Source organism: Pseudomonas sp. NFACC46-3 (assembly GCF_900114515.1).
GTDB lineage: Bacteria > Pseudomonadota > Gammaproteobacteria > Pseudomonadales > Pseudomonadaceae > Aquipseudomonas > Aquipseudomonas fluorescens_Q.
Window position 1 is genome coordinate 1 of the sequence record NZ_FOTH01000006.1, and the last position, 55,838, is coordinate 55,838.

Genomic DNA, 55,838 nt, shown 5'->3' on the forward strand with positions numbered 1-55,838 from the left:
TGCGGGAATAGCTCAGTTGGTAGAGCACGACCTTGCCAAGGTCGGGGTCGCGAGTTCGAGTCTCGTTTCCCGCTCCAAATTCAAAAAAACGCCGCTCATTTGAGCGGCGTTTTTTTTGCGCGTAAAAAAGGCCATCTCAATGCCCAAGGTTATGTTTCCGGCGCTCAAGGGGCTTTGACCAGCGATTCGTCTTGTCTGAGGGGGCTGACGACGATTTTCCTTAATATTGAAGGGGAGTGGAGAATACTTCCTGCAAAATTCAAGGGAAAACGCCTAGGAAGATTAATAGTTCATTCCTAAAGAAATGCACTTCTCCTAACCTTCCAGTACCCATTCTGGAGATGCATTTATGCTGATTTTCGTTAAATCGATGGTCATTGGGCTGTGCATTGCAGCCCCTGTAGGACCCATTGGGCTGTTGTGCATACAGCGAAGTCTGATGCTTGGGTGGAGAGCCGGTTTCGCGACGGGATTGGGCGCGGCCACAGCCGATTCGATCTATGGATTCATCGGTGCCCTGGGTGTTACCGCCGTCATTGCGACGCTCATCAGCTTCAAACCCTGGTTGTGCATCTTTGGAGGATTGTTCCTCGCCTACATTGGCTATCAGACAATACGATCGAAGGGTGGCGCGACGGCCATGGCGGGGGAGCGTGCGAACCTGTTCAAAGCCTACTCGACCACGCTGTTCCTGACGCTTTCCAACCCCATGACCATCTTGTCGTTTATCGCGATATTTGCTGCGTTGAGTGATGGCATGGCCAGTAACCAAGGCGGCCAGCACGCCTTGCTGCCGATGGTGACCGGTATCTTCCTGGGCTCGGCTGCCTGGTGGCTGGGGTTGAGTGGGTTCTCCTCCATTTTCAAGGCGCGGATTGCCGAATCGAAACTAAGGCTGATCAACTACTTTTCAGGGGCAACCATCGCCCTCCTGGGGGCCTACCAGGTCGCCACTGGCGTCATGCTGGCCACGGCAATCTGACCCAAGCTTTTATGCCTCGCTGAGCGGGGCATAAGCCTTGGTGTCTCCCTACGTGCACGCAGGACGTTTATTGCAGCCTGAACTCGACGTACGCCCTGAAACGGCCTATCGCCTGGGTGATTTGCGAGGTGGTTGCATTGCTGAATGACAGCCTGACCTGGGTGGTGGCCTCATTCATCAGTGAAAACAACGTGGTGGGAAATACAATCACCTTGAACAGCCTGGCGCATTCGCGCATTTCAAAATATCCAAAGACGAAAGGCAGTTGCACATTGATGAAGAAGCCGCCTGCCGGATGATCCCAACTGACCGCTCTTTGAGCGCCGGCTTTGAGTGGAAATTCGCGCTCAAGGCATTCAAGCATGTGATTCCTTTTATTTGTATAAGACAGCACCCTGGGTTGGTTCAGCTCTCTCAGCGAGTAGTGGTGCTCGATCAGCAAGCCTGCGACAACCGCTTGGCACAGGGCGGGGGTGTTCACCGTGATCAGGCTTTTGGCTTTGCACAATCGACCGCTGAAGGACATGACCCCAGTGCCCTCTGGGGCGACCACATAGCCCATGCGCAAGCCCGGGAAAATCGATTTGGCAAAGGAGCCCAGCAAGAACACCCGACGGCTGTCGATGGACTTCATCGACGCAATGGCATCGCCTTCGTACCTGAAGTAACGGTAGGCAGTGTCTTCGAGAATGAAAAAGTTCTTTTCATCGGCCAGAGAGAGCATGGCTCTCCTGTCGTCATGGGAAAGGCTGTCGGCAGTAGGATTGCTAAAGTCCGGAATCGCATAAAGCGCCTTGATTCTTTCACCTCTGGATTCCAGTGCTTCGATGAACCTGCGCAGGGCGATCGGATCAAGAAAGGCGGCCATGGGGACGGGGACTACTTTTATACCCAGCAGTTTTGCGATACCCGTGATCCCGGAAAACACCGGATCAGGTACCAATAAAACCCCTCCGCCTTCAAAAATGGACAGGAGCGTCAAGGTGCAGGCTTCTTGAAAGCCCATGCACACCACAATGCTTTCAGGGTTGGCAACGTTGATCGCTTCATCCACCTGCAGATGGCTGGCGATTATTTCATTGATGATTCCAGCGGTTTTTCCATATTGGCAAAGCAGCGTCGCAAGTGACTGTTCGGTGCCGGCAACGTGATCTTTGTATTGGCTCAGGCCCCTGTCGATGAGCGAAGGGTCGCACTGCTCATCATCGGGTCGACCGGAGGCCAGTGAAATGGCCTCCGGGTTTTCTTGGGCAATCGAGTTTAGTAGGTGAATGACGTTCAGGATGGGGTCGTCGAATATCGTGCTTTCGAGTGCGCTGGACACTTTCGCTTCTCCATAAAAAAGCAACGAGCCATTGAAGGCCCGTTGCTCATGATCAACACCCGCTACGCAGGATCGAGTGAGCTTTCTTGATCGACCTTGCGCTCCATGGCTTCGAATGCCTGCAGCAGGTCTTCCTTGAGGTCATCCAGGTCCTCCAGGCCAAAGCACAATCGAACCAGGCCTTTCTCGATGCCCATGTCCGCTTTTTCCTGATCCGTCATCGAGGCATGGCTGCCACTGAAGGGCTGGGCAACCATCGACGTCACGCAGGCCATTCCCGTGCCCGTGCCAAACCATTTGAGCGTGCTGGTGAACGTTTTGTAGAAGGGAACCAGGTCGGGTCGAATATCGACAAACACAATGCCGCCGTAACCGGTCAGTTGTTTGCCATCGATGCGTGGGTAATAGACATGCTCGATAAAAGGCAGCTCGCGCAGATAGTTGAGCATGCTGGCTGTCGTCTGGCTGTGCTTTTCCATGCGCAGGTTGAACGTCTGCATGCTTCTGCGAAGCAACCATGCGCTATTGGGCGTTAATATCGTGCCTGAATAAAAGCGACCCTCAAGCAGGCGGTTGTAAATCATTTCACTGTTGACCAGAACCAGACCGCCCATGACGTCGCTATGCCCGGAGAAGTATTTGGTGGCGCTGTACAGTGAAATGTCGGCGCCAAAGTTCAACGGCTTCTGAAATATCGGCGTGGCCCAAGTATTGTCAACCACCACCAGCGCTTGCGGGTTGTTTTGCTTGACGGCCCGGCTGACCGCATGAATATCAATGTCTTTCAGGAACGGGTTGGTCGGTGTTTCGAAAATGACCATGTCGACGTTCGCCGGCAAGGCATTCAACCCGTCTTGCGTGGTGAGATCCAGAATCGTCAGGTGTGCGCCGATGCGTGCTGCATACCGCTGGAACAATTTATAAGAGCAGCCATAGATGTATTTGTTGATGACCAGTGAAGCACCCGGCTTCAACAGTTCCAACACCATGTAGATGGCGCTCATCCCGGTGCTGTACGCCAGGGCATATTCGCTGCCCTCCAGGGACGCGACAACCTGTTCCAATTCACTCACGTTGGGATTGGCCTTCCTTGAGTAGAAGAAGGCCGAGTCAGCGCTGAAGGCGCTGCACTGATAAATAGGCGTGACCGAAGGTCGGGCGTCCCGGTCATCGACCTTGATATGAAGTATTTCAGTAGACACTTTCATGCTTGGCTGACCAGTTTGATGACCTGTTCATACATGTTCTGCTTGCCCTCGTAACCAATGGTCGGGGTAATGTCGTTTTGCGAAATACCAATTTCTTCAATCGATTCGGTGGGGAAGTGAGCCCTGTCGAATACTTCATGAAGGTTCGAGTTCACCCCGTTGGGGAGCCAGACCTCAGGACCGGTTTCGTCGATGCGTGCCTTGGCAATAATGAATCGATAGCTTTCATGTGGCCGCAGCGTCAGTGATTTCCAATCGCTGTTGTGCCCGTCCGTATAGTTGCGCCGCAGGTAGACGGTCTGTTCGAAGTCTTCGGTATTCAGCACTTGAGCGTGCAGCGACACGATATCCCCATGCCACTCGAACTTGCGTTTTTCGTAAGCGCTCAGCGCTTCCTCGCGCAGCTCGACAGGAACGTTCGCCTGGTGTTCACCCAGCAATTTGAAATGCGCATCGTGCCCGCATTGAGAGCAGCAACCCTTGCTGTCCAGCCCGATGATTTCAGCGTTCAAACCGTAGCGGGTGACGAGCAGGGCGTTACAGTTGTTGCAACTGGTGTTGGTGCCCTCAACGTCATTCACGTTGCCCAGATAGACATGCTCTACGCCCATGCTCCGAGCAACGTCCCGAGCCTTCAGCAACCGGTCCACGGGGGTACGGATGCTGTTGCTCATTTTGTAATCGGGATGGAACCTGACGAAGTGCAACGGCACATTCGGGCCCAGCTCATCCAATACCCACTGGCTGATTTTCCGGGCCGTTTCCTCGTCGTCGCTGATGTCGGTCACCATCAAGGTGCTGACCTCGACATATTTGCCGGCGTCGTAGACCTTCTTGATTCCCGCCAGGACTGGCTCTACCCAGCCGGTGGTGACCTTGCGGTAGTATTCCGGGGAAATGGATTTCAGCGAAATCGAGAAAATATCGATGACCGGCAGTAATTCATCAATGGCTTCTTCACTGATAAAGAATGCCGATTTATATAGGTTGATCAGGCCCGCTTCCTTGGCCAGCCTTGCCGTGTCGAGGATGAACTCATGCCAGACAACGGGATCGTTATACGTCCAGGAAATGACGCGTATGCCGTGCTTGAGTGCGGTTTCCACAACTTGTTCAGGGGTGTAGTAGTAAACGTCTTTGTCGGTGACGTACTTGGCCTGCGAGGTCTTCCAGTTGTGGCAATAACCGCAGTTGAGCATGCAACCGATATTGCCCAGGGACAGGATCCGCTCTCCAGGGGCAAAGTGGAAAACGGCTTCGGTCTCAATCGTTTCTTCCGTGCTGTGAACACCTTTGCCGTAGTTCAATGTAACGAGTCTGCCGCCTCGGTTCCCGCGCACTTTGCAAAAACCTACCTTGCCCTCCTGTATGACACAGTTTCGCGGGGAAAGATGACACTTGACGACGCCCCCCGGGAGTATTTCTTCCAGTTTTGCCGGGCTGCTTTCCAAGGTCCAGTTTTTATTTTTTGTAGTGTCCATCTTTCTCACTCCTCATCACGGAAGTTGTTATCAATATCATCGGTTGAAAAAAATCGAGGCGAAACAATCCCGCTGCCATGGATGGCAACTATCTTTATGGGTGTTAGTAGGCGGATGAAGCGCGAATCAATCCATAGTTCTTGAGAGAAAAGCGCTTGGCATTCATGTTCATGAAGGGTTGAATAAGCGGGCCGATCACCAGCAGGAATGCGATCGTTCCCACGCCGAACGGGCCGCCTAAAAGCCATCCGCTCGAAAAGATGCCGATTTCAATGATCATTTTGGCTTTGGTGAATGACCAGCCCCACTTGGAAACCATGGTCAGGACCACGAGGTCCATGATTCTGATTCCAATACCGCTCATGATGATCAGCGCGGAGGAGTAGGCACATAACACCAGTCCCGTCGCCAATAACATGTACTCATTCATTCTCGCGATCAAATACTCTCCGAGCCCCAACCCTGACCAGAGATCAATCAACAGGCCGGTCAGCGTTGTTGTAATAAAGGGACTTATCGGCGGGTATTTTTTGTTCCAGAGCATCCACCATGTCAGGAAGAAGAGCGACACGATAGCCGAACAAATGCCCATGCCGAGCATAAGTATTTTATCGATGGAAATGATCAAGACGTCTAATGGGTCGGTACCCAGTTGACTGATGATGAAGCACTTGGCGCCCAGTGAAAAGAAACCGACACCCGTCAAGTACATCAGGAGCTGGTCCTTCTTGAAGTGGCGAAAACTTAGTACTTGCGTGCCAATGTACTGAGCGAATGAGTATGACTTTTTTCCACACTTTATCTTCTCATCTTCCATGCGAGCACCATCCCTGGAGAGAATATTTTATTATGAGTGCGTCACGCTAAAGAGCAGGGCTATTGATTGCCCTCAGGCTTTCAGGCTGGAAATAGACTAGCGCTCTGCTTTATTTTGGTGCATGCTTTTTTTAATGAAAAACGCGGGCTTTTCATTAAAATTTATACTTTTAACCGGGGAAAACGCACATGGATCGTATAGACGTCAAAATCCTGGGTAAGGTACAGGACTGTGGTCGCATTTCCATCACAGAGCTTTCCAAGCACGCAGGTCTTTCTATTCCTGCCACCAATGACAGGTTGCGCAAACTTGAAGACTCAGGGGTCATCAAGGGCTATCACGCTCAGTTAGATCCAACCAAACTGGGGTACGGCATATCAGCTGTCGTCGGCATCACCACCCTCAAGCCGGCGAAATCCAAATTAATAGCAACGCTCACCGACATACCTGAAGTCGTTGAATGCCTGCACATCACGGGAAACGATTCCTATCTGATCCGGATCTACGCCAGATCCATGGCTGAAATCGAGGACATCATTGCGAAAATCAACGCATACGGAGAGACGCGTACCAGCATTGTCCTGTCCATTCCCATCGAGAGAAGAAAGCTCGCCCCGTGAGTCAGGGCGCCTGTCAGGCAGGGGCGGGGAGTGCTCGATCGACGAGGTCGCTCCCCGGCCATGGGCGTCCGGTCTAGCTCTGGCACGGGTGGGGATGCTTCTGTGGCCAGCGAGACATCCACACGAGTAATAGCATCATGGCGGCGGGGCAGAGGGTGACCGCCAGTAAACCGATGTGCAAATCCGAATGCGCTGAAATAATTCCCACAAGCCATGGAATCAGACTGCATCCGGCATTACCCGAGGCTGTCAGTACAGAGAACATGGTTGCTCCACCTTGAGGGTAGGCATCTGCGGTAATGGCGAGCATCGTGGGCCATAGGCAACTGCCTGAGAACCCTGCGGCGATGGCAGCGGTTAACGCCAATGCGGGGCTGGGGGTGAAGCTGATCACGAAAAACAGGACGACGGTCACGGCGCAGCAGCCTAGCATCAGTGAAACGGCGGGTATCCGTTCTTGCAGCAGAGCGGCAGCCATGCGCCCGAGGGCCATGCCCACTGAAAAACCGGCGAGCGCAAACCCCCCCACTTCTTTCGAGTAGCCCAATCCTTGTTCAGCGAAGGCGGGCAGCCATTGAGACAGTCCCGTTTCCGTAGCTCCTCCTAGAAAGATGGCGATCATGCAGGCGATGAAATAGGGTTGTCTGATAAGCGCGGGCATGGATTCGCGTTGCACGTGCTCCTGTATCAGCGGTGGCAGGGGCAATCGCAGGAACAATAGAAAGGTTGCAAGCGGGGCAATGATCAAGCCCAAGGCGACCATGCGCCAGGAAATGTCCCATCTCAGGGCGATGCTTGCGATCAGCACGGCACTTACCGCGCCAATGCAGAAATACGAATGCAGCCAGTTCATGGCGGCGCTTCGGCGTTCGGGTTGCAGGGCTGCGACAATAGGGCTGAGGATCATATCCAGCACACCCGCACCGAAACCCATGATGGCAACCGCGAAGAGCAGGAAGGTATAGGAAGGGGCAAAAGCCACAAGGGCCAGACCTGCTGAAGTGGTCATCAGCCCAAAGAGAATGATCCGCCTGGCGTCCCCTCGGTCTGCCAATGGCCCGGTGACCAGAATGGCCACTATAAAGCTGAGGAACATGACCGCCGGAATCCGTCCCAGTTGCTCCGTAGTCAGCCCTGACGAGGGGCCAAAGGCATCACTGAACGTCGTCAGGTACACCGGCAGGAAGTTGAGTGCCATGGCCAGGCACAGCATGGCTGCATAACAAGCGTAAAGCGCGTGTCGATGGGGATTGGGCGCAGACAGCATCAGGTATAAAACTCTTGAAATTAGAAACGTGGGGCGCCGTGCGCTTTCCAACAGCATTCAGTCCATTCAATCTCTGAAAAGTGTGCCGCGAAAGATGAATCGCCCGGGCTACTGGCAAAGAACCCGAACCGGACGAGTTCTTCTGCATGGAACAGGTGGAACATACGCATCATGCAGAACTGTGCCCCGTCAACCGAGTTTTCCAGAAGGAAGTCGCTGCCTCTTCGGCTCAGGCGGTAATACATGGTCTGGGTGACGCGATCGAAATCAGCCATGGACCAGTCTGAAAAACCATTGTTGGTCACGACAGAGAACAGCTGCTGGAAACCATTGTTCTGGTATTCGATGCCGCTTTTCATCCAGTGGTTTTTATCTTGGTAGATAAACAGGCCGCATTGGTCAAAGTAGGTACTTGAGGCAAAAGATACCTTGGCCTTCAATGTCCAGTATTGTTCCTCGCTGGCCACCACAATGGCCGGAGCATTGTCATACTCCAGGCCGTAATAGGTGCCTCGCCAGAAATCGGTGTCGGGTGTGGTGTGGATAATGATTTCCTGATCGTTGATGGACGATCGCTCGGGGACGTTAATCCAGGTCCAGTCTGAGATACTCAGTTTTTTCATGCGTTTATTACCCGAAAAGCCAGTGGTTTATTTCCCAGTGGTGGTGAACACGTAAATCCGCCGCGCTCAGGTCCTGCTGCCCTGAATTGGGGTTGAGCAAACCCGCGCAAAACATGCTGGCGGCTTTTGCTGCCGCCACACCATGAGCGGAGTCTTCAATCACCACACAGGATGACGGTGGGAGACCCAGGCGTTTGGCGGCCATGAGAAAGATCTCGGGATCTGGCTTGCTGTGCGTAACGTCATCGCCACACACGATCTCACTGAAAAAAAGCTGCAGCCCAGCGTTACGTAAAATCAGCTCAACGAGTGCTCGCGGTGAAGAAGAGGCGACTGCACAAGGTATTCCCGCTCTCTGTAATGCGCCGAGAAGTTCTGTCACGCCTGGCATGGGAGGCAGGGGGGCGGAACTCAATATTTCCATCAACTGCCGGTGATGCTCCGCCATGAGGCAGTCCAGATCTTCTGCAAGCCCGTATTCGGTTTTGATGGCGCTCCACATATGACGCTGCGTGGTGCCTACAAAACGAGACAGTTCTGCCTCATCAAGCACCACGCCATGGCGTGCATAGGAATGTCTTTCCTGTTTCATATAGACCGGCTCACTGTCCACCAGCACACCGTCCATATCGAAAATGACCCCCTGGAAAGCCAGCATCAATGCGCACGCCGCTGTTGAGGGTCACGCTTGAAGTGCAGGAAGTTATAGTGTGAGCGTGCTTCAAACTCATGCAGCTTGAAGGCTTTGGTCATTTCAATGTCTTGGAATCCTTCGCCATCTATTAGCGTGGTAGTGTCTGAGCCGCCAATGATGATAGGCAATTGCATGAGCATGATTTCGTCGACTAGATCAAGATTGAATACCTGCCAGTTCAGGTGGCCACCCCCTTCAACCATGATGTGATTTATTCCGCGAGCTTCAAGCATCGGGAAGAGCTGTTTGAAGTCGACTCGTGCGGTTCCTGCAAAAAGAACCTCTTTACCATGCGCGCGGATGTGCTCGACCATCTTGTGGTCACGTGCTTCTTCTGTCGTTGCGATGATAGTGTGTTCGGGAGAACTAAAGATTTTCGCAGAAGCTGGGAAGTTGAGCGATGTCGTAGGAATGATACGCACAGGATTACGACCGGACTCATAGCGATTGGTCAATTGAGGATCGTCGGTGATAATCGTATTGCGACCGACCATGATGGCATCGACTTCACCGCGGAATTTATGAATGAAGCGCATGTCTTCATCGTCGAAATGCTGAAACAGCGGTTTGCTGGAGGCTTCATTGCCGAGCGTCAGTTTGCCATCGATGGAAATCTGGCTGAATACAGTAACTTTCATAAGGGGTCTACTTGAAGGGCTGGTTAGCTTTAGCGTGACAAGTGCTTGGGATTGGGGGTGAAGACGCTTTTTATCGTGGGTGCGCAAGGATCATTCAACAAACTGTCAAATGCTGTTGAATAAGCTTCAAGGGGATAACGGTGGGTGACTAGCTTTCCAAGTTCAGGAAGCCTGTGGGCAATGCGCAGCGCCCGGGGGAAGTGCTGGTTGTACTCGCCTGCGGCAATGATACTGATGGCATTGACCAGGAAGTGTTTTGCAGGGAGTGAATATTCATAATTCCCGTTGAATCCGAACAGGACAATCCTGCCACCTCGGGCAACCCGGCTGGCGGCTGTCTCGAGCTGATTACCCACGGTATCGATGACAACATCGTATTTTTCCTGGTTTTGCCCAAGGCACTCAAGTTCCTCAGGGCGCACAATGTTCAAACCCAGGGAGTGTCCGAATTCGATTCGAAAGGTATTCAAATCGGTAGCACATGTATGGACGCCCATCGCGCGCAAAAGTAGTTGTGCGACCAGGCTCATGGGGCCCGATCCTAGAAGCAGCACACGTTCCCCCGCTTTGATGGAGGCTTGTTCAATGTTGTTCAAAATACAGGCTACGGGTTCAACCAAGACGGCTGTTTCCCAACTCATGTCGTCTGGGATGCAGTGTACAAAGCGCTCGCGTGTTATGAATCGCTCCGCAAATGTACCGTGCTTGTTGACGCCGGCGATGTCCAGGCCCGCATTTGAACCGCCATTGCATAGATGGGTTCTAGCGGCGTTGCAATGTTCGCAGTTACCGCAGTATTCGTTGGGGTCTATCACCACACGCATCCCTTTACGCGTGCGTTTGACGCCTGCCCCTACATTGACAACGACGCCGACCGCTTCGTGACCACGGACGATGCCCACCTGTCCCTCTTCACGCCCGGACAATACCGCCAGGTCTGTTCCGCAAATGCCGGAGAGTACAATGTCTATTTCTATACCATCGGCGGGTAGCGTTTCGGACACTTCGTGACTCACCAAGCTCAACGTTCGTGTGCTCGCTAAACTGATTGCTTTCATATACCCATCAGCGCTCTATTCGATTTTTTTTGGATGAAGCATGCCAACTAGAGAACCCGCTCTGCTGTATCTGGAGCGGCCTACGGACGTGCAGCACGGTTCATCCATTTGGAAACGGCTGGCATTATGCAAGGCTGACAGAGTTGGTTTCAGTCGAAAAAGAATTACCGATAACGACACGATGATTCATGTTGTTTCAGCTTAGCCCGCCAGGCGCCGTAAAGACAGGCCACGCATGGTCTTTTCTAAGTTGGCAGGGGAGTGAATATTATTATTTGGACACAACTTGCGATGTGCAATTAATCAATAACGGTAAAAAACCTTTTACCCTTCAAGGCTGTGCACCAGGTTTTCAATCGCTTCCAGGGCGGCCTCATCCGGTGGCTCCGGTGTCGGATGTGCGTTGCGCATCTGGTATGCAAGACGGTATTCACTGGGCGTGCAACTGGCATATTGCTTGAAGGCGCGAGCGAAGTAGGACGGGTCCTTGAAGCCGGCCTCGTAGCCGATGCTGGTGATGGGCATCTGGCTGTTATCGAGCAGTTCCTTGGCGAAGCTCATGCGTTTGTTCAGTACGTAGTCAGTGAAACCGAGGCCATTGGCTTCCTTGAACACCCGGCTGAAACGAAACGTCGTCATGCCGCAACGCTTGGCCAGGTCGCGCTGATCGATGCTGTCGCGAAAATGCTGGTCGATGTACAGCATGATGTGGCTGAGGGCCTGGTGCTTCTGGTGCCCGGCGGTCAGGCGAATGCTGTCCGGCAGGGTCGGGGAGTGGTCGATCTGCGAGGTCTTTCCTCGGCCATTGGTATTGCGACGCAACTCGCACAGTTGCACCACGGCCGTGAGGTAGCGCTTTTTCTCGGCGGCGGACAAGGGCAGCACCATGTATTCCCAGACGCTGGAGCGCATGGCCCACACCGCCAACTCTTCGGAGTGCTGCACGGTGAACATGGTGATGGGCGTGCCAGGTACGGTTCGTTTGATCTCCAACAGGCGTCGCAGGCCCGGCGTGTCCGGGCGGTCGAAATGGATGCAGATCATGTCGACCTGTTCCGCGCTGGGCAGCATGGCGTTTTTTGCCAGCGTGCAGTCGCACGTGTCCTGGAATTGGGAGACGAGTTCCTTGGTGGACCGATCGTGAGTCAGATCGAACCATAACAGCTTTGGTTTTTCAGTCAGACTTGGCGTCATAGGACGACTACCCAGAGGTTCTTCCTGCCCTTTAGCTAGCAGTATTGTCACAGTGCTATCACTTCGCCGAATAAATTTTTATAAAAAACCGATCTTTTAGCGCCGTCCCGCCACGAGACGCTCGCGAGCGCCCGTCTGCGCTGCGGTACGGATGGATTTTCCGACCCAGCAGGCCCTTTCCCACCCGCCGCAAAAAAATCCTAGCGATGTGCAAAATCCTCCTAACGGCTATGACCACCTGCTGACTAGGGTTGCATCAGGCAGTTCGCAATGTACTGCCCTTGAAAAACAACCCCGATGAGGTGTGCGAAATGACTCTTCAAACAATCAAGGCTTCGGTACTGAAGTTCGCCAAAGATGAAGATGGCCTGACCATTGTGGAATACGCCGTGGCCGGTGGGTTGATCACCGTCTTGGTGGCCGCTGCGTTTGTTCTTCTGGGCGGTGCCGTGAATACCAAGATCCGTGCGCTGTGCCAGGCGGTCAACGGCAACGTTGCTTGCTGACAGCGGCAACTTGCGGTGAAGGGGGCACGGTTACTTTCAAGGGAATAACGCTTGCGACTCTTTTGCAGTGAGTACAACGAATCAATCAAATGGACTTCGCGCTGTCCCCTCCAACCAAGTTCGTAGCATAACTTCTTAACGCGCGTGAGGTTCATGAAATGACTTTCCAGACAATAAGAACTTCGATCAGCAAGTTCGCCAAAGATGAAGACGGCCTGACCATTGTTGAATACGCGGTGGCGGGTGGCTTGATCACGGTGTTGGTGGCAGCGGCATTCGTCCTTCTGGGCGGCGCAGTGGACACCAAGATCCGTGCGTTGTGCCAAGCCGCCAATGGCAACGTCGCCTGCTAACGATAATCACACTAGGGAGACGCATCATGTCCATGGAATTGCTGGTGTCGACGGTGCTGCTGCTGGGACTGCTGGGTGTGGCGGTGGTGAGCGATCTGCTTCGCCACCGCATCCCCAACACGCTGGTCCTGTTGGGCCTTGCCCTGGGGTTGGCCGGCCAGGTTTATACCGGTGGGCTCGGCGGCCTGGGCGACAGCCTATTGGGCATGCTGATCTGTTTCGGGTTGTTCCTGCCCATGTACGCGGTGGGTGGCATGGCCGCCGGTGACGTCAAGCTGATGACCATGGTCGGCAGCTTCCTGCCTTTTCATTACGCACTGTGGGCGGCGCTGTTCAGCCTGATCGCCGGCGGTGTGTGCGGTTTCCTGATCGTCCTGGCCCGTGGCCAACTGCTCCAGACCTTGGGGCGCTATTGGTTGATGGTGCGAGCCCAGGCCTATCTGGCGCCGACTTCCGATGAAGTGGCCGGTAAACCCTTTCCTTATTCGATTGCGATCCTGATCGGTACTTTGAACAGCGTTTACTGGCAACTGGTTGCCGGCGGCTGGGGAGTCTAGTCATGCACGTCATCAACGATAGCGATGCCTACCCCAGCGAACGGGAAGCGGTCCAACGCCTGGCGCCACAACCTTGCACCATTCGCGACACCGGCCTGAGCGACAGTTTCCTGGGTGAGCTGGTGTGCAAGCATCTGCACGACGCCGGTGTGCTGGACATGTCGCGGCTGGTGGAGCGCCTGGCCCTGACCGGCGCGGTGCTGGAAGAGGTCCTGGCGTTCCTGCGCAAGGACGGTCGTGTCGAAGTGCTGGGCCAGCTGGGGCAAACGGGTGTACAGACGCTGCGCTATGGCCTGACCGAACGCGGTCGCAGTTCGGCGCGTGACGCCCTGGCCCGTAGCGGCTACATCGGCGCGGCCCCGTTCCCGGTGAGCACCTATCGCTCGCTGATCAAGATCCAGACCATTCACCATGGCCGCATCACCGCCAAGGACATGCACCAGGCCTTGGCCGGCCTGGTGCTGAGCCAAGGCATGCTCGACCAGTTGGGCGTCGCCCTGAATTCCGGGCGGGCGATCATGATCTACGGTCCGGCGGGCACGGGCAAAACCTATGTCAGCAGCCGATTGATCCGGCTGTTCGCCGAGGCGATCTGGGTGCCCCATGCCATCGTCATCAACGAGTCGGTCATCGAGATCTACGACCCGCAGGTGCACCAGCGCCTGGATGACCACGGCCAATCGAACAACCTGATGCTCAACGAAGGCATCGACCGCCGGCTGCTGTGCTGCAAACGCCCGATCGTCATTACCGGCGGCGAGCTGAACATGGAACAGCTGGACGTGCGCTACGACCCGTTCACCCGGCAATACCAGGCGGCTTTGCAGCTCAAGGCCAGCAACGGCCTGTTCATCATCGATGACATGGGCCGCCAGCGCATGGCCCCAGCCGAGTTGCTCAATCGCTGGATCGTGCCCATGGAGGAGAAGCGCGACTTCATCAACCTGGGCGGCGGCCGGCATTGCGAGCTGCCATTCGACCTGGTGCTGGTGTTTTCCACCAACCTCAATCCCCTCGAATTGGCCGACGAGGCCTTCCTGCGGCGCATTGGCTACAAGGTGCAGTTCGGCTACCTCAAGCCCGAGGAGTACGAACAGATCTGGCGCCAGGAATGCGAACGCCTGGGCATCCCGTATGACCCCCTGTTGGTGCGCTATGTCCTGCAGCGGCTTTACGCAGGCGAAGGCATGCCGCTGGTGCCTTGCCATCCCCGTGACCTGTTGAACATGGCGCTTGACCGCCAGCGCTACCTGGGCGGTTCCGGGCCCCTGTCACCGCAAGAGTTGGAATGGGCCTGGCACAACTATTTCGTTCAGCTCGACTTCCTTTGATCTGGAGATACCGACATGAGCTCTCGTACGCTTCCCCTGATAGGCGTTTCCCTGGTAATGGGCCTTGGTGCCGCATGGATGGCCGACTCCTGGCTGAGCGCACGACTCAATGCGACCCCCGATGACCACTTGCGAAGCGTGGTGGTCGCCACGGTGGAAATCCCCTTCGGGCAAATGGTCGAGGCCCAGCAGGTCACCACCGTGCGCATGCCCATGGACACGATCCCGGACGACGCCTTCGATTCCAGCGAGCAGGCCGTAGGCAAGATCGCCACCTTCGACATCCTGCGTGGCGACATCGTGCGGGGCGCGCGGTTGAGTGAGCACCTGGGTGGCAGCACCCTGGCTTCGCTGATCGCACCGGACAAACGCGCCATTTCGGTAAGGGTGGATGATGTGGTCGGCGTGGGTGGCTTCCTCCTGCCGGGCAACCGGGTCGATGTCTTGGCGACCAAGACCACCAGTGCCGGCAGCAACAGTGCGACGTCCCGGACCCTCCTGGAAAACCTGCGGGTACTGGCCGTGGACCAGACCGCAGGCACGGACAAGACCCAACCCGTAGTGGTGCGTGCTGTGACGTTGGAGATGTCGGCCACCGAAGCGGAACTGCTGGTCACTGCGCAGACCGAGGGCAAGTTGCAATTGGCCTTGCGCAACCCGTTGAACCTGGAGAAAAAGGCCGTGGCCGTTGCACCGCCAGCCCCGGCGCCAGTCGTGGCGATGGCCGCTCCACTGCCAAAACCTGTGGTACAGCGCAGTGCCAAGCCGCAAGGCGGGGCGATCACGCTGATCCGCGGAACTGAAAGCAGTGTGATCAATGTCCGCTGAGTAACACCCTCCATGCCAGGCCCTTGCGGGCCGTGGCGATGCCGATCCTCAAATGTTGTATGAGGGCTCGATGATGAATGCCAATATCCGGCGCCAGGGAGGGGCGGTGAGTGTACTGATGGTGATCGCGTTGGTAGCGATTTCCATGATGGCGGCGTTGGCCCTGGATGGCGGGCACATGCTGCTGAACAAGACGCGTCTGCAAAATGCGGTGGATGCCGCCGCCCTGGGCGGGGCCAAGACCCTGAGCCAGGTGAGTGGCAGCATCAACATGGCCAGCACCACTCGCGCGGCGGCCCTGGACACGCTCAACAGAAACGCCAACGCCGCCGGCAACACCGAACTGGCAACCGCCGTTGCTGGCAACCCGGGGGCGTTTGCCGTGGTGGAACTGTCCAGCAGCGTCTACGGCCCGTTCTCCTATCCAGGGCCTACCGATGCCAAATACGTACGGGTGTCGGTGGCCAGTTATCAATTGAACGGTTTTTTCTGGAGCTTCGTGCAAACGATGGGCAGCGCCGGCTTGGGCAACAAGCGCGTGGCGGCGATTGCCACCGCGGGGCCCAGCCCCACCTCTCCGTGTGATCTGGCGCCGTTGATGGTCTGTGGCGATCCCACTCAATACGACCCGGCCGCCGGCAACTTCTGGGGGTATCAGTTTGGCGATCTGGAAGTCTTGAAAACGGCGGCGGGGAACACATCACCCATCGGCCCGGGCAACTTCCAATTGCTGGATTTCGGCTCAGGCGGCAGCGCAGTCCGCGAGGATCTGGCCGGTGGTGGCTCGGTTTGCCGCAGTGTCGGCGACAACGTCCAGACTGCGCCAGGTAATAAAGCCGGTCCTACTTCCCAAGGCTTGAATACGCGCTTCGGTATCTACAACGGCCCCGTCAGTTCTTCGGACTACCCGCCGGACCTGGTCACGTCCTCAGGCACCCCGGCGATCACCTACAACGATGCGCTCTCCCAGGCGCAATACAAAGGCCAATCCATCAATTCGAGCAACGGCGATCTTTCGGCGGGCGGCGAGGCGATACAGGACTACAACGACTGGCGGGCCCAGGTCGCCGCCTGTGTGGCGGGGGGCGGCAGCGGTTGTGAAAGCAACGGGGTTTTCGAGCGCCGGATGTTGAAAATCGTGATCGGTGATTGCGCCGGGAAGCTGAGCGGCTCGACGTCGATTCCAGTCTTGGGGTTCGGCTGCTATTTCGTCGTGCAGCCGGTGGACGGCGGTGGTTCGGAGTCCATTATCTTCGGCCAGTTCGTCCAGGAGTGCGAAGGCGACAACGTGCCCGGTCCTACGCCCTCCACCGATTCCGGCCCGCAGATCATCCAGCTCTACAAAACCTATCTCAACGGCAGCGGCACGCCGAGCACCGACTCGTAGGAGGCGTCATGGGACTTTCTCATTTCAAACCCGCACAAGCCCAGCAAGGCGTAGCGCTGGTGGAGTTCACCCTGGTGCTGCCGTTGCTGCTGTTGTTGCTGCTGGCCTTCGGCGAGTTCGGCCGCATGCTCTACCAATACAACGTGCTATTGCAGGCCAGTCGCGATGCCGACCGTTTCGTCGCCAGCCAGGCGTGGAATACCACCCTGGGCGGCATCACGCTGAACAACACGTTGCTGACCCAGACAAAAAACGTCGCGGTGTATGGCGTGCCCAGTGCTACCGGCACCGCCGTGGTGTCAGGGTTGACCACGGCTCACGTTCAGGTCGCCGCCGAGGGCATCGATCATGTGCGCGTCACCATTACCTACCCCTTCTGTCCGGTGATTGGTGCGGGTAACTGCACCGGTTCGATTCCAGGATTTTTCGGCAATGCCATTCCCTTGGGCATCCAGTTGGTCGCAACCACCGTGATGAGGGCGCTGTGATGAATCACAAACACATGCGCGGCACTTACATCGTGGAGTTTTCCTTCGTGGGCTTGCTGGTGTTCATCCTGCTGTTCGGCGTGGTGGAAATGGGCCGGTTGTACTTCACGGTCAACGCGCTGGATGAAGCGGCGCGCCGTGGAGTCCGGCTGGCGGCGGTGTGCAATATCAGCGACCCGGTGGTGTTGCGTCGGGCCATCTTCAACGCCGCGACGGACGCCGGCACCAGTCAACTGATCACCAGCCTGGCGACCTCGAACCTGGCGCTGACCTACCTGGATGTCAACGGAGCCGTCGTGGCGAACCCAGCCGACACCTCCGGCGCCAACGGTTTCCGTGCCATTCGCTACGTTCGCTTGAGCGTGGAGAACTTCGTTTTCAACCTGTTCATTCCCGGCTTAGGCGTGCCCATTACCTTGCCCGCGTTCAGGGCAACCTTGCCACGCGAAAGCCTTGGGCGTCATTCCGATTCCGGGGAGATCACACCATGCTGAATACCAGGGAAACTCCGCTTTCGACCGCGACTGGCAGAGCCGGGCTGCGGATACTGATCAGCAGCCGCGATGCCACGGCCCTGCGTGACCTGCAATGCGTCTGCCAGCGTATGCCTGGCCTTGAGGTGAGTACGCGCCTGGTCAGCAACGGGCATGTCGACCCGCTCTACGGCCTGGACCGCATGCCCGACCTGTTGCTGCTACGCGTCAGCCACCTGTGGCGCGAAGAATTGTCAGCCTTGCTGCAACGTCCGGCCCATGAACGTCCGCCGATGCTGGTGTGTGGTCCCTTGGGTGAGCAGGAGGGCATGCGCCTGGCGATGCAGGCCGGCGCCCGGGACGTGCTGCCCGAACCCATCGCCGATACAGAGTTGGTGGCGGCCCTGAATCGCCTGGTGACGGAAGTCCGCCTCGGCAACGGCAATGAAGGGAAGCTGATCGCGGTGATCAGCGCCAAGGGCGGTTCCGGCGGAACCCTGGTGGCGTGCAACCTGGCCCAACAACTCAGCGCCCGGGCCGGCAATACGCTGTTGCTGGACATGGACCTGCAATTTGGCAGCGTGACCCATTACCTGGACGTAGCGCAGTCCCACAGCCATCTGGAAGTGCTGCAGCAGATCGATGACATGGACAGCGTCGCGCTGCGGGGTTTTTGCAGCCACTTCAGCCCGACCCTGCATGTGCTCGGTGGCCGGGCCGGCGAGTTGTGCCTGCCCCAGGACGCCCAACCCGAACAGCTCGATGCCCTATTGCAACTGGCCCGTACCAGCTATGACTGGGTGGTGGTGGACCTGCCGCGGCAGATCGACCACCTCACCGGCTCGGTGCTGGAGCAGGTGGACCGGGTGTACGTGGTGGTGCAACAGAGCGTCAGCCACCTGCGCGATGCCAGCGCCCTGGTGCGGATCCTGCGTGAAGACCTGGGCGTGCGCGGGGATCAGTTGCAGATCGTGATCAATCGCTATGACAAAAACGCCGCCGTCAGCCTCAAGGACATCGGCGAGGCCCTGCGTTGCACGAACCTGTCGAAATTGCCCAATGACTTCAACCTGGTCAGCCAGAGTCAGAACACTGGCGTGCCGTTGGGGCTGCATGCGCCGAAGGCGGCCATCACCGCCGCCCTGCGCGATTTGACCGAAGACCTGGTCGGTCACCAGATGGCCACGGACAAGGGCTTGCTTAAACGTGCCTTCAACCGTTTTTTCGGGGGATGACCCATGATCAGCGACTTTCGTAACCGCTTGCGCAAACAACCTTCCAAATCCGGCGCCTCAGCGGGCACCCAGCCCGAGGACGGCTTGCCGGACCCGACGGACGCCTTGATGGCCTGGGAACAGGCCATCCCCGACGTGCTGTATGAAACCCGCAGCCAGGTGACCCCGGTGGAGGCCGAATGGCGGGAAAAGATCTACCAGCAACTGCTCAAGGTCATGGACCTGTCGTTGCTCGATACCCTTGAGCAAGCCGAGGCCGCGCGGCAGATACGCGAAATTTGCCAGCGTCTGCTCGAGGAACATTCGGCGCCGGTGAGTACCGTCAGCCGGCAACTGATCATCAAGCAGATCACCGATGAAGTGCTCGGTCTCGGGCCGCTGGAACCGCTGTTGGCCGACCATAGCGTGTCCGACATCCTGGTCAACGGGTTTGCCTCGGTCTACGTCGAGCGCTTCGGCAAGCTGCAACGCACCGACGTGCGTTTTCGCGACGACCAGCATTTACTGAACATCATCGACCGCATCGTTTCCAGCCTGGGGCGGCGCATCGACGAGTCCTCGCCGTTGGTGGACGCCCGGCTCAAGGACGGTTCGCGGGTCAACGCGATCATTCCACCGCTGGCCATCGACGGTCCAAGCATGTCGATCCGGCGCTTCGCCGTGGACCTGCTCAACACCGACAGCCTGATCCAGGTCGGCACCATGACCCCGGCCATTGCCTTGCTACTCAAGGCCATTGTTCGCGGGCGCCTGAATGTGCTGATCTCCGGCGGGACCGGCAGCGGCAAGACCACCATGCTCAACGTGCTGTCGAGTTTCATTCCCCACAACGAACGCATCGTCACCATCGAGGATTCGGCCGAGTTGCAACTGCAGCAACCTCACGTGGTACGCCTGGAAACCCGGCCGTCGAACATCGAGGGACGTGGCGAGGTGAGCCAGCGGGAATTGGTGCGCAATAGCTTGCGGATGCGTCCGGACCGCATTGTCATCGGCGAGGTGCGTGGCGCCGAGGCGATGGACATGCTCACGGCGATGAACACCGGCCACGACGGTTCGCTGACCACCATTCACGCCAACACCGCACGGGACGCATTAGGTCGAATCGAGAACATGGTGTCGATGACCGGGGCGACGTTTCCGATCAAGGCCATGCGTCAACAAATTGCCTCGGCCATCGATGTGGTGATCCAACTGGAGCGTCAAGAAGACGGCAAGCGACGCGTGGTGAGCATGCAAGAGATCAATGGGATGGAAGGAGAGATCATCACCATGACCGAAATTTTCTCCTTCGTGCGCCAGGGCATCGGTGAGCACGGCGAGGTGCTTGGGGAGTATCGGCCCAGTGGCATGATCCCGGCGTTCCGCGATGTGCTGGCCAAGCGCGGCATCGAGCTGCCACTGACCCTGTTTCGCCCTGAGTGGATGGAGGGCCGGACGTCATGAGCAATATCCCCAGTGAGTTCATTCTGATTTTCCTCGGCATGGTGTTCATCGCCGTATTCCTGCTGTCCCAGGGCGTGGTGGTGCCGGTGTTCGGTGAAGCCGGCAAGATGCGCAAGCGCATTCGCGGGCGCTTGCATGTGCTGGAGAAGGCCAACCACTTGCCCAACATGCAGACCGTGTTGCGGCAGAAATACCTGACGCGCCTGTCACCCTTGGAAGCCCGCCTGGAACAGTTGCCATTCATGGCCAACCTGACCCAACTGATCGAGCAGTCCGGTCATGAATACCGGGCCTATCGGGTCATGCTGCTGGGTCTGGTCCTGGGGGCGGCGGCCGGTGCCTTGGTACTGATGGTCTCGCCCGTCTGGTGGCTGGCGCTGCTGGCGGCATTTGCGTTGACCTGGGTGCCGGTGTTGAAAATCCTGCGTGACCGCAACAAGCGTTTCGCCGCGTTCGAGGAAGGTTTGCCGGATGCGCTGGACGCCATGTGCCGGGCCTTGCGCGCCGGGCATCCGTTCAACGAAACCCTGCGTCTGGTCGCCGAGGAGCACAAAGGGCCGGTCGCCCAGGAATTCGGCATGACCTTTTCCGATATCAACTACGGCAACGACGTGCGCCGGGCCATGCTCGGCCTGCTGGAGCGGATGCCGAGCATGACGGTGATGATGCTGGTGACTTCGATCCTCATCCACCGCGAGACCGGCGGCAACCTGACCGAAGTGCTGGAGCGCTTGAGCCGCCTGATTCGCGGGCGTTTTCGGTTCCAGCGCAAGATCAAGACGTTGTCGGCGGAAGGGCGCATGTCGGCCTGGGTGCTGGTGGCGATCCCGTTCGTGCTGGCGATCGCCATTGTGCTCACCAGCCCCAGCTACATGCCGGTGCTGATCAATGACCCCATAGGGCACAAGCTGATCATCGGCGCATTCTGCGCCATGTTGATCGGGATTTTCTGGATAAAGAAGATCATCCGGATCCAGGTTTAAGCGCTGTTGCGCCAAGAGGTTTCAGTCATGGACTTTTTGCTCGGATTGTTGAGTCGGTTTACCGGTAACGAAGAACTGGCGCGCCTGTTGTTCATCGCCGCGATTGGCCTCAGCACGGTTCTGGCGGCCGTCGCGCTCCTGCTATTGATGCTGGGCCTGCAGGATCCGGTGCAGCGGCGACTGGCGTTGATCAAGCGCGGTTACGCTGGAAGCACGACGGGGCAGGAGGCGCCGGGTAACCTGCAGCTCTTGCTGGAACGGATCGGCCAACGCTTTGCTTCCACCGACCAGGCCCACACGTCCGCCACCCAGACTTTGCTGACCCATGCCGGTTACCGCTCTGCCTCGGCGGTGCAGATGTATTGGGCGGTGCGCCTGATGTTGCCGTTGTTGCTGGTCGGCATTGCGTTGTTGCTGCTTCCGATGGTCAAGGTTTCAGTGGCCATTGGTCTGCTGGCGGTCACCCTCATCGCGGGTATCGGTTGGTTGCTGCCGGCGATCTACGTCGGTAAACGCAAGCAGGCACGGCAAGGCCGGCTGCGCGCCGCGTTCCCGGACGCCTTGGACCTGATGGTGGTTTGCGTCGAGTCGGGCCTGGCCCTGCCCACGACGATCGAGCGGGTGGCCGAAGAGATGTCAGTCAGCCAGGTCGAACTGGCCGAGGAACTGGCGCTGGTTAATGCGCAGATCCGGGCGGGCATCACCAGCACCGAGGCGCTCAAGCAACTGGCCGTGCGCACCGGCCTGGAGGATATCCAGGGTTTGGTCAGCCTGCTGGCGCAGAGCATTCGTTTCGGCACCAGCGTGGCCGATACCCTGCGGATCTACGCCGATGAGTTTCGCGACCGGCGCACCCAGGCCGCGGAAGAGATGGGGGCCAAGATTGGCACCAAGCTGATCTTCCCGCTGATCTTCTGCCTGTGGCCGAGCTTCTTCCTGGTTGCCATCGGCCCGGCCATGATCGGCGTGTTCAGGGCCTTCGGGAATATGTAGATCGGTGAGTGTCCATGAGCCTTGTGTTCACCACAGGCCCATTGTGGGAGCGAGCTTGCTCGCGATAATGGCTTGACAGTCAATGACGGTGTTGAATGTCGGTCCGCTATCGCGAGCAAGCTCGCTCCCACAGATCTTTCTGACAGTCACCTATCTGTCGTCACTCGATCCTTCCAGCCAATACCCCGCCCCTGTGGCCGCGAGATTTAGCTAAACGTCGAACCGCGCTGTTGGGGCACGCGGTACATGGAGTGTCAGGCCGAAGCCGGTAACCGTGGCGAGGGAGCTTGCTCCCGCTCGGCTGCGCAGCAGACGCCCAAAAGCCAGGGGCCGCTGCGCGACCCAGCGGGAGCAAGCTCCCTCGCCACAAGGGTTATGGCCTGAATGCTGATACCCGCTCGAACACCCAAAAAGCCAAAAGTCACGCCCGGCCAGATAAAGCCATAGCCTCTGCCAAGCGCGTTCGGTTCATGCAGGAAAGACCAAAAGACCGCAGCCCTCGGCAGTTCCTACATCGGATCAATGTAGGCGCTGTTGAGGGCTGCGATCTTTTCGTTTTCTGCGTGGTTCATTTGCTACTGGTGATTTCTCCTGCCGAGTCCTGGTCAAAGAATTCCGGGATCGGGTAGTTGAAGCTGTTGAGCCAACGCTGCATGGCCATCTCGCGCTCGGCGGCCGAGGCGGTTTGCAGGTTGGTGGAGGCCACCACGCCGCGAATCTGCAGTTGCATCCAGCTCTCGGTGCCTTGCTGTGCGGCCGAAGAGGGGCCTGGGTCAATGGCCCAGGCGCTGCTGGAAAGGGTCACCATGCACACGATCATCAATTGTTTGGTCATCATTTCTTGAACTCCTCGTAACGCTCTACTTGACCGCGCCGGTTGAGGCATCGACGATCTCGGTGGGGCGGTTGGCGGGTGACGTCATTGTGTTTGTGGCCGAACCCCTGATTTTTTCCGCACGGGCTTGGGCATCTGCCACTTGCTGGGGGCTCAGCTTGGCCATGTTCGCGAGCTCGGCGGCCTGCTTCCAGTTGTCCTGGTAGATCAGCAGGGTCACCATGTTGAGCGCAGCCAGCGTGTCGGACTGCTGGAGCTCCATGGCGGTCATGAACTCGAAGCGGGCTTCTGAAATGCGTCGTTGGTTGAGGTAGACGACACCCAGGTCGTTGCGGATCTTGCCTTCGGTCGGGGCCATTTTCGCTGCGCGTTCGAGGTATTGCGTAGCGGCTGCATTGTCATTTTTGGCGACTGCCAATTGACCAAGGCCATGTTCACCGTCTGCGGCCAGGCATGTCCCGAGCAGGCTTTTGTACAACGGTTCGGCCTCGTTGCGGCCCATCAGGCGCAGCACCCGAGCCTTGCGCAGGCGGACCTGGACCAAGTCCTCGGGCAAGCGTTCGAGGTTCGCCAGGCTGGCGTACAAACGACCTTCGTTGGCCATGTCTTCGGCCATGTTCAAGGCCAGTTCCTGGTCGGCTCCGGGCTTGGCGCAATCGGTCGTGCGTGAAGCCACTACGCTGTTGCTGGCACAACCGGCGAGCATCAAGGTCGCCGCTATTGCGATCACTGCTTTCATTGAATGCCCCTTGGCAAGCCGTTGGACAATAGGTGCTTCGCACATCGGGCGCCGGCTCATTGGGAAAGCCCGCTGCGGTTGTCGAACTCGCCATGTTCGAGGAAGTACATACGGTAGAAATTCGGGTCGTAATTGCGCAGTTGTTCGCCCGGCAATGTTGGCAGTTGCGCGTCGGCGGCCAACGGTTGGACCAGGTGCGGCGTGACGATCATCAGCAGTTCGCGCTCTTCGCGGTTGATGGCGTTGTCACGAAAGAACGCGCCGAGAATCGGCACATCGCCCAGCCCTGGAAACTTGTTCACCTGGGAGCTGTTGCGGGTGCTGATCAGGCCGCTGATGACGAAGCTTTCGCCATCGGCCAAGGCGATGCTGGTGTCGGTACGACGTACCGTGAGTGCTGGCACCAGGGTCCCGGCGATGTTCACCGCGTTGGTGAAGTCCAGCTCACTGACTTCCGGAGCCACCTTCAGTGCGATGCGATTCTTGCCGATGACGGTGGGGGTCAGGGTCAGGCGAATGCCGAATTCCTTGTACTCGATGGACACGTTGTCGCTACCGGCACTGGGCACCGGGATCGGCACTTCGCCGCCGGCCAGGAAGCTCGCACTCTGCCCGCTGAGGGCCACCAGGCTCGGCCGCGCCAGGGTATAGGCGAAACCGCTGCCTTCCAGTGCGTTGATCATCAACAGGGTCTTACCGGTGGCAAAGGACAGGTTGAACATGTCGTTATTGACCGGCAATGAAGGCCGGACAATACCGCCGACAGTGGGCAAGGTTCGCGGCGAGCCGAACAGGAAGTTGCCACGGCTGCCAAAAATCGATGTCGAGGCTTCCTTGAGTTTGGTCCGGCTGACTTCAACGAAACGAATGTCGGTCTGCACCTGGGCGAGCAGCATCGGATCTTCGGACGGTATGCTCGCAGCACCGGTCAGCGCCTCGGTGGCCCGGCCTTTGACAAAGATCATGCTCTGGCGCGGTATCTTCGAACAGTCGGTCCAGACCATCAGGCTGGTGGCGCCGGGTGCCAGGCCCGTGAGAATAAAGGCATCGCTGCCACTGGGCTGCACATCGGCAATTTTCGGGTCGCCGACTGCCAACTTCGTCACGGGGGCGAGAATGCGCAGTTCGCTCTGGAGCCCTTGGCCGACCTCGAAGGTTGCCGGCAAATTGTCCAGTTGCGAACAATTTGCCGCTGCGGCCTGGGCCGCATCCAAGCCAAGACCCATCCAGAACAGGCCATGAAGGAAATGTTTTAGAACGGGAGCAGTACGATGGGTCATGAAGTGATCCTCGATGAAGAGGCCATCCCTAGGCTTGTCTATTTGCCTCGGATCACTTAAGAGGCCCGGGCTACCCCTTTCCATCTAACCTGACTGTTCATTGATTCCGGTTTCAGGCCTCGTCGCTTACCAACAAACGGGCGCATTTCACCGGCCTGACTGAACGACAGGCTGCTTGCAAACGACTTTTCGGTACCCGGGAGCTCCGGGATTTTCGAAGGCGATGACGGTGTCGATCAGTTCGCTTCAGGGAGCGTTTTGCCGACCCTGTCATCGCTTCTGTTTGACGGTAGTTCAAGCATGGCAAAGCGCCACGCCTTAAATAAAAAAATGACTAAAAAGTGACGGAAGGGAAAAAATCGCACAAATGGGCGTCAATAATCTGTCTTTTTGTGCTGTGAAAGGGATTTGCAGGAGCCAGGTCTGACGGGGGAGGCGAGACCTGCGAGCCATTGCTGGTCGCAGGGGCTGGCGGATATCAGGCCACGTGGTAATGCACTGACAGGATTCCTTTCTTTTGCGAAAGCGAGGCGATGGTGACTGTTCCCAGTTCCTGCAGGTGCTGCACGTGAGTGCCGCCGCAACCGTAGGCGGGCAGCTCACCGAAACCGACTTCGCGCAGGCCTTCGCGTAACGTGATCAGGCGCGGCAAGTCGTTGGCAATCCATTCGTCGATGCCTTGCTGGATCATCGAGATGTCCAGTTCCTGAGGATTTTCCCTTGGCTGGAACTGTACGCGGCTTTCACCGGGCCAGTGATGGGCCTTGATCGGCGTCCAGCCGCGGGTCTCGGCGAAATGGCCGATCAGATGCCCAGCCGAGTGCAGGCGCGCATTCAACTGTCGACGCTGCGCATCCACGCGGATCGCGGCGGTGCCCAAGGCCACCGGACTGTCGACGTAATGGACGATCTGTGGCCCTTCCTGGACCACGCGTAGCACCTGGCTTTCGCCGATCCATCCGGTGTCGCAGGGCTGACCGCCACCCTGGGGATGGAACAGCGTGGCGTGCAGCACCACGGCAAACTCATGTTCCCGGGGGCTGCAATCCAGGACTTCCACGTTGGCCTTGAGGTCATCGCTATGGAAAAAGAGGCGAAGCGTCATGTGCCATATCCACATCAGAAATTGTGACGGGATTATAGGTAGGGCGTAAAAGGGTGATAATCCGTTCAAATTTCAAAGGACTGTTGCGCCATGAGCACAAATCTACCGTTGCCGTTGCTGGCCGAAATGGCCATCTTCGTCAAGGTCGTGGAGACCGGCAGTTTCTCCGAGGCGGCCCGCCAGTCAGGTTCATCACCGTCGGCCATCAGCCGCAGTATTTCTCGCTTGGAGAAAGCCCTGGCGACCCGTTTGTTGCAACGCACCACCCGCAAGTTGCGTTTGAGCGATGGTGGGGAAGAGGTGTTCAAGCGCTGTCAGGAAATGGTCGCCGCCGCTCGGTCGGTGATGGAAATCAGCGGGCAGTTCACTCAGGAGGCTGAAGGTCGCATCCGCATCAGCGTACCCAAGGCGGTGGGGCGTTTCGTGATTCATCCGCACATGCCCGAATTCTTGCGTCGTTATCCGAAGGTCGATGTGGAGCTGTTCCTGGAGGATCGGCAGGTCGACCTGATCGATGATCATGTCGACCTGGCCATCCGGATTACCGATCAACCTCCGGTCGGGCTGGTGGGGCGTCAGTTGCTGACCATTGATCACCTGCTCTGCGCCACGCCGCAGTACCTGGCTGAACACGGTATGCCCAAGCATCCTCATGACCTGTTGGAGCACAGCTGCATTTACCTGGGGGCAACCCCGAACGATGCGCGCTGGAAATTCAAGAAAGGCAGCAAGTCCGTTACCGTCAGCGTGCGCGGACGCTACGCGGCCAATCACACGGGCGTGCGGTTGGGGGCCGTCTTGCAGCACATCGGCATTGGCAGCCTGCCGTACTTCACCGCCCGTCATGCCTTGGAGCAAGGCTTGATCGTACAGGTATTGGCCGACTGGACGTTCCTGGCTTCCTACCACGGTGGCTTGTGGTTGCTGCATTCACCGACCCGCTACCTGCCGCCCAAGTTGCGGGTGTTCATTGATTATCTGGTGGCGTGTCTGGAGAAGGAACCGACTTTGAGCACGGTGGGCGGCGGGAGTGGTTCCAGCAAGGTCGCGACGGGTTATGAGTTGCCGGAGAGTGATGGGTTGTTGTGACGGGCCTCATCGCGAGCTCGCTCCCACAAGAGGTCTGCTGAGCCGATGAATGTTGATCAACCGCAACCAGTGTGGGGGCGAGCTCGCTCGCGATGAGGCCCGTCCAGGCAACACACTTTGGCAAGGCAAAAAAAAGCCCGCAGGGTTAACCGTGCGGGCCTTTGCATGACGGATCGCAATCAGTGCTTGCTGTCCTGGTCCGACATCGCCAGCAATTGCTTTTCCTGGTTCCAGTCGAAAGGCTCGTCGTTTTGCTCGGCTTCGAAACGACGCTCCTCCAGGGCCTGGTACAGGGCGATTTCTTCGTCGGGCATGTAGTGCAGGCAGTCGCCGGCGAAGTACCAGAGCAGGTCGCGAGGCACCAGGTGGGCGATTTGTGGATAACGGACGATCACTTGGCACAGGAGGTCCTGGCCCAGGTACTGGCTTTCGATCGGGTCGACGGGCAGTTGCGCGCGCAACTCGTCGAAGCGCTCCAGAAACAGGGCGTGGCTTTCTTCGGGCACCTGTTCGGCCTCACCCACGGCGACCAGAATGCTGCGCAAGTGGTCAAGCAAGACAAGGTGATCGGCAACGACATTGGACACGAGATAAGTCCTCAAGAGCAAAACGGGCGCAGGAGTATAAAGGGCCTACGCGCAGTTTCATATGCTTGAGCGGATCGGGCTGATGAGAGTCAGCCTTCGTGTCGAGGGAGCTTGCTCCCGCTGGGCTGCGTAGCGGCTCCCGGCTTTTGCGGTTGCTGCGCAACCGAGCAGGAACAGCTCCCTCGCCACGAAGGTACAACCCCTTGGCACCGGGGTTGAAACGCTGTCCGCTCAGCGCACTTTGGCTTCGGCGAGTGTCAATTGCTCCTTGTCGAAATCATCCACGTCGATGACTTTGCGCCGCGCCGCCTCGGCCGCGCGCAAGGTCTGCGCTTCACCGGCTTGCAGCACACCCGCTTCCAGGGCTGCGTCGATGAGGGGTTCGCCCGGCGCTGGGTTGAGCTGACCCTGCTTGAGCGCGACGTGCAGTTTCTTGTGCAGCGGATGAGCGGCGGTCAGCAGGTCGGCAGCGTGTTGCAGGGCGCCCACCGGGTCGTCGATCGATTGCGGGCGATAGCAGCCCTGCAGCAGCTCTTCGAGGGTCGGATCACCCTTGGGCCGGCCGATGACCGCCGCCACCTCGGCGTCGAGCCTGTCGCTCGGGCCCTTGTGACGCCGACCGAAGGGGAACACCACCAGGCGCAACAGGCAACCCAGCACCCGGTTCGGGAAGTTGCTCAGCAGTTCATCCAGCGCACGCTCCGACTGGCCCAGGCTTTCCTCCATGGCCCAGGTGAACAGCGGCGTCATGTGGTCCGGCGAGTCCAGGTCGTGATAGCGCTTGAGCGCTGCGGAGGCCAGGTACAGGTTGCTCAATACGTCGCCCAGGCGGGCCGACAAGCGTTCCCGGCGTTTGAGTTCACCCCCCAGCAGCATCATGCTCAGGTCCGCCAGCAGGGCGAACGCCGCCGCCTGCCGGTTGAGGGCGCGAAAATAACCCTGGCTCAAGGCATTGCCGGGGGCCTTCTCGAAATGCCCCAGGCCGAGGTTAAGCACCAGGGTGCTGGCGGCGTTACTCACGGCAAAACCAATGTGCTTGAGCAATAAGGCGTCGAACTCGACCAGTGCCTGGTCCTTGTCTTCGCGGCTTGCCAGGGCCATTTCCTTGAGCACGAACGGATGGCAGCGAATGGCGCCCTGGCCAAAGATCATCAGGTTGCGCGACAGGATGTTCGCGCCTTCGACCGTGATGAAGATCGGCGCACCTTGCCAACTGCGACCCAGGTAATTGTTCGGGCCCATGATGATGCCCTTGCCGCCATGCACGTCCATGGCGTGGCTGATGCACTCGCGGCCGCGTTCGGTCAGGTGGTACTTGAGAATGGCCGACAGCACCGAAGGCTTTTCCCCCAGGTCCACGGCGTTGGCGGTCAGCATGCGTGCGGCATCCATCATCCAGGCGTTGCCACCGATGCGTGCCATGGCTTCCTGGATACCTTCGAACGCCGACAACGGTACGTTGAATTGCTCGCGCACCTGGGCGTACTGGCCCGTTACCAGGCTGGTGAACTTTGCAGCACCGGTACCCACCGCCGGCAGGGAAATCGAGCGTCCGACCGACAGGCAGTTCATCAGCATCATCCAGCCCTTGCCGAGCATGTCCTGGCCGCCAATGAGGAAGTCCAGCGGGATGAACACGTCCTTGCCCCAGTTCGGCCCGTTCATGAACGCGGCGCCAAGGGGCAGGTGACGGCGGCCGATATGCACGCCAGGGGTGTCGGTGGGAATCAAGGCGAGGCTGATGCCCAGGTCTTCTTGCTCACCCAGCAGGTGGTCGGGGTCATACGCCTTGAAGGCCAGGCCCAGGAGGGTGGCTACCGGACCGAGGGTGATGTAGCGCTTTTCCCAGTTCAGGCGCAGGCCCAATGTTTCCTGGCCTTCCCATTCACCCTTGCAGATGACGCCGGTGTCGGGCATCGCCCCGGCGTCGGAGCCGGCCAGCGGCCCGGTCAGGGCGAAGCAGGGAATGTCGTCGCCACGGGCCAGTCGCGGCAGGTAATGGTCGCGTTGCTCATCAGTGCCGTAGTGCAGGAGCAGTTCCGCCGGGCCGAGGGAATTGGGGACCATCACGGTGGAGGCCAGGTCGCCGCTGCGCGTGGCCAGTTTCATTGCCACCTGGGAGTGGGCATAGGCGGAGAAGCCCTTGCCGCCGTATTCCTTGGGAATGATCAACGCGAAGAACCCGTGCTCCTTGATATGGGCCCAGGCTTCAGGCGGCAGGTCCATGGCCTGGCCGATCTGCCAGTCGCTGACCATTGCGCAGAGGGCTTCGGTGGGGCCGTCGAGGAACGCCTGCTCCTCCTCGGTGAGTTGCACCTTGGGGTAGGCCAGCAGCAAATCCCAGTCCGGGCGGCCGCTGAACAGTTCGCCGTCCCACCACACCGTGCCGGCGTCGATGGCGTCGCGCTCGGTCTCGGACATGGGCGGCAGGGTTTTCTGGAACCAGTCGAACATCGGCGCACTGAAGTACCGGCGGCGCAGGTCCGGTAGCAGCAGCGGGGCCGCGACGGCTGCGAGTGCCACCCAGAGGATCAGCAGCAGCCAGCCGGGCGCATGGCTGAAAATGCCCATGGCCAACAGATAGACCGCGACGATACCCAGCGCGGGCAGCGGGTCGGTGCGCCGATGCGCCAGCCAGGCGATCCCGACGACCAGGACCAGTATCCACAACAACAGCATATGTAATCCTCCGTGAACCAAGGCAAAACCGACCTTCAGAGCTTAGACGGCATCTGCAAAACCGGCGGTCAGCGCGATGTGATTGATTTCGTGGGAAACCCTGGGTGCATTGCGCCAGTCTGGTTGGCAACAGCCGTGGGAAATCGTTCGTTAACAAGGTGAGAAAACGCCATTGTTTGGCCGGAATGCCGTTATCGCTGGGCCGGGGCGGTGGATAAACTCGTGGTTCCCGATGCCAGTTCGCCAACCACTGTTGTGGCGAGGGAACTTGCTCCCGCTGGGCTGCGTAGCGGCCCCCAACTTTTACGGTTGCTGCGCAACCGAGCGGGAGCAAGCTCCCTCGCCACAAGGACCTGGTTCGGCATTACCTGCGGTGATGTTTCCCGAGAGGTCTTTCCTTATATGCAGCAATACCTGAACCCCGGCCCCTTCATCGACAGCGATCACCCCGCGGTCATCGACTTTACCGAAACCCACCGCGGCGCCGATCGCGACCCGCAGGCCCAGGCGGTCAGCCTGTATTACGCCGTGCGCGAGGCGGTGCGCTACAACCCCTACACCTTCAGTCGCGACCCGGCGACCCTGCGCGGCAGTTACGCGCTGGCTGCAGGCGAAAGCTATTGCGTGCCCAAGGCCACCTTGCTGGCCGGTTGCGCCCGGCATTGCGGCATCCCGGCGCGCATCGGCCTGGCGGATGTGCGCAATCACCTGTCTACGCCGCGCTTGCTGGAATTGCTCAGGAGCGACGTGTTCGCCATGCACGGTTATACCGAGCTGTACCTGAACGACCGCTGGGTCAAGGCCACGCCGGCATTCAACCAGGGGCTGTGCGAGTTGTTCGACGTGGCCCCGCTGGAGTTCGACGGTCGCCATGACAGCGTGTTCCACCCGTTCAATCGGCAAGGAGCAAAGCTGATGGAGTACATCACCGACCACGGCCAGTTCGCCGATGTGCCCGAAGCGTTCTTCTTCGAGCACCTGGAAAAATGCTACCCGCACCTGTTCGGCGCGCAGGTGCCGCGCTTGCTCGGCGACATGCAGGGTGATTTGAGTCGTGTCTGATCCGGCGTATGCTGCTGCGGCATTTATCCATCGAGGGACGCCGTGATGCTGAAGATATGGGGCCGGAAAAATTCATCGAATGTGCGCAAGGCGTTGTGGTGCGCAGAAGAGTTGGGGCTGGCCTACGAGGCCATTGATGCGGGCGGGGCATTCGGTGTGGTGGATACGCCCGAGTACCGTGCGAAAAACCCCAATGGTCGGGTGCCGATGATCGAGGACGACGGCTTCGTGCTTTGGGAGTCCAACACGATTGTGCGTTACCTGGCTGCTCGCCATGCGTCGGGTTCGGCCTGGTATCCCGCTGACGTACAGGCACGGGCCCAGGCTGAAAAATGGATGGATTGGACCACCTCCAGTTTTGCCGCACCGTTTCGCACGGTGTTCTGGGGCGTCTTGCGCACCCCGGCCGAGCAACAGGATTGGACGGCCATCAATGCGGCGATCAAGGAGTGCGACGATTTGCTGGCCATGGTCGAGCGCACCTTGAGTGAGCAGCCCTACCTGTCGGGTGATGAAATCGGCATGGGCGACATTCCCCTGGGCAGTTTCATTTATGCCTGGTTCGAGATGCCCATCCAGCGCGCCGAGCTACCTGGCGTGCAGGCCTGGTACGCGCGATTGCAGCGGCGTCCGGCCTACCGCAAAGCTGTCATGACCGCGTTGACTTAATACTTACTATCGACACACTTGACTGTACTTGTGCGGCGACGCCAAGCACCATTGCCTTCGTGCGCCGTGGTTGCATTGCTCGCCGCCCGCCCTTATCTAGTCTTTTCTTCCCTCCCTTCTTGGTGCGTAATCCGATATGAGTTCCGCTCTGTCCATCCGGCAGCTAACCAAAACCTACGGCAACGGTTTCCAGGCCTTGAGTGGTATCGATCTGGATGTCGCCGAAGGTGACTTTTTCGCCTTGCTCGGCCCGAACGGTGCCGGCAAATCCACCACCATCGGCATTCTTTCCACCTTGGTGAACAAGACCAGCGGCACGGTGAACGTGTTCGGTCATGACCTGGACCGCGAGCCTGCCGCCCTCAAGCGCTGCATTGGCGTGGTGCCCCAGGAATTCAATTTCAACCAGTTCGAAAAGACTTTCGACATCGTCGTGACCCAGGCCGGTTACTACGGCATTCCGCCGAAGATCGCCAACGAGCGCGCCGAGCAGTACCTGACCCAATTGGGCCTGTGGGACAAGCGTGACGTGCCGTCCCGTTCACTGTCCGGCGGCATGAAGCGTCGCCTGATGATTGCCCGCGCACTGGTGCATGAGCCGCGCCTGCTGATCCTCGACGAACCGACTGCCGGCGTGGACATCGAACTGCGTCGTTCGATGTGGACCTTCCTCACCGAGCTGAACCAGAAAGGCATCACCATCATCCTCACCACCCATTACCTGGAAGAGGCTGAGCAGTTGTGCCGCAACATCGGCATCATCGACCACGGCACCATCGTCGAGAACACCAGCATGCGCCAGTTGCTCAGCCAACTGCATGTGGAAACCTTCCTGCTGGACCTGAAAAACGACCTGGCGACGGCGCCCCAGCTCATGGGTTATCCGGCCCGCCTGGTAGACAGCCACACCCTGGAAGTCCAGGTCGACAAAGCCGTGGGCATCACCGGGCTGTTCACCCAACTGGCCCTGCAAAACATTGAAGTGCTGAGCCTGCGCAACAAAACCAATCGCCTCGAGGAGTTGTTCGTGTCCCTGGTGGAGAAAAATCTGGCGAAGGTGGCGGTATGAGCATGAGTTCCGAGCTGCGCCCCAACCTCATCGCCCTCAATACCATCGTTTACCGTGAAGTCCGGCGTTTCATGCGGATCTGGCCACAGACGCTGCTGCCACCGGCCATCACCATGGTCTTGTACTTCGTGATCTTCGGTAATCTGATCGGCCGGCAGATCGGCGACATGGGTGGCTTCACGTACATGGACTACATCGTGCCGGGGCTGATCATGATGTCGGTGATCACCAACTCCTACGGCAACGTGGTGTCGAGTTTCTTCGGCAGCAAGTTCCAGCGTTCGATCGAAGAACTGATGGTCTCGCCGGTGTCGCCCCATACGATCCTCATCGGCTACACCCTGGGCGGTGTCCTGCGCGGCCTGGCGGTGGGCCTAATCGTGACCCTGCTGTCGTTGTTCTTCACCCATTTGCAGGTGCATCACCTGGGCGTGACGGTATTGGTGGTGGTGCTCACGGCCACGATCTTTTCGCTGCTGGGGTTCATCAATGCCGTGTTTGCGCGCAACTTCGATGACATCTCCATCATCCCGACGTTCGTGCTCACGCCGCTGACTTACCTGGGCGGGGTGTTCTACTCGATCTCCCTGCTGCCGCCGTTCTGGCAGACCGTGTCCCTGGCCAACCCGGTGCTGCACATGGTCAACGCCTTTCGCTATGGAATTCTCGGGGTGTCGGACATCAAGATCAGCATCGCGATCACCTTCATGCTGGTGGCGACCGTGGTGCTTTACATCGGTTGCGCGCGGTTGTTGGTCAGCGGCCGCGGGATGCGCACCTAACATTCCTTGTGGGGGGCGAGCCTGCTCGCGATAGCACCAGTACGAACACCCCAAAAAAGGCCTCCATTCCCAGACAAGCGGTTCAGTCAAGAAAAATGATGGACCTGTGGCGAGGGAGCTTGCTCCCGCTCGGCTGCGAAGCAGTCGTAAATCGGCGGGTGCGGTGTGTCTGATACTCCACATCTGGCAGGTTTTGGGGCCGCTTCGCGGCCCAGCGGGAACAAGCTCCCTCGCCACGGGGTTGTCGATTGCCTTAAGTGAACAGCATGACCCTTCCCGGGAGGCCTTTTTGCGTCTCACATCCGGCTTTTCTTGCGCCGCCGCCACTGTCGGGCCACCCACCAGCGCCAGTAACTCATGGTGACGAAGTAGGCGAGGGCGCCGAGTACCAGGCCGGTCACCACCGAGCCGAGCAGGAACGGCTGCCACAAGGTGGACAACTGGCCACTGATCCATTCCCAGGTCAGCTCATCGGGCAGCGTCCGGGCGGGCACGTCCATCAGCCAGGCGCCGGTCTGATAGGTGCAGAAAAACACCGCCGGCATGGTGATCGGATTGGTCAGCCACACCAGGCTCACCGCAATCGGCATATTGCCGCGCACCGTGACGGCCAATGCGGCGGCCAGCAACATCTGCAGCGGGATTGGCAAGAACGCGGCAAACAGGCCAACAGCCATCGCCCGGGCGACAGAGTGCCGATTGAGGTGCCAAAGGTTGGGATCGTGCAGCAGCGTGCCGAGAAAACGTAAGGACTTATGTTCCCGAATGCTCTCTGGGTCTGGCATGTAACGTTTGAATAGGCGCCGGGGCATAAGGCTTCTCGGTCGGTTCAACGCAGTAAGGCCGCAAGTATGTCTGGATTCTACGGCTGGCAGATTCAGACTTTGTGACAATTGATAACGCCAGCGGTGCCGTGGACCGTCTATACCTGAAGAGGGCACTCTCAAGGACGGGTTATGCGCACAGGGTTAGTCGCGCTTGCACTGGGGTTGTTGGCCCCGATTTTTTTGCCGGCATTGCCGCCGTTATGGCTGATTGCAGCCATGCCGGTGCTGGCGCTGATAGCGTTGCCGTTTCGAACCTATCCTCTGGGTTTTTTCCTGTTCGGGCTGGCCTGGGCCTGCCTGTCGGCGCAGTTTGCGCTGGACGATCGGTTACCCATCGCGCTCGACGGCGAAACCCGCTGGGTCGAGGGGCGAGTGGTCGGCTTGCCGCAACAGGGTGAAGGCGTGGTGCGCTTCGAACTGGCCGATGTGCATTCGCGCCGTACCCGTCTACCGACGGCGATGCGCCTCGCCTGGTTCGGGGGGCCGCCTGTAAACAGCGGCGAACGATGGCGATTGGCAGTGAAGCTCAAGCGGCCCGCCGGGTTGTTGAACCCGCACGGCTTCGACTATGCCGCCTGGTTGTTGAGCCGCGGCGTTGGTGCGACCGGTACCGTCAAGGACGGGCATCTCCTGCACGCGGCCCAGGGTGCCTGGCGTGACGAGGTGCGCCAGGCGTTGGCACAGGTTGACGCCCATGGTCGCTCCGGCGCGCTGGCGGCCTTGGTCCTGGGCGACGGCGGCGGGCTGAGTCGCGAGGATTGGCAGGTGCTGCAAGACACCGGCACCGTCCACTTGCTGGTGATCTCCGGGCAGCACATCGGCCTGCTTGCCGGCCTGGTGTACCTGTTGGTGGCCGGAGCGGCGCGTTATGGCCTGTGGCCGGCGGGGCTGGCGTGGTTGCCTTGGGCCTGTGCGCTGGCCTTTTGCGCCGCCCTGGGCTACGGCTTGCTCGCCGGCTTCGAGGTGCCGGTGCGGCGGGCCTGCGCGATGATTGGCCTGGTGTTGCTGTGGCGCTTGCGTTTCAAGCAGCCAGATCCGTGGTGGGCATGGCTGCTGGCCTTCGTCGGGGTGCTGGTGTTCGACCCGCTTGCCAGCTTGCGGCCAGGGTTCTGGTTGTCGTTTGCAGCCGTGGCCATATTGATGTTCACCTTTGGCGCCCGCCTGGGGCCCTGGCGCTGGTGGCAAACCTGGACCCGTGCCCAGTGGCTGGTAGCGCTTGGCCTGTGTCCGCTGTTGTTGATCGTGGGCTTGCCGGTCAGCCTCAGCGGGCCGTTGGTGAACTTGCTCGCGGTGCCCTGGATCAGCCTGTTGGTATTGCCGCCAGCGCTGCTTGGCACTGCATTGTTGCCGGTGCCGTTCATGGGCGAAGGCCTGCTGTGGATCGCCGGCGGGCTGTTGGATCTGCTGTTCAAGGGGCTGACGCTGGTTGCCGGACGGATGCCGGCCTGGGTCCCTGCTGCGGTCCCGCCCTGGGCCTTGGCTATCGCCGTCCTCGGTGCTTTTTTGCTGCTGTTGCCCAAAGGTGTGCCGCAACGTGTACTGGGCTGGCCGATGGTGTTGCTGATGGTCTTTCCACCGCAAGAACACCTGCCGCAAGGGCACGCCGAGATCTGGCAACTGGACGTGGGCCAAGGGCTGGCGGTGCTGGTGCGGACCCGGCGGCACACCCTGCTTTACGACGCCGGACCGCGCTTTGGCGAGGCTGACGCGGGCGAGCGGGTCGTACTGCCGACCTTGCGCAAACTGGGTGTGCGCAGCTTGGACCTGATGTTGCTCAGCCACGCCGACGCCGATCACGCTGGCGGTGCCCGCGCCGTGCGCAAGGGGCTGCCGACGCTGGAGGTGATCAGCGGCGATCCCGACGCGCTCCCCGCCGAGCTGCTGGCCGGGCCTTGCGACAGTGGCAGGCGCTGGGAATGGGACGGGGTCGGGTTCGAACTGTGGCGGTGGGCCTCTGCTGTCGAGAGCAACCAGAAGTCCTGCGTCTTGCTGGTGGAGGCCGGTGGTGAGCGCCTGCTGCTGACCGGCGATATCGACACGCATGCCGAGCGCGCCTTGCTCGACGAAGCCCTGGCGGCGCCGATCCAGTGGCTGGCCGCGCCGCACCACGGTAGCCGCAGTTCGTCGTCGATGGCGTTGCTGTCGCGTCTCAAGCCGCATTCGGTATTGATCTCCCGAGGGCAGGGCAACGCGTTCGGCCACCCTCATCCCCAGGTGATGGCCCGGTATCGGCGCTCGGGCCTGACGATATACGACAGTGCCGAGCAGGGCGCCATTCGTCTGCAACTGGGCGCTTTCGAGCGGCCGCGTACCGAGGCCGGGCATCGCCGATACTGGCGTGATCCGCCAGCAGTCGGGGCACCGGGGCAATATTGATCCAGCGCAATCGGCTGATGCGCTTATCGGTGGGGCGGGTCTGCAAGGCGAGTCGGTGTGATAAAGTGGCGCACTTTTTCGAGGGGGCAGTCACTGTGTGGGAATTGGTCAAATCCGGCGGCTGGATGATGTTGCCGATCATTCTGAGTTCCATCGTGGCACTGGGTATCGTTGCCGAACGCCTGTGGACCCTGCGGGCCAGCCGCGTGACCCCGGAGCATCTGCTCGGGCAGGTCTGGGTCTGGATCAAGGACAAGCAACTGAACAAGGACAAGCTCAAGGAACTGCGGGCCAGTTCCCCCTTGGGGGAAGTCCTCGCCGCCGGCCTGGCGAACTCCAAGCATGGTCGCGAGATCATGAAGGAGTGCATCGAGGAAGCTGCCGCCCGGGTCATCCACGAACTGGAGCGCTATATCAGTACCCTGGGCACCATCGCCGCCATGTCCCCGCTGCTGGGCCTGCTGGGTACGGTGCTGGGCATGATCGACATCTTCAGTGCGTTTACCGGCTCCGGCATGACCGCTAACGCCGCAGTACTGGCGGGGGGCATTTCCAAGGCTTTGATCACCACCGCCGCCGGCCTGATGGTGGGTATTCCGGCCGTGTTCTTCCATCGGTTCCTGCAACGCCGTGTCGACGAGTTGGTGGTCGGTATGGAGCAGGAAGCGATCAAGCTGGTCGAGGTGGTGCAAGGTGACCGTGACGTGGACCTGGCTGGGGGCAAGAAGTGAAATTCCGCCGCAAGCCACGGGAAAACATCGAGATCAACCTTGCATCGCTGATCGACGTGGTGTTCATCCTGCTGCTGTTTTTCGTCGTGACCACCACGTTCACCCGGGAAACCCAGCTCAAGGTTGAATTGCCACAGGCCGTCAGCGGCTCGCCGGCCGAAGACCAGCAACTGAAGAATCTGGAAATCACTATCAGCGCCGAAGGGACGTTCTCGGTGAACAACCAGTTGCTGCCCAAGAGCGACCTGGCGAGCCTGATCGAGGCCCTGCAGAAAGAATCCGGCGGCGACACCAACCTGCCGCTGTCCATCAGCGCCGACGGCAAGACCCCTCATCAATCGGTGATCACCGCCATGGACGCGGCCGGCAAGCTCGGTTTCAGCCATCTGCGCATGACCACGGTCGAGGCGGCCCCGGCACCCTGATGGCCATGTCCGATCGATTGCTTGCCGCGTGGTACGAAGGTCACCCGGCCCTGACGTTGTTGCGGCCGCTGGAGTGGTTGTACCGACGGGTGGTGGTGGGCAAGCGCGAGCGTTTCCTGGCGGGCGAAGGCCACATCTACCAGCCCCCCGTGCCGTTGGTGGTGGTGGGCAATATCACGGTCGGTGGCACCGGCAAGACACCGTTGATCCTGTGGATGATCCAGCACTGCCAGCGCAGTGGCCTGCGGGTCGGCGTGGTCAGCCGGGGTTACGGCGCCAAGCCGCCGCAGCTGCCGTGGCGGGTCGCGGCCGAGCAGGGCGCCGACATCGCGGGTGATGAGCCACTGTTGATCGTCCAGCGCACAGGTGTGCCGTTGATGATCGACCCTGATCGCAGTCGCGCGATCCAGGCGCTGCTGGAGGCCGAACCACTGGACCTGATCCTGTCCGACGACGGCATGCAGCATTATCGGATGGCCCGGGACCTCGAGCTGGTGTTGATAGACAACGCCCGCGGCTTGGGCAATCGCCGTTGCCTGCCTGCAGGGCCGTTGCGCGAGCCGGTCGAGCGCCTGCAATCGGTCGACGCGGTGCTGTACAACGGCGCCAGTGCCGACCGTGAAGACGGTTTCGCCTTCCAATTGCGCCCCACCGCGCTGGTGAACCTGGCCAGCGGCGAGCGGCGTTCCCTCGACCATTTTCCACCCGGCCAGGCCCTGCATGCCGTGGCCGGCATCGGCAACCCCCAGCGTTTCTTCAAGACCCTCGAAACGCTACACTGGCGGCCAATACCGCATGGGTTTGCCGACCACGCCGAATACAGCGCCCAGGCCTTGAGTTTCACGCCATCGCTGCCGGTGGTCATGACGGAAAAGGACGCCGTCAAATGCCGTGCCTTCGCCGCACCCGACTGGTGGTACCTGGCGGTAGACGCCGCGCCGTCACCGGCTTTCGCGGCCTGGTTCGATACGCAGTTGATACGCCTGTTGCCGGATCGGCTTTTGCCTTAAAACCTTTTATCCAGGGGAATTCCATGGACACCAAATTGCTCGATATTCTGGCCTGCCCGGTCTGCAAAGGCCCGCTCAAGCTCAGCGCCGACAAGACCGAACTGATCAGCAAGGGGGCCGGCCTGGCCTACCCGATTCGCGACGGCATCCCGGTGATGCTCGAAAGCGAAGCCCGCACCCTGACCACCGACGAGCGCCTGGATAAATGACCGCAGCCTTTACCGTTGTCATTCCGTCGCGTTTCGCTTCGACGCGCCTGCCCGGCAAGCCGTTGCTGTCGATTGCCGGCAAGCCGATGATTCAGCATGTCTGGGAGCAGGCCTGCAAAAGCAGCGCCCAGCGTGTGGTGGTGGCGACTGACGATGCGCGCATCGTCGAGGCCTGCAAAGGCTTTGGCGCCGAAGTCGTCCTGACGCGTGAAGACCATAATTCCGGCACTGACCGCCTGGCGGAGGTCGCGGCGAAGCTCGGTCTTGCCGCCGACGCTATCGTGGTCAATGTGCAAGGCGACGAGCCGTTGATCCCGCCGAGCGTTATCGATCAGGTCGCCGCCAACCTCGCGGCCCACACTGAGGCGCGCATGGCCACCCTGGCCGAGCCGATCGAGGATGTGCAGACCTTGTTCAATCCCAACGTGGTCAAGGTGGTCAGTGACCTCAATGGCCTGGCGTTGACCTTCAGCCGCGCGACGTTGCCCTGGGCGCGGGACGCATTTGCCCAAAGCCGTGACGTGATGCCGGAAGGCGTGCCATACCGCCGCCACATCGGCATCTATGCCTACCGCGCCGGCTTCCTCCAGGACTTCGTCGCCTGGGGCCCGTGCTGGCTGGAAAACACTGAAGCCCTGGAACAGCTGCGTGCCCTGTGGCACGGCGTGCGGATCCACGTCGCCGATGCGCTGATCGCCCCGCCGACCGGCGTGGACACCGCCGAAGACCTCGAGCGCGTTCGTCGCCTGCTGGAGGCTTGATGCGGGTCCTGTTTGTCTGCCTCGGCAATATCTGCCGCTCGCCCACCGCCGAAGGCATCCTGCGCCACAAGTTGCGTGAGGCCGGGTTGGCCGGGCAGGTGGAAGTCGCTTCCGCCGGCACCGGTGACTGGCACGTCGGCAAGGCTCCGGACAAGCGCAGCCAGGCGGCGGCCCTGAAGCGTGGCTACGACTTGTCGGCCCAGCGTGCGCAACAGGTGACCCGCGCTGATTTCGCCGCCTATGACCTGATCCTGGCGATGGACAGCAGCAACCTGCGCCACCTCAAGGCCTTGCAACCGGCCAATGGCAAGGCCGAGCTGGACCTGTTCCTGCGGCGCTACGAAGCTGAACTCGACGATGTGCCGGACCCGTACTACGACGGCGAACAAGGCTTCGAACAAGTGCTGGACCTGATCGAGCGCGCTACCGATCGCCTGGTGATCGAATTGAAGGGGCGGTTATGACCTTGCAGGTGCGGGCGGGCGTCAGCCTCAAGCCCTTCAACAGTTTCGGGGTGGACGTCACTGCCCGGTTGTTCGCCGAAGCCCACAGCGATGGTGATGTTCGCGAGGCGTTGGCTTATGCCGCCGAACATGCCGTGCCATTGTTGGTAATAGGGGGCGGCAGCAACCTGTTGCTGACCGGCGACATCGACGCGCTGGTGCTGCGCATGGCCAGCCACGGTATTCGCCTGCTCAGCGATGACGGCGAACGCGTAGTGGTCGAAGCCGAAGCAGGGGAGCCCTGGCACCCGTTCGTCCAGCACACGTTGGCGCAGGGCTGGTCCGGATTGGAGAACCTCAGTCTGATCCCCGGTACTGTGGGCGCGGCACCGATGCAAAACATCGGCGCCTACGGTGTGGAGATCAAGGACGTCTTCGCCGGCCTCACCGCGCTGGATCGCCAGACCGGCGAGCTGCGCGATTTCAGCCTTGAAGACTGTCGGTTCGCTTATCGCGACAGCCTCTTCAAACAGCAAGCGGGTCGCTGGTTGATCCTGCGGGTGCGCTTCGCCCTCAGTCGCGCCGCACACTTGCATCTGGAGTACGGTCCGGTTCGCCAGCGATTGACCGAGCAGGGCATCGAGCAGGCGACACCCACCGATGTGAGCCGGGCCATTTGCAGCATCCGCAGCGAAAAACTCCCGGACCCGACCGTGCTGGGCAATGCCGGCAGCTTCTTCAAGAACCCGCTGGTGCCGGCCGCGCAGGTAGCGCACCTCAAACTGCAATACCCTGACCTGGTGGCTTATCCACAGCCTGAAGGGCAGATGAAAATCGCCGCCGGCTGGTTGATCGAACGGGCCGGCTGGAAGGGCTTTCGCGAAGGTGATGCCGGGGTGCACAAGTTGCAGGCGTTGGTGTTGGTCAACTACGGCAACGCCACGGGCCCGCAACTTCTGGACTTGGCCCTGCGCATCCAGAAAGACATTGCCGAGCGTTTCCAGGTCGAGCTGGAAATGGAACCCAATCGGTACTGAACCGCGCTTGCCCGATCACCTGGAAAAACGCCCTGCACACCTTGCGCACGATCATTTGTGCAGGATTGTGCAGGGCGTTTTGCGTGATCCTGGGTTAATTTAGCCTCCTAACGATGCGACCATCGCATCCCAAAGGCCCGATGCAGACGCCTGCGTGCGCCGGCATAAGAGAGCCCGATCAGCCTGAGTCAGTCTGCGACAACCGAACCGTCAACCCAGCGGCAGATTGCTCGACCCCATAACTCGATAACTATGCGGGCGTGCCCATGATTACCCTGAAACTCAATGGAAAAGACCATCAACTGGATGTGACCGAGGACATGCCGCTGCTGTGGGCTATCCGGGATGTGGCCGGTTACAACGGCACCAAATTCGGCTGCGGCATGGGCCTGTGCGGCGCGTGCACCATCCACATCGACGGCGCCCCGGCGCGCAGTTGCATTACGCCAATCGGTTCTGTGAATGGACAAAATGTCAGCACCATAGACGAACTTCATGTCGATCCGGTTGGGCAAATCGTCCAGAAGGCCTGGCTCGACACAGCAGTGGCCCAGTGCGGTTACTGCCAGGGCGGGCAGATCATGTCGGCGACCGCCTTGCTCAAGACCAACCCCAACCCGAGTGATGAGCAGATCGAAGAAGCCATGGTCGGCAACATCTGCCGTTGCGGCACCTACAACCGGATCAAGACCGCGATCCGCCAGGCCTCCACTCACCTGAAGGAGGCCAAGGCATGAGCCGCTTGCCCGATGATTTTGTCCTGAGCAACCTCAGCCGTCGCGGCTTCCTCAAAGGCGCGAGTGCCGCCGGTGTGCTGGTACTGGCGGCCACGTGGGGGCTGCCGGAGGCCTTTGCCGAGGAAAAGAAATTCGGTGCCGAGGGCATGCCCCATGGCGCGGTCGACGACCCGAAGGTGTACGTCAGCATTGCTGTCGATGGCAGCGTGACCGTGATCTGCAACCGTTCGGAAATGGGCCAGGGTGTGCGTACCAGCCTGAGCATGGTCGTGGCCGATGAGCTGGAGGCCGACTGGGCGCGAGTGAAGGTGCAACAGGCGCCGGCCGATGAGGCGCGTTTCGGCAACCAGGACACCGACGGTTCACGCAGCATGCGTCATTGGTACGAGCCGATGCGCCGTTGCGGTGCTGCCGCCCGGACCATGTTGGAACTGGCCGCCGCCGCGCAGTGGAAGGTGCCGGTGGATGAATGCCATGCCCAACTGCACAAGGTGCTGCACCAGCCTTCGGGGCGTGAACTGGGTTATGGCGAATTGGCCGCCGCCGCCAGTGCCCTGGCGGTGCCGAGCCGTGGCAGCCTGCGCCTCAAGCAGCCATCGGAATTCCGCTACATCGGCAAGGAGGCGAGCCGGGCCATCGATGGCGCAGACATCGTCAACGGTCGTGCCGTGTTTGGTGCCGATGTGCATTTCGACGGCATGCTCTATGCCGTCATCGCGCGTCCGCCGGTCTATGGTGGCAAGGTCAAGAGCGTGGACAGCAGCGCCGCGCTGAAAGTACCGGGCGTGGTCAAGGTGGTGCAGATCGAAGGGCGCCCGCTGCCCTCGGAATTCCAACCGTTGGGCGGCGTGGCGGTGGTGGCGAAGAACACCTGGGCGGCGATCAAGGGCCGCGAAGCGTTGAAAATCCAATGGGACGACGGCCCGAATGCCGGTTATGACTCCATTGCCTATCGCAAGGAGCTGGAAGCGGCGGCCCTCAAGCCCGGAAAAGTCGTGCGCAGCAGCGGCGATCTCGACGATGCGCTGGCCAAGGCTGATTCGACGTTGGAAGCATCGTATTACTTGCCGCACTTGTCCCAATCACCGATGGAACCGATGGTTGCCGTCGCCCGGTTCAAGGACGGCCAATGCGAGGCCTGGGCACCGAGCCAGGCCCCGCAGGTGACCCGTGAACGTGTCGCTGAACGCCTGGGCATTCCTTTCGAGAAGGTCACGGTGAACATCACGTTGTTGGGCGGCGGTTTCGGACGCAAGTCCAAACCCGACTTTGTCGTCGAAGCGGCCGTGCTCGCCAAGGAATTTCCCGGCCAGGCAATACGGGTGCAATGGACCCGTGAAGACGACATCCATCACTCGTATTTCCACACGGTATCGGCCGAATACCTCAAGGCCGGCCTGAACCAGGACGGTATGCCGTCCGGCTGGTTGCACCGCACCGTGGCCCCGAGCATCACCGCACTGTTTGCGCCGGGCATGACCCACGAGGCGCCGTTCGAAATAGGCATGGGCGTGACCAACATGGCTTATGCCATCCCGAACCTGCGCCTGGAGAATCCCGAAGCGGTGGCCCATGCCCGGGTGGGTTGGTATCGCTCGGTGTCGAACATCCCCCATGGTTTCGCGATCCAGAGTTTCATCGACGAATTGGCCCACAAGGCCGGCCAGGATCCGCTGAAGTACCAGGTCAAATTGCTTGGCCCGGATCGCAAGATCGATCCGCGTAGCTTGAGCGAAGAGTGGAACTATGGCGAATCCCCCGAGCGCTATCCGATTGATACCGCGCGGATCCGCACGGTGCTGGAAACCGCTGCCAAGGCCGCCGGTTGGGGCCGGGAACTGCCCAAGGGCCGTGGCCTGGGCTTGGCCGTGCACTACAGCTTCGTCACTTACGTGGCGGCGGTGATCGAAGTAGAGGTCAAGGACGACGGCACGGTGATCGTGCACAAGGCGGACATCGCCGTGGATTGCGGTCCGCAGATCAACCCCGAGCGCATCCGTTCCCAGTTCGAGGGCGCCTGCGTCATGGGGCTAGGCAATGCCATGGTGGGGGAAATCAGTTTCAAGGATGGCAAGGTGCAGCAGGACAATTTCCACATGTACGAGGTGGCGCGCATGTCCCTGGCGCCCAAGGAAGTGGCCGTGCACTTGGTCACGCCGCCGGGGGAGGTGCCGTTGGGCGGTGTCGGCGAGCCGGGTGTGCCACCGATTGCGCCTGCGCTGTGCAACGCGATTTTCGCTGCCACTGGCAAGCGTATTCGTAGCCTGCCTGTGCGCTATCAGCTGCAAGGCTGGCAGCAGGCGAAGGCCTGATGGACAGCGTTGATCTGAACGTCCTGCGCAGCGTGCTCGAGTGGCGCCGCGCCGGGCAGCGGGTGGTGCTGTTCACTGTGGTCCAGACCTGGGGCACAGCGCCAAGGCCGCCGGGGGCGATGCTGGCCCTGCGCGAAGATGGCGTGGTGATTGGTTCGGTGTCGGGTGGTTGTGTCGAGGATGACCTGATCGCCCGGCTGTACGACGGTCGGATTCCGGCGGACGGCCCGCCGGTGCAACTGATCACCTATGGCGTCACCCGCGAAGAAGCGGCGCGCTTCGGCCTGCCGTGCGGCGGCACCCTGCGCCTGACCGAAGAGCGGGTGGGCGATCCACACTGGGTCGCGCAATTGCTGGAACGTTGCGAAGCCCATGAGATTGTCGCCCGGGAGCTGACAGTCGCCAGCGGCAACGTGGTCCTGACCCCGGCCAGCAAAACCGACGCCCTGGTGTTCGATGGACAGGTCCTGCGGGCCATATACGGCCCACGTTGGCGGCTGTTGCTGATCGGCGCCGGGCAACTGTCGCGCTACGTGGCGGAAATGGCCCGGTTGCTGGACTTCGAAGTGCTGATTTGCGATCCGCGCAAGGAGTTTGTCTATGGTTGGGAAGAGCAGCATGGCCGCTTCGTCTCGGGGATGCCTGACGAAGCGGTGTTGAGCATCCAGACCGACGAGCGCACCGCCATTGTGGCCTTGACCCACGACCCACGCCTGGACGACATGGCGCTGCTCACGGCCCTGGACTCCAAGGCCTTTTATGTCGGTGCCCTGGGCTCGCGAGTCAACAGCCAGAAGCGCCGGGATAACCTGGCTCAGCTAGGCTTGTCAGCACAGGCCATTGAACGCTTGCATGGACCCATCGGCCTGCACATCGGCAGCCACACCCCAGCGGAAATTGCCTTGTCGCTGCTGGCCGAGATCGTGGCCATCAAGAATGGCGTTGAACTGCGGCAGAAAAAGCCGTTGTAAGCCGCGGGCGAGGAGGGCGTATGAGCGAGTCGATAGGCGTGATCATTCTCGCGGCCGGATCGGGCAGTCGTTTCCGTCAGGTGGCCGGCCCCGACAAGGATAAGTTGCTGGCCGATTGCACCGGGCGGGACGGTGCCGTCCGTTCGGTGATCGAGCAGGTGCTGGTGAACTTGCCTGCCTCCCTGCAAAAGCGCGTCCTGGTGACGAGCCAGGATCGTCCGCAAGCCATCCGCATGGCCCAAGCCTATGGCTGCGATTTCGTGGCGCTGGACTCTCCCGGTCTGGGGGACAGCATCGCGGCCGGTGTCCAGGCTTGCCCGGACCTTGCTGGCTGGTTGATGGTACTGGGTGATATGCCTTTCATCCTGCCGTCGACTATCGAGCAGGTGGCGGCGAGGATTCGCGAGGATGGCATCAGTGTGCCGGTCCTCTCCGGCGAATACGGGCATCCGGTGGGATTCGGCCGTGCGTTTGGCCCAAGACTGATGGCACTGACTGGAGATCGCGGTGCCAAGGCATTGTTTGCCGGGGCGCAAGTGGTCGAGGTGCCGGTGGATGACCCTGGCGTGACGTGGGATGTCGATGTGCCAGAGGCATTGGCCTTCAAATAACAATCGACGCAGAACCCTGTGGGAGCGAGCTTGCTCGCGAAAGCGGTCCGATATTCAGCATTGATGCAAGCTGACCCGGCGCCATCGCGAGCAAGCTCGCTCCCACAGTGGATCTTCAGTGGGCATAAGTCTTGTCTGGTCCCAGTCCCGCTGTGGATAAGTATGAAGGCATAAAAAAGCCCCGCCTGGCATCACCAGGCGGGGCTTTTTACTGGGCGGTGGAATCAGGCGTGAGGTTTAGGCTCGTGCTCTTTTTCCAGGGCTTCAGTGTGACGCGGCACGACTTCTTCAGCGCTGTGCTGAGGTTCGTCGAATGTCGGAGCTGATTCAACCGGGGTTTCGGCGACCGGGGCAGGGGCTGCCTCGGCGACTTCTTCCACGGCTGGAGCTGGCTCGGCAGCAGGCGCTTGAGCGGCAGCAGCGGCAGCTTGTTCGGCTTCCTTCTGCAGACGCTCGGCTTCACGCTTGCGACGGCGCACTTCGCGCGGATCGTTCGGCGCACGGCCGTTCGCGGTCAGGGCGCTGGCGGGTGCAGGCACTTCCACTGGGGCAGGGGCTTCGGCAACCACGGGTGCTTCGACCACTGGAGCAGATTCAACCACTTCTGGCTCGACCGCTTTCACGGGCTCTGGTGTCGGTTCTGGCTCGACAACAGGTGCCGGTGCGGCTGGCTCGGCGGTCCAGTTGAACGCAGTCTGTTCCTCGCGGGCAGGCTCTGGGGCCTTTTCCTCGGCCGGTGTTTCAACGGCCGGCTCAGCGGCTACCACTGGCTGCTCGACAACCGGTGCAGGCTCGGCGACCACTTCAGTTTCAGCAACCTGGGCTTCATGGGCCGGGGCGACTTCCACTTCTGGCGAAGCGGTGACTTCTACTGGGGTAGTGGCTTCGACCACCGGAGCTTCGGCAACTGGCGCGCTTTCCACCGCAGCGGTCGCGCGTTCGGCTTGTTCGTGAGCCTGGGCTTCGGCCGGGGCGCTGATTGCGCTGCTGGCAACGGCCGCAGTCACGGCCAGGCCGGCAGCCAGATCGGCAGCGCTTGGCGCTTCAGTGTTCTCGGTGGACTCGGACTCTTCCGAACCTTCGATCACGTTGCCGTTGGCGTCGCGCTGACGCTCACGACGGTTGCTGCGACGACGCTGGCCACGGGAGCGGCGACGTGGACGATCGCCTTCGGCGGTGTCCTGGCCGTCTTCCTGCAACTGCTCTTCGGTGTTCAGCACTTCTTCTTCGCTGGCAGCGGCGGCTGCCTGCTCGGCGCGTGGCTGGCGCTCTTCACGTGGCGGACGCGGTGCACGTTCTTCACGAGGCTGGCGGGCCGGACGCTCTTCAGCGGTGGCGGCAGCAGCAGCCGGGGCGGCATCCAGTGGCTCGCGCAGTTCGCGAACACGTTCTTCACGCTCGCCACGTGGCTTGCGATCTTCACGCGGTGCGCGCGGCTGACGTTCTTCACGGGGCGGACGCGGTGCACGCTCTTCGCGGGCTACGGCTGGCGCTTCCTCACGGGCTTCGCGTGGCTGACGCTCTTCACGCGGCTCGCGTGGCGCACGTTCTTCACGCGGTGCACGTTCTTCGCGAGGTTTGCGTTCTTCGTCGCGACGACCGTTGCGGTTGCGGGTCTGTTGGCGACCGTTACGGCGTTCTTCGTTGCGGGCAGGACGCTCGGTCGTGGCAGGCTTGGCGACAACGGCCGGGGCAGCAGGTTCTTCCTTGGTGGCGAACAGGCTGACCAGCGACTTCACCAGGCCTTTGAACAGGCTTGGCTCTGGTGCGGCGGCCGGGGCGGCAACCGGAGCGGCCACTTCGGTCGGAACCGGAGCATTGGCGCGGGCCGGAGCGGTCTTGACCGCAGCTTCCTGGCGAACCAGGGTGCGAGTGGCGGCGGCCGGCTGGACTTCTTCCACTTCGGCAGCGGCAGCAGCGATTTCGTAGCTGGACTGGTTGGTGTGGGCTTCCGGGCTGTCATCGCGCAGGCGCTGCACTTCGAAGTGCGGCGTCTCGAGGTGATCGTTCGGCAGGATGACGATGCGGGCACGGGTCCGCAGTTCGATCTTGGTGATCGAGTTGCGTTTTTCGTTGAGCAGGAACGCGGCCACCGGGATCGGCACTTGGGCGCGAACTTCGGCGGTGCGGTCTTTCAGGGCTTCTTCTTCGATCAGGCGCAGGATCGCCAGGGACAGCGACTCGACGTCACGGATGATGCCGGTGCCGTTGCAGCGAGGGCAGACGATGCCGCTGCTTTCGCCCAGGGACGGACGCAGGCGCTGACGGGACATTTCCAGCAGGCCGAAGCGCGAGATGCGACCGACCTGTACGCGGGCGCGGTCGGCTTCCAGGCATTCACGGACCTTTTCTTCCACGGCGCGCTGGTTCTTGGCCGGGGTCATGTCGATGAAGTCGATGACGATCAGGCCGCCGATGTCGCGCAGGCGCAACTGACGGGCGATTTCCTCGGCCGCTTCAAGGTTGGTCTGCAGGGCGGTCTCTTCGATGTCGCTGCCTTTGGTGGCGCGGGCCGAGTTGATGTCGATGGACACCAGGGCTTCGGTCGGGTCGATGACGATGGAGCCGCCGGACGGCAGTTCGACGACGCGCTGGAAGGCGGTCTCGATCTGGCTTTCGATCTGGAAACGGTTGAACAGCGGAACGCTGTCTTCGTAGAGCTTGATCTTGCTGGCGTACTGCGGCATCACCTGGCGAATGAAGGTCAGGGCTTCGTCCTGGGCTTCGACGCTGTCGATCAGCACTTCGCCGATGTCCTGGCGCAGGTAATCGCGGATGGCGCGGATGATCACGTTGCTTTCCTGGTAGATCAGGAACGGCGCGGAGCGATCCAGCGAGGCTTCTTTGATGGCGGTCCACAGTTGCAGCAGGTAGTCGAGGTCCCACTGCATTTCTTCGCTGCTGCGGCCCAGGCCGGCAGTGCGAACGATCAGGCCCATGTCAGCCGGGGCAACCAGGCCGTTCAGGGCTTCACGCAGTTCATTGCGCTCTTCGCCTTCGATACGGCGGGAGATGCCGCCGGCGCGAGGGTTGTTCGGCATCAGGACCAGGTAACGGCCGGCCAGGCTGATGAAGGTGGTCAGGGCGGCGCCCTTGTTGCCACGTTCTTCTTTTTCGACCTGGACGATGACTTCCTGGCCTTCGCTCAGGACGTCCTTGATGTTGACGCGGCCTTCAGGGGCCTTCTTGAAGTATTCGCGGGAGATTTCTTTGAGGGGCAGGAAGCCGTGGCGCTCGGAGCCGAAATCGACAAAGGCAGCCTCAAGGCTTGGTTCGATGCGAGTAATCCGGCCTTTATAGATGTTGGCCTTCTTCTGCTCGCGTGCACCGGATTCGATATCCAGGTCGTAGAGGCGCTGGCCGTCTACCAGTGCAACACGCAACTCTTCGGGTTGAGTTGCGTTAATCAGCATTCTTTTCATGTAGTACCGTCGGTTTCCGGGCTGCCGGAAACGGCGTTCGGCACACACGACTTCTCACGGTCGGTGTCAGGTGCGTCCTGGAGATGGCAAGGCCACTCCAGTGTCCAGCGAGTTCGACCCAATGATGGCGAAGTCGCGACGGACGCGTCCTGCTTGCTGGTACTCAAGCACTCAGTCAGGAGGAGGAATCAACCGGCGCCTGTGGACGAGATGAAGCGTCTAAATATAAGCCTAGTGCTACACAGTCCGACGGTTGTACATCTCCACCCTACACGTATCCCTGATAATTCGGGTGCTGCCGCGCGCAGAATCCGCAGCGGGTTGGCATTTACCGTGAGCTCCGGAAGGGGAGGTCACGCATCATGGCTAATTTAGGCGTTGTTTCCGAAGCATTCGCTCGGGGTCGTCCGCAGCTGACTGCACTTTGTGAACTGGCCGTGAATGTGGCGCGCAAGGCGAGTCAAAACTCTGCTTTGCGGCGTATTTCAGGCCTCATGTCACCTGCGCTCGTTACACCTGAAAACTCTACCGTTACGTAGCGAAAGCCCCGTAGGACGGCCTCTCGTCCTCGTGAATTGCGTTGGTCAGGGCCGGTTTTTGACCGCTGGTCCACTGTCCAGCCACTTTTGGCGGCGTTCGCGACTATAGCAGCAATGATTAAGTGCTTCAATTCCATAAAAAATTGTTATGATCGCCGCCATGACAACTACTGCCCCTTCGACCCCTGGCGTTCAACTGCTCGAGGTCTCGCCGGAATATGCCGGCCAACGAATCGATAACTTCCTGCTGGCCCGGCTCAAAGGCGTGCCCAAGACCTTGATCTACCGCATTTTGCGCAAAGGCGAAGTGCGAGTGAACAAAGGTCGGATCAAGCCCGAGTACAAGCTCCAGGCCGGTGACATCGTGCGCGTGCCGCCGGTTCGCGTGCCCGAGCGCGATGAGCCGGTGCCCCTGGCCCAGGGGCTGCTGCAACGCCTTGAAGCCTCGATTATCTATGAAGACAAAGCCCTGATCGTGATCAACAAGCCCGCAGGCATTGCGGTTCACGGCGGCAGCGGCCTGAATTTCGGTGTGATCGAAGCCTTTCGTCAGTTGCGTCCGGACGCCAAGGAGCTGGAACTGGTCCACCGCCTCGATCGCGACACCTCCGGCCTGCTGATGATCGCCAAGAAACGCAGCATGTTGCGCCACCTGCACGAGCAATTGCGCGGCGACGGCGTCGACAAGCGCTACATGGCGCTGGTGCGTGGTCGCTGGGAAACCTCCATCAAGCAAGTCCGTGCGCCGTTGCTCAAGAGCAACCTGCGTTCGGGCGAGCGCATGGTCGAAGTCAACGAGGAGGGCAAGGAGGCGCTGACGGTATTCAAGGTGCTGCGCCGTTTCGATGACTTCGCCACCCTGGTCGAAGCCAAGCCGGTGACCGGGCGCACCCACCAGATCCGTGTCCATACCTTGCATGCCGGGCATTGCATTGCCGGCGACAGCAAGTACGGCGATGACGATTTCACCAAGGAAATCCGCGATCTGGGCGGCAAACGCCTGTTTCTCCATGCTTACATGCTGACCGTGCCGCTGCCCGATGGTGGCGAGCTGAAATTGCAGGCCCCGGTGGATGACATGTGGGCCAAGACCGTGGAGCGGTTGAGTGCATCCTGACTACAAACTGTTGATCTTCGATTGGGATGGCACTCTGGCCAACTCCATTGGCCGGATCGTGGAGGCGATGCATGTCGCCTCGGACCGCATGGCGTATGCCCGGTGCGACGACTTAGCGGTAAAAGGCATTATTGGCCTCGGATTGCCAGAAGCTATTCGCAGCCTGTACCCGGAAATCGACGACAATGAGCTGGTGGTTTTTCGCCAGCATTATGCCGATCACTATATCGCGCTGGACGCCGAGCCTTCACCGTTGTTCGAGGGTGTGGCGGGTACGCTGGAGGTTCTGCGGACCGAGGGCTATCACCTGGCTGTCGCGACCGGCAAGGCTCGTCGCGGGTTGGATCGAGTGCTCAAGTCCCATGGCTGGGAGGATTATTTCGATATCACCCGTGCCGCGGACGAAACCGCCAGCAAGCCGCATCCGTTGATGCTTGAGCAGATCCTGGCACACTGCGACGTGCGGCCGGAGCAGGCGCTGATGGTGGGGGATTCGTCATTCGACCTGCAGATGGCGCGCAACGCCGGCATGGGGTCGGTGGCGGTCAGCTACGGCGCTCAAACGATCGAGGCGCTACGGGCATTCGAGCCGCGACTGGCCATTGATCATTTTCCTGAGTTGCACGCCTGGCTGAGCCAGCGGGCTCTTTAAGTTTTGCTGGGGATTCACGCATGACCGATGAATGGAAAGCACCTGTCAAGGCGAGCGCCGAGAGCGGGGATGACAAAAGCTGGAAGCTGTTGGAGAAAACCTTGCTCGCCAGCGTGCAGGAACAGCGTCGCTCCCGCCGCTGGGGTATTTTCTTCAAGTTGCTGACCTTTATTTATCTCTTTGGTGCACTGGCGCTGTTCACGCCGCTGATGAACATGGAGAAAAGCGCTGTCGCCGGCTCGGCGTACACCGCCTTGATCAATATCGAGGGCATGATCGCCGACAAAGAGCCTGCCAGTGCCGACAATATCGTCGGTAGCCTGCGGGCCGCCTTCGAGGACCCGAAGGTCAAGGGCGTGGTGCTGCGTATCAACAGTCCAGGCGGTAGTCCGGTGCAATCGGGGTACGTTTACGACGAGATCGTGCGGCTGCGCGCATTGTACCCGGATACCAAGGTGTATGCGGTCATTTCAGATCTCGGTGCCTCCGGTGCTTATTACATTGCCAGCGCGGCGGATCAGATCTATGCCGACAAGGCCAGCCTGGTGGGCTCCATTGGTGTGACTGCGACCGGCTATGGCTTTGTCGGGACCATGGATAAGTTGGGGGTGGAGCGTCGCGTGTATACCTCCGGCGAGCATAAATCCTTCCTTGATCCTTTCCAGCCGCAAAAGCCTGAAGAAACCGCTTTTTGGCAGGGCGTGCTCGATACCACTCACAAGCAATTCATTGCCAGCGTCAAGAAGGGTCGGGGCGAGCGCCTGAAGGACAAGGAGCATCCGGAGTTGTTCTCCGGGCTGGTCTGGTCGGGTGAGCAGGCGTTGCCGCTGGGCCTGATCGACGGCTTGGGCAGTGCCAGTTCGGTGGCGCGGGATGTGATCGGCCAGAAAGACCTGGTGGACTTCACCATCGAAGAGTCGCCGTTCGATCGTTTCTCGAAAAAGCTGGGGGCTAGCATTGCCGAGCATTTGGCGATGTGGATGGGGTTCCAGGGCCCGGCGTTGCGCTGATTGCCAGTGCTGTTCTCGATCCCTGTGGCGAGGGAGCTTGCTCCCGCTGGGCTGCGCAGCAGCCCCGTTTGTTGCGGTCGCTGCGCAACCGAGCGGGAGCAAGCTCCCTCGCCACACAGGTTTGCAGGCCGGGCTGTTTCAGGGGATCTGCACACCCTCGGCCAGCAACATATCCACAAGACGAATCAACGGCAGGCCAACCAGGCTGGTGGCGTCTGGCCCTTCGGTGCTCTGGAACAGGCTCACGCCCAGTCCTTCGGCCTTGAAGCTGCCGGCGCAGTCGTAAGGCTGCTCGGCCCGCAGGTAGCGTTCGACGCGCCCTGGGTCCAGTGCGCGCATGTTCACGGTAAATGGAACGCAATCGACCTGGCAGTGGCCGGTCTGGCTGTTGAGCAGCGCCAGGCCTGTCAGGAACGTGACCCTCGCGCCGCTGGCGGCCAACAATTGCTCGCGAGCGTTCTCGAAGGTGTGAGGCTTGCCCAGGATGCGTTCGCCGAGCACGGCGACCTGGTCTGAGCCGATGATCAGGTGCGCCGGGTGGCTGTCGGCCGGTGCCAGGGCTTTTTCCCGGGCCAGGCGCTTGACCAGTTCAAGGGCGGGCTCGCCGGGACGACGGCTTTCATCGATGTCGGGTGAGCAGCAGACGAACGGCAGTCCCAGGCGGGCAAGCAATTCCCGGCGGTAGACCGAGCTTGAGGCAAGTAATAAAGGCGGCATGGGCGGCTCCAAAAGGCAGGGGCGAATTCTAGCGAGGCGCGCAAGTGACGGACAGGGCTGAATTTCCTTTGACATGGCCGGGGGCATCCCTATAATGCTGCGCCTATGTTGAATGACCCGATTCCACCTCACGTTGACCCGCGCAAATTGGCTGACCGTGGCACCACCCTTCAAGGTGAACTGCTGCTGGCCGATTTGAAGAGACTCTGCGACCCGCTTTCCGACGATGTCGGTACGGTCCAGGCCAAATTCGTTTTTGAACGAGATGAACGTAAATCTGTGGTAATCCACAGCTTTATCGACACTGAAGTCAAAATGGTTTGCCAGCGTTGTCTTGAGCTGGTCACCCTGCCGATCCACAGCGAATGCAGTTACGCCGTGGTGAAGGAGGGTGCGAATACCCAGTCGTTGCCGAAAGGTTATGACGTGCTGGAACTGGGCGAAGATCCATTGGATCTGCAGTCACTGATCGAGGAGGAGCTTCTGCTCGCCTTGCCCATTGTGCCTGCTCATCATCCGGAAGAATGCCAGCAGCCGGCGGGAGCAGATGAGCCCGAACCGAGCGAGGACGAGGTAACGCGGTCCAACCCGTTCAGTGTATTGGCGCAGTTAAAGCGTGACCCAAACGTTTAGGAGTTAATCAATTATGGCTGTTCAGCAGAACAAAAAATCCCGCTCTGCCCGTGACATGCGCCGTTCGCACGACGCTCTCGAGGCTAGCACCCTGTCCGTAGAAAAAACCACTGGTGAAGTTCACCTGCGTCACCACGTATCGCCAGAAGGCGTATACCGTGGTCGTAAAGTGATCGACAAGGGCGCCGACGAGTAATCACTTGTCCGCTCAAGTCATCGCGATTGACGCAATGGGCGGGGACTTCGGTCCCCGCAGCATTGTTCAGGCCAGCCTTGCTTGTCTGAATGCTACGCCCTCGCTGCACCTGACCCTCGTCGGTCAACCCTCCCTCCTGGAAGAAATGCTCAGCGGCCAATCGGCTGTCGACCGCGCGCGCCTGACGATTGCCCCAGCGTCCGAAATCATCACCATGGACGAAAAGCCGGCCCAGGTCCTGCGCGGCAAGCCTGACGCCTCGATGCGGGTAGCCCTTGAGCTGCTGCGCGATGGCAAGGTCCAGGCATGCGTCAGCGCAGGCAATACCGGTGCGCTGATGGCGCTGTCGCGCTACGTGCTCAAGACCTTGCCGGGTATCGACCGGCCTGCAATGGTGGCGGCGATTCCGACCCAGCGTGGGTTTTGTCAGTTGCTCGACCTGGGGGCCAACGTCGATTGCAGTGCCGAACATTTGCTGCAGTTTGCGGTGATGGGCTCGGTCGCGGCGCAAACCCTGGGCATCGTGCGCCCTCGTGTGGCGTTGCTGAACATCGGTACCGAAGACATCAAGGGCAACCAGCAGGTCAAGCTGGCGGCCACGCTGCTGCAGGGCGCGCGCGGCATCAACTACATCGGTTTCGTCGAAGGCGATGGCTTGTACCGTGGCGAGGCCGATGTGGTGGTGTGCGATGGCTTCGTCGGCAATATCCTGCTCAAGTC

56 protein-coding genes and 1 tRNA gene (1 of these 57 running past the window's edge) are annotated in these 55,838 nt (G+C 60.1%); 38 read left to right on the forward strand and 19 right to left on the reverse strand.

Features of this window, described 5'->3' with window-relative positions; translation table 11 throughout:
- Nucleotide 1: 1 nt before the first annotated feature.
- Nucleotides 2-77, forward strand: a tRNA-Gly gene (locus BM300_RS08760).
- Between the two features lie 272 nt (nucleotides 78-349).
- Nucleotides 350-982 (forward strand): LysE family translocator, encoded by a 633-nt coding sequence (locus tag BM300_RS08765; RefSeq protein ID WP_092462568.1) that lies wholly within the window; start codon nucleotides 350-352, stop codon nucleotides 980-982.
- 67 nt (nucleotides 983-1,049) lie between these two features.
- On the opposite strand, the gene BM300_RS08770 is transcribed toward BM300_RS08765, so the two are convergent.
- From BM300_RS08770 to BM300_RS08785, 4 genes are all read right to left on the reverse strand, one after another.
- Nucleotides 1,050-2,306: an aminotransferase-like domain-containing protein gene (locus BM300_RS08770; RefSeq protein ID WP_092462570.1), complete on the reverse strand. Its 1,257-nt coding sequence runs from the start codon at nucleotides 2,304-2,306 to the stop codon at nucleotides 1,050-1,052.
- A gap of 62 nt (nucleotides 2,307-2,368) precedes the next feature.
- Entirely contained in the window at nucleotides 2,369-3,514 is a 1,146-nt protein-coding gene (locus BM300_RS08775; protein WP_092150194.1) for a PLP-dependent transferase, read from the reverse strand.
- Complete coding sequence (gene amrS, locus BM300_RS08780; RefSeq protein WP_063324873.1) at nucleotides 3,511-4,995, reverse strand: AmmeMemoRadiSam system radical SAM enzyme; 1,485 nt, start codon at nucleotides 4,993-4,995, stop codon at nucleotides 3,511-3,513. The genes BM300_RS08775 and amrS overlap by 4 nt, the downstream gene beginning before the upstream one ends.
- A 103-nt stretch (nucleotides 4,996-5,098) precedes the next feature.
- Nucleotides 5,099-5,812 (reverse strand): YczE/YyaS/YitT family protein, encoded by a 714-nt coding sequence (locus BM300_RS08785; protein ID WP_092150191.1) that lies wholly within the window; start codon nucleotides 5,810-5,812, stop codon nucleotides 5,099-5,101.
- 188 nt (nucleotides 5,813-6,000) lie between these two features.
- Here BM300_RS08785 and BM300_RS08790 point away from each other — a divergent pair, with 188 nt between their 5' ends.
- On the forward strand, nucleotides 6,001-6,432 hold the full coding sequence (locus BM300_RS08790; RefSeq protein ID WP_063324875.1) for an Lrp/AsnC family transcriptional regulator: 432 nt from the start codon (nucleotides 6,001-6,003) through the stop codon (nucleotides 6,430-6,432).
- Nucleotides 6,433-6,505: 73 nt separating this feature from the next.
- On the opposite strand, the gene BM300_RS08795 is transcribed toward BM300_RS08790, so the two are convergent.
- The 6 genes from BM300_RS08795 to BM300_RS08820 form a co-directional block, all read right to left on the reverse strand.
- Entirely contained in the window at nucleotides 6,506-7,756 is a 1,251-nt protein-coding gene (locus BM300_RS08795) for an MFS transporter (RefSeq protein WP_371914655.1), read from the reverse strand.
- On the reverse strand, nucleotides 7,720-8,322 hold the full coding sequence (locus BM300_RS08800; RefSeq protein ID WP_092150184.1) for a DUF1349 domain-containing protein: 603 nt from the start codon (nucleotides 8,320-8,322) through the stop codon (nucleotides 7,720-7,722). The genes BM300_RS08795 and BM300_RS08800 overlap by 37 nt, the downstream gene beginning before the upstream one ends.
- A 7-nt stretch (nucleotides 8,323-8,329) precedes the next feature.
- The gene (locus BM300_RS08805; protein WP_092462571.1) at nucleotides 8,330-8,980 is read right to left on the reverse strand and encodes an HAD family hydrolase; all 651 of its coding nucleotides are present in this window, start codon (nucleotides 8,978-8,980) and stop codon (nucleotides 8,330-8,332) included.
- Nucleotides 8,980-9,654: a dihydrofolate reductase family protein gene (locus BM300_RS08810; protein ID WP_063324879.1), complete on the reverse strand. Its 675-nt coding sequence runs from the start codon at nucleotides 9,652-9,654 to the stop codon at nucleotides 8,980-8,982. The genes BM300_RS08805 and BM300_RS08810 overlap by 1 nt, the downstream gene beginning before the upstream one ends.
- A 29-nt stretch (nucleotides 9,655-9,683) precedes the next feature.
- Nucleotides 9,684-10,712, reverse strand: coding sequence for an alcohol dehydrogenase catalytic domain-containing protein (locus BM300_RS08815; protein WP_092150178.1), 1,029 nt, complete (start codon nucleotides 10,710-10,712; stop codon nucleotides 9,684-9,686).
- A gap of 324 nt (nucleotides 10,713-11,036) precedes the next feature.
- Nucleotides 11,037-11,906, reverse strand: coding sequence for a response regulator transcription factor (locus BM300_RS08820; protein WP_092150175.1), 870 nt, complete (start codon nucleotides 11,904-11,906; stop codon nucleotides 11,037-11,039).
- A gap of 311 nt (nucleotides 11,907-12,217) precedes the next feature.
- On the opposite strand from BM300_RS08820, the gene BM300_RS08825 reads away from it, so the two are divergent.
- The 12 genes from BM300_RS08825 to BM300_RS08880 all read left to right on the forward strand — a co-directional run bounded on the left by BM300_RS08825 (nucleotide 12,218) and on the right by BM300_RS08880 (nucleotide 22,486).
- Nucleotides 12,218-12,412, forward strand: coding sequence for a Flp family type IVb pilin (locus BM300_RS08825; protein WP_008070254.1), 195 nt, complete (start codon nucleotides 12,218-12,220; stop codon nucleotides 12,410-12,412).
- Between the two features lie 158 nt (nucleotides 12,413-12,570).
- Nucleotides 12,571-12,765: a Flp family type IVb pilin gene (locus tag BM300_RS08830; protein ID WP_063324882.1), complete on the forward strand. Its 195-nt coding sequence runs from the start codon at nucleotides 12,571-12,573 to the stop codon at nucleotides 12,763-12,765.
- 26 nt (nucleotides 12,766-12,791) lie between these two features.
- On the forward strand, nucleotides 12,792-13,322 hold the full coding sequence (locus tag BM300_RS08835; protein WP_092349040.1) for an A24 family peptidase: 531 nt from the start codon (nucleotides 12,792-12,794) through the stop codon (nucleotides 13,320-13,322).
- A 2-nt stretch (nucleotides 13,323-13,324) separates the two neighbouring features.
- Nucleotides 13,325-14,653, forward strand: coding sequence for a P-loop NTPase family protein (locus BM300_RS08840; protein WP_092150169.1), 1,329 nt, complete (start codon nucleotides 13,325-13,327; stop codon nucleotides 14,651-14,653).
- Between the two features lie 15 nt (nucleotides 14,654-14,668).
- Entirely contained in the window at nucleotides 14,669-15,481 is an 813-nt protein-coding gene (gene cpaB / locus BM300_RS08845; RefSeq protein ID WP_092462573.1) for a Flp pilus assembly protein CpaB, read from the forward strand.
- Nucleotides 15,482-15,551: 70 nt separating this feature from the next.
- Nucleotides 15,552-16,868, forward strand: coding sequence for a TadE/TadG family type IV pilus assembly protein (locus tag BM300_RS08850; RefSeq protein ID WP_063324886.1), 1,317 nt, complete (start codon nucleotides 15,552-15,554; stop codon nucleotides 16,866-16,868).
- Between the two features lie 8 nt (nucleotides 16,869-16,876).
- A complete protein-coding gene (locus BM300_RS08855) occupies nucleotides 16,877-17,356 on the forward strand; it encodes a TadE/TadG family type IV pilus assembly protein (RefSeq protein WP_063324887.1) in 480 nt (159 codons plus the stop codon).
- On the forward strand, nucleotides 17,356-17,850 hold the full coding sequence (locus tag BM300_RS08860; protein WP_092349043.1) for a TadE/TadG family type IV pilus assembly protein: 495 nt from the start codon (nucleotides 17,356-17,358) through the stop codon (nucleotides 17,848-17,850). Before BM300_RS08855 ends, BM300_RS08860 begins: the two co-directional genes overlap by 1 nt.
- Entirely contained in the window at nucleotides 17,844-19,064 is a 1,221-nt protein-coding gene (locus BM300_RS08865; protein WP_063324889.1) for an AAA family ATPase, read from the forward strand. Before BM300_RS08860 ends, BM300_RS08865 begins: the two co-directional genes overlap by 7 nt.
- 3 nt (nucleotides 19,065-19,067) lie before the next feature.
- Nucleotides 19,068-20,510, forward strand: a complete 1,443-nt coding sequence (locus tag BM300_RS08870) for a TadA family conjugal transfer-associated ATPase (protein ID WP_063324890.1) — start codon at nucleotides 19,068-19,070, stop codon at nucleotides 20,508-20,510.
- Entirely contained in the window at nucleotides 20,507-21,493 is a 987-nt protein-coding gene (locus tag BM300_RS08875; RefSeq protein ID WP_063324891.1) for a type II secretion system F family protein, read from the forward strand. The genes BM300_RS08870 and BM300_RS08875 overlap by 4 nt, the downstream gene beginning before the upstream one ends.
- A 27-nt stretch (nucleotides 21,494-21,520) precedes the next feature.
- A complete protein-coding gene (locus BM300_RS08880) occupies nucleotides 21,521-22,486 on the forward strand; it encodes a type II secretion system F family protein (protein ID WP_063324892.1) in 966 nt (321 codons plus the stop codon).
- Nucleotides 22,487-23,054: 568 nt separating this feature from the next.
- On the opposite strand, the gene BM300_RS08890 is transcribed toward BM300_RS08880, so the two are convergent.
- From BM300_RS08890 to BM300_RS08905, 4 genes are all read right to left on the reverse strand, one after another.
- Nucleotides 23,055-23,324: a DUF3613 domain-containing protein gene (locus BM300_RS08890; RefSeq protein ID WP_092462575.1), complete on the reverse strand. Its 270-nt coding sequence runs from the start codon at nucleotides 23,322-23,324 to the stop codon at nucleotides 23,055-23,057.
- A 22-nt stretch (nucleotides 23,325-23,346) separates the two neighbouring features.
- On the reverse strand, nucleotides 23,347-24,060 hold the full coding sequence (locus tag BM300_RS08895; RefSeq protein WP_092224732.1) for a tetratricopeptide repeat protein: 714 nt from the start codon (nucleotides 24,058-24,060) through the stop codon (nucleotides 23,347-23,349).
- Between the two features lie 56 nt (nucleotides 24,061-24,116).
- Nucleotides 24,117-25,340 (reverse strand): type II and III secretion system protein family protein, encoded by a 1,224-nt coding sequence (locus tag BM300_RS08900; RefSeq protein ID WP_063324894.1) that lies wholly within the window; start codon nucleotides 25,338-25,340, stop codon nucleotides 24,117-24,119.
- Nucleotides 25,341-25,818: 478 nt separating this feature from the next.
- The gene (locus BM300_RS08905; RefSeq protein ID WP_092150151.1) at nucleotides 25,819-26,445 is read right to left on the reverse strand and encodes an alanyl-tRNA editing protein; all 627 of its coding nucleotides are present in this window, start codon (nucleotides 26,443-26,445) and stop codon (nucleotides 25,819-25,821) included.
- 90 nt (nucleotides 26,446-26,535) lie between these two features.
- Between BM300_RS08905 and BM300_RS08910 the strand changes: the two genes are divergently transcribed.
- Nucleotides 26,536-27,534: a LysR family transcriptional regulator gene (locus BM300_RS08910; protein ID WP_092462576.1), complete on the forward strand. Its 999-nt coding sequence runs from the start codon at nucleotides 26,536-26,538 to the stop codon at nucleotides 27,532-27,534.
- 179 nt (nucleotides 27,535-27,713) lie between these two features.
- Here the strand turns inward: BM300_RS08910 and BM300_RS08915 are convergent, their stop codons facing one another.
- Nucleotides 27,714-28,121 carry a PA2817 family protein gene (locus tag BM300_RS08915; protein ID WP_003204309.1) on the reverse strand — a complete coding sequence of 136 codons (408 nt, stop codon included), beginning with the start codon at nucleotides 28,119-28,121 and terminating at the stop codon, nucleotides 27,714-27,716.
- 231 nt (nucleotides 28,122-28,352) lie between these two features.
- Nucleotides 28,353-30,800, reverse strand: a complete 2,448-nt coding sequence (locus tag BM300_RS08920) for an acyl-CoA dehydrogenase (RefSeq protein ID WP_092462578.1) — start codon at nucleotides 30,798-30,800, stop codon at nucleotides 28,353-28,355.
- Nucleotides 30,801-31,202: 402 nt separating this feature from the next.
- On the opposite strand from BM300_RS08920, the gene BM300_RS08925 reads away from it, so the two are divergent.
- The 4 genes from BM300_RS08925 (at nucleotide 31,203) to BM300_RS08940 (ending at nucleotide 34,382) form a co-directional block, all read left to right on the forward strand.
- The gene (locus BM300_RS08925) at nucleotides 31,203-31,862 is read left to right on the forward strand and encodes a transglutaminase-like domain-containing protein (RefSeq protein WP_092462579.1); all 660 of its coding nucleotides are present in this window, start codon (nucleotides 31,203-31,205) and stop codon (nucleotides 31,860-31,862) included.
- A gap of 45 nt (nucleotides 31,863-31,907) precedes the next feature.
- Entirely contained in the window at nucleotides 31,908-32,531 is a 624-nt protein-coding gene (locus tag BM300_RS08930) for a glutathione S-transferase family protein (protein ID WP_092462581.1), read from the forward strand.
- 136 nt (nucleotides 32,532-32,667) lie between these two features.
- Nucleotides 32,668-33,600, forward strand: coding sequence for an ABC transporter ATP-binding protein (locus BM300_RS08935; RefSeq protein ID WP_072347156.1), 933 nt, complete (start codon nucleotides 32,668-32,670; stop codon nucleotides 33,598-33,600).
- A gap of 2 nt (nucleotides 33,601-33,602) precedes the next feature.
- Nucleotides 33,603-34,382, forward strand: coding sequence for an ABC transporter permease (locus tag BM300_RS08940; RefSeq protein WP_072347169.1), 780 nt, complete (start codon nucleotides 33,603-33,605; stop codon nucleotides 34,380-34,382).
- 296 nt (nucleotides 34,383-34,678) lie between these two features.
- Here the strand turns inward: BM300_RS08940 and BM300_RS08945 are convergent, their stop codons facing one another.
- Nucleotides 34,679-35,194 (reverse strand): DUF2062 domain-containing protein, encoded by a 516-nt coding sequence (locus BM300_RS08945; RefSeq protein ID WP_092150130.1) that lies wholly within the window; start codon nucleotides 35,192-35,194, stop codon nucleotides 34,679-34,681.
- 144 nt (nucleotides 35,195-35,338) lie between these two features.
- Between BM300_RS08945 and BM300_RS08950 the strand changes: the two genes are divergently transcribed.
- From BM300_RS08950 to BM300_RS09005, 12 genes are all read left to right on the forward strand, one after another.
- Nucleotides 35,339-37,585, forward strand: coding sequence for a DNA internalization-related competence protein ComEC/Rec2 (locus BM300_RS08950; RefSeq protein ID WP_092462583.1), 2,247 nt, complete (start codon nucleotides 35,339-35,341; stop codon nucleotides 37,583-37,585).
- Between the two features lie 95 nt (nucleotides 37,586-37,680).
- Nucleotides 37,681-38,316 carry a MotA/TolQ/ExbB proton channel family protein gene (locus BM300_RS08955; protein WP_170862036.1) on the forward strand — a complete coding sequence of 212 codons (636 nt, stop codon included), beginning with the start codon at nucleotides 37,681-37,683 and terminating at the stop codon, nucleotides 38,314-38,316.
- A complete protein-coding gene (locus BM300_RS08960; protein WP_092349073.1) occupies nucleotides 38,313-38,741 on the forward strand; it encodes an ExbD/TolR family protein in 429 nt (142 codons plus the stop codon). Before BM300_RS08955 ends, BM300_RS08960 begins: the two co-directional genes overlap by 4 nt.
- Nucleotides 38,741-39,751, forward strand: a complete 1,011-nt coding sequence (gene lpxK / locus BM300_RS08965; protein WP_092150124.1) for a tetraacyldisaccharide 4'-kinase — start codon at nucleotides 38,741-38,743, stop codon at nucleotides 39,749-39,751. The genes BM300_RS08960 and lpxK overlap by 1 nt, the downstream gene beginning before the upstream one ends.
- A 23-nt stretch (nucleotides 39,752-39,774) precedes the next feature.
- The gene (locus tag BM300_RS08970) at nucleotides 39,775-39,960 is read left to right on the forward strand and encodes a Trm112 family protein (RefSeq protein WP_003179363.1); all 186 of its coding nucleotides are present in this window, start codon (nucleotides 39,775-39,777) and stop codon (nucleotides 39,958-39,960) included.
- Nucleotides 39,957-40,721, forward strand: coding sequence for a 3-deoxy-manno-octulosonate cytidylyltransferase (gene kdsB, locus BM300_RS08975; protein ID WP_053189634.1), 765 nt, complete (start codon nucleotides 39,957-39,959; stop codon nucleotides 40,719-40,721). The genes BM300_RS08970 and kdsB overlap by 4 nt, the downstream gene beginning before the upstream one ends.
- Entirely contained in the window at nucleotides 40,721-41,185 is a 465-nt protein-coding gene (locus BM300_RS08980; protein WP_072347151.1) for a low molecular weight protein-tyrosine-phosphatase, read from the forward strand. Before kdsB ends, BM300_RS08980 begins: the two co-directional genes overlap by 1 nt.
- Nucleotides 41,182-42,201, forward strand: coding sequence for a UDP-N-acetylmuramate dehydrogenase (murB, locus tag BM300_RS08985; RefSeq protein ID WP_092462585.1), 1,020 nt, complete (start codon nucleotides 41,182-41,184; stop codon nucleotides 42,199-42,201). The genes BM300_RS08980 and murB overlap by 4 nt, the downstream gene beginning before the upstream one ends.
- A 266-nt stretch (nucleotides 42,202-42,467) precedes the next feature.
- Complete coding sequence (locus BM300_RS08990; RefSeq protein ID WP_003204280.1) at nucleotides 42,468-42,938, forward strand: (2Fe-2S)-binding protein; 471 nt, start codon at nucleotides 42,468-42,470, stop codon at nucleotides 42,936-42,938.
- Nucleotides 42,935-45,250, forward strand: a complete 2,316-nt coding sequence (locus BM300_RS08995) for a xanthine dehydrogenase family protein molybdopterin-binding subunit (RefSeq protein ID WP_092462587.1) — start codon at nucleotides 42,935-42,937, stop codon at nucleotides 45,248-45,250. The genes BM300_RS08990 and BM300_RS08995 overlap by 4 nt, the downstream gene beginning before the upstream one ends.
- Nucleotides 45,250-46,221, forward strand: coding sequence for an XdhC family protein (locus BM300_RS09000; protein WP_092462589.1), 972 nt, complete (start codon nucleotides 45,250-45,252; stop codon nucleotides 46,219-46,221). Before BM300_RS08995 ends, BM300_RS09000 begins: the two co-directional genes overlap by 1 nt.
- Nucleotides 46,222-46,241: 20 nt before the next feature.
- Nucleotides 46,242-46,832: a nucleotidyltransferase family protein gene (locus BM300_RS09005; RefSeq protein WP_092150115.1), complete on the forward strand. Its 591-nt coding sequence runs from the start codon at nucleotides 46,242-46,244 to the stop codon at nucleotides 46,830-46,832.
- Between the two features lie 224 nt (nucleotides 46,833-47,056).
- Here the strand turns inward: BM300_RS09005 and rne are convergent, their stop codons facing one another.
- A complete protein-coding gene (gene rne / locus BM300_RS09010; RefSeq protein WP_092349088.1) occupies nucleotides 47,057-50,254 on the reverse strand; it encodes a ribonuclease E in 3,198 nt (1,065 codons plus the stop codon).
- 699 nt (nucleotides 50,255-50,953) lie between these two features.
- Between rne and rluC the strand changes: the two genes are divergently transcribed.
- From rluC to BM300_RS09025, 3 genes are read left to right on the forward strand one after another with little or no spacing between them, the layout of a single operon-like run.
- The gene (rluC, locus tag BM300_RS09015; protein ID WP_063325247.1) at nucleotides 50,954-51,910 is read left to right on the forward strand and encodes a 23S rRNA pseudouridine(955/2504/2580) synthase RluC; all 957 of its coding nucleotides are present in this window, start codon (nucleotides 50,954-50,956) and stop codon (nucleotides 51,908-51,910) included.
- Nucleotides 51,900-52,562: an HAD-IA family hydrolase gene (locus BM300_RS09020; protein ID WP_092150109.1), complete on the forward strand. Its 663-nt coding sequence runs from the start codon at nucleotides 51,900-51,902 to the stop codon at nucleotides 52,560-52,562. The genes rluC and BM300_RS09020 overlap by 11 nt, the downstream gene beginning before the upstream one ends.
- A gap of 20 nt (nucleotides 52,563-52,582) precedes the next feature.
- Nucleotides 52,583-53,572, forward strand: a complete 990-nt coding sequence (locus BM300_RS09025) for a S49 family peptidase (RefSeq protein WP_092462591.1) — start codon at nucleotides 52,583-52,585, stop codon at nucleotides 53,570-53,572.
- A 138-nt stretch (nucleotides 53,573-53,710) separates the two neighbouring features.
- On the opposite strand, the gene BM300_RS09030 is transcribed toward BM300_RS09025, so the two are convergent.
- Complete coding sequence (locus BM300_RS09030) at nucleotides 53,711-54,289, reverse strand: Maf family protein (protein WP_092462593.1); 579 nt, start codon at nucleotides 54,287-54,289, stop codon at nucleotides 53,711-53,713.
- A gap of 105 nt (nucleotides 54,290-54,394) precedes the next feature.
- Between BM300_RS09030 and BM300_RS09035 the strand changes: the two genes are divergently transcribed.
- The 3 genes in view from BM300_RS09035 to plsX are tightly spaced (at most 13 nt apart) and all read left to right on the forward strand, a layout consistent with a single transcriptional unit that may run on beyond the window.
- On the forward strand, nucleotides 54,395-54,922 hold the full coding sequence (locus BM300_RS09035; RefSeq protein WP_003204262.1) for a YceD family protein: 528 nt from the start codon (nucleotides 54,395-54,397) through the stop codon (nucleotides 54,920-54,922).
- 13 nt (nucleotides 54,923-54,935) lie between these two features.
- Nucleotides 54,936-55,118, forward strand: coding sequence for a 50S ribosomal protein L32 (gene rpmF, locus BM300_RS09040; protein ID WP_003179396.1), 183 nt, complete (start codon nucleotides 54,936-54,938; stop codon nucleotides 55,116-55,118).
- 4 nt (nucleotides 55,119-55,122) lie between these two features.
- Nucleotides 55,123-55,838, forward strand: the 5' portion of a protein-coding gene (gene plsX / locus BM300_RS09045) for a phosphate acyltransferase PlsX (RefSeq protein WP_092150103.1). It continues 295 nt past the right edge of the window; only the first 716 of its 1,011 coding nucleotides appear in the window; its start codon is at nucleotides 55,123-55,125; its stop codon lies off the right edge, out of view.

Bases quoted from the DNA above. Each gene is read 5' to 3' on its own strand.
- BM300_RS08910 (WP_092462576.1), top strand. From the start codon at position 26,536: ATGAGCACAAATCTACCGTTGCCGTTGCTGGCCGAAATGGCCATCTTC.
- BM300_RS08980 (WP_072347151.1), top strand. From the start codon at position 40,721: ATGCGGGTCCTGTTTGTCTGCCTCGGCAATATCTGCCGCTCGCCCACC.
- BM300_RS08990 (WP_003204280.1), top strand. From the start codon at position 42,468: ATGATTACCCTGAAACTCAATGGAAAAGACCATCAACTGGATGTGACC.
- BM300_RS08850 (WP_063324886.1), top strand. From the start codon at position 15,552: ATGATGAATGCCAATATCCGGCGCCAGGGAGGGGCGGTGAGTGTACTG.
- BM300_RS08870 (WP_063324890.1), top strand. From the start codon at position 19,068: ATGATCAGCGACTTTCGTAACCGCTTGCGCAAACAACCTTCCAAATCC.
- BM300_RS08895 (WP_092224732.1), bottom strand. From the start codon at position 24,060: ATGAAAGCAGTGATCGCAATAGCGGCGACCTTGATGCTCGCCGGTTGT.
- kdsB (WP_053189634.1), top strand. From the start codon at position 39,957: ATGACCGCAGCCTTTACCGTTGTCATTCCGTCGCGTTTCGCTTCGACG.
- rne (WP_092349088.1), bottom strand. From the start codon at position 50,254: ATGAAAAGAATGCTGATTAACGCAACTCAACCCGAAGAGTTGCGTGTT.
- BM300_RS08800 (WP_092150184.1), bottom strand. From the start codon at position 8,322: ATGAAAAAACTGAGTATCTCAGACTGGACCTGGATTAACGTCCCCGAG.
- BM300_RS08935 (WP_072347156.1), top strand. From the start codon at position 32,668: ATGAGTTCCGCTCTGTCCATCCGGCAGCTAACCAAAACCTACGGCAAC.
- BM300_RS08920 (WP_092462578.1), bottom strand. From the start codon at position 30,800: ATGCTGTTGTTGTGGATACTGGTCCTGGTCGTCGGGATCGCCTGGCTG.
- BM300_RS08860 (WP_092349043.1), top strand. From the start codon at position 17,356: ATGAATCACAAACACATGCGCGGCACTTACATCGTGGAGTTTTCCTTC.
- BM300_RS08830 (WP_063324882.1), top strand. From the start codon at position 12,571: ATGACTTTCCAGACAATAAGAACTTCGATCAGCAAGTTCGCCAAAGAT.
- BM300_RS08905 (WP_092150151.1), bottom strand. From the start codon at position 26,445: ATGACGCTTCGCCTCTTTTTCCATAGCGATGACCTCAAGGCCAACGTG.
- BM300_RS08995 (WP_092462587.1), top strand. From the start codon at position 42,935: ATGAGCCGCTTGCCCGATGATTTTGTCCTGAGCAACCTCAGCCGTCGC.
- cpaB (WP_092462573.1), top strand. From the start codon at position 14,669: ATGAGCTCTCGTACGCTTCCCCTGATAGGCGTTTCCCTGGTAATGGGC.
- amrS (WP_063324873.1), bottom strand. From the start codon at position 4,995: ATGGACACTACAAAAAATAAAAACTGGACCTTGGAAAGCAGCCCGGCA.
- BM300_RS09035 (WP_003204262.1), top strand. From the start codon at position 54,395: ATGTTGAATGACCCGATTCCACCTCACGTTGACCCGCGCAAATTGGCT.
- BM300_RS08815 (WP_092150178.1), bottom strand. From the start codon at position 10,712: ATGAAAGCAATCAGTTTAGCGAGCACACGAACGTTGAGCTTGGTGAGT.
- BM300_RS08810 (WP_063324879.1), bottom strand. From the start codon at position 9,654: ATGAAAGTTACTGTATTCAGCCAGATTTCCATCGATGGCAAACTGACG.
- BM300_RS08950 (WP_092462583.1), top strand. From the start codon at position 35,339: ATGCGCACAGGGTTAGTCGCGCTTGCACTGGGGTTGTTGGCCCCGATT.
- BM300_RS08855 (WP_063324887.1), top strand. From the start codon at position 16,877: ATGGGACTTTCTCATTTCAAACCCGCACAAGCCCAGCAAGGCGTAGCG.
- BM300_RS08940 (WP_072347169.1), top strand. From the start codon at position 33,603: ATGAGTTCCGAGCTGCGCCCCAACCTCATCGCCCTCAATACCATCGTT.
- murB (WP_092462585.1), top strand. From the start codon at position 41,182: ATGACCTTGCAGGTGCGGGCGGGCGTCAGCCTCAAGCCCTTCAACAGT.
- BM300_RS09025 (WP_092462591.1), top strand. From the start codon at position 52,583: ATGACCGATGAATGGAAAGCACCTGTCAAGGCGAGCGCCGAGAGCGGG.
- rluC (WP_063325247.1), top strand. From the start codon at position 50,954: ATGACAACTACTGCCCCTTCGACCCCTGGCGTTCAACTGCTCGAGGTC.
- rpmF (WP_003179396.1), top strand. From the start codon at position 54,936: ATGGCTGTTCAGCAGAACAAAAAATCCCGCTCTGCCCGTGACATGCGC.
- BM300_RS08785 (WP_092150191.1), bottom strand. From the start codon at position 5,812: ATGGAAGATGAGAAGATAAAGTGTGGAAAAAAGTCATACTCATTCGCT.
- BM300_RS08795 (WP_371914655.1), bottom strand. From the start codon at position 7,756: ATGCTGTTGGAAAGCGCACGGCGCCCCACGTTTCTAATTTCAAGAGTT.
- BM300_RS08865 (WP_063324889.1), top strand. From the start codon at position 17,844: ATGCTGAATACCAGGGAAACTCCGCTTTCGACCGCGACTGGCAGAGCC.
- BM300_RS08825 (WP_008070254.1), top strand. From the start codon at position 12,218: ATGACTCTTCAAACAATCAAGGCTTCGGTACTGAAGTTCGCCAAAGAT.
- BM300_RS09005 (WP_092150115.1), top strand. From the start codon at position 46,242: ATGAGCGAGTCGATAGGCGTGATCATTCTCGCGGCCGGATCGGGCAGT.
- BM300_RS08775 (WP_092150194.1), bottom strand. From the start codon at position 3,514: ATGAAAGTGTCTACTGAAATACTTCATATCAAGGTCGATGACCGGGAC.
- BM300_RS08900 (WP_063324894.1), bottom strand. From the start codon at position 25,340: ATGACCCATCGTACTGCTCCCGTTCTAAAACATTTCCTTCATGGCCTG.
- BM300_RS08945 (WP_092150130.1), bottom strand. From the start codon at position 35,194: ATGCCCCGGCGCCTATTCAAACGTTACATGCCAGACCCAGAGAGCATT.
- lpxK (WP_092150124.1), top strand. From the start codon at position 38,741: ATGGCCATGTCCGATCGATTGCTTGCCGCGTGGTACGAAGGTCACCCG.
- BM300_RS08875 (WP_063324891.1), top strand. From the start codon at position 20,507: ATGAGCAATATCCCCAGTGAGTTCATTCTGATTTTCCTCGGCATGGTG.
- BM300_RS09030 (WP_092462593.1), bottom strand. From the start codon at position 54,289: ATGCCGCCTTTATTACTTGCCTCAAGCTCGGTCTACCGCCGGGAATTG.
- BM300_RS08880 (WP_063324892.1), top strand. From the start codon at position 21,521: ATGGACTTTTTGCTCGGATTGTTGAGTCGGTTTACCGGTAACGAAGAA.
- BM300_RS08925 (WP_092462579.1), top strand. From the start codon at position 31,203: ATGCAGCAATACCTGAACCCCGGCCCCTTCATCGACAGCGATCACCCC.
- BM300_RS08970 (WP_003179363.1), top strand. From the start codon at position 39,775: ATGGACACCAAATTGCTCGATATTCTGGCCTGCCCGGTCTGCAAAGGC.
- BM300_RS08765 (WP_092462568.1), top strand. From the start codon at position 350: ATGCTGATTTTCGTTAAATCGATGGTCATTGGGCTGTGCATTGCAGCC.
- BM300_RS09000 (WP_092462589.1), top strand. From the start codon at position 45,250: ATGGACAGCGTTGATCTGAACGTCCTGCGCAGCGTGCTCGAGTGGCGC.
- BM300_RS08840 (WP_092150169.1), top strand. From the start codon at position 13,325: ATGCACGTCATCAACGATAGCGATGCCTACCCCAGCGAACGGGAAGCG.
- BM300_RS08805 (WP_092462571.1), bottom strand. From the start codon at position 8,980: ATGCTGGCTTTCCAGGGGGTCATTTTCGATATGGACGGTGTGCTGGTG.
- BM300_RS08820 (WP_092150175.1), bottom strand. From the start codon at position 11,906: ATGACGCCAAGTCTGACTGAAAAACCAAAGCTGTTATGGTTCGATCTG.
- BM300_RS08930 (WP_092462581.1), top strand. From the start codon at position 31,908: ATGCTGAAGATATGGGGCCGGAAAAATTCATCGAATGTGCGCAAGGCG.
- BM300_RS08890 (WP_092462575.1), bottom strand. From the start codon at position 23,324: ATGATGACCAAACAATTGATGATCGTGTGCATGGTGACCCTTTCCAGC.
- BM300_RS08835 (WP_092349040.1), top strand. From the start codon at position 12,792: ATGTCCATGGAATTGCTGGTGTCGACGGTGCTGCTGCTGGGACTGCTG.
- BM300_RS08790 (WP_063324875.1), top strand. From the start codon at position 6,001: ATGGATCGTATAGACGTCAAAATCCTGGGTAAGGTACAGGACTGTGGT.